At 50.6% G+C, this 57,671-nt stretch carries 46 protein-coding genes and 1 riboswitch (1 of these 47 running past the window's edge); of the genes, 42 read left to right on the forward strand and 4 right to left on the reverse strand.

Annotated features, from left to right (window positions below; translation table 11 throughout):
* Window positions 1-731: 731 nt before the first annotated feature.
* From DFQ00_RS23720 to DFQ00_RS23825, 22 genes are all read left to right on the forward strand, one after another.
* Window positions 732-959 carry a DUF896 domain-containing protein gene (locus DFQ00_RS23720; RefSeq protein ID WP_110899000.1) on the forward strand — a complete coding sequence of 76 codons (228 nt, stop codon included), beginning with the start codon at window positions 732-734 and terminating at the stop codon, window positions 957-959.
* A gap of 154 nt (window positions 960-1,113) precedes the next feature.
* Window positions 1,114-2,073 carry a ring-cleaving dioxygenase gene (locus tag DFQ00_RS23725; RefSeq protein WP_110898949.1) on the forward strand — a complete coding sequence of 320 codons (960 nt, stop codon included), beginning with the start codon at window positions 1,114-1,116 and terminating at the stop codon, window positions 2,071-2,073.
* A 291-nt stretch (window positions 2,074-2,364) separates the two neighbouring features.
* Entirely contained in the window at window positions 2,365-3,450 is a 1,086-nt protein-coding gene (locus tag DFQ00_RS23730; protein WP_110898950.1) for a low temperature requirement protein A, read from the forward strand.
* Window positions 3,451-3,652: 202 nt separating this feature from the next.
* Entirely contained in the window at window positions 3,653-6,436 is a 2,784-nt protein-coding gene (locus DFQ00_RS23735) for a glycoside hydrolase family 3 C-terminal domain-containing protein (RefSeq protein ID WP_110898951.1), read from the forward strand.
* 223 nt (window positions 6,437-6,659) lie between these two features.
* A complete protein-coding gene (locus tag DFQ00_RS23740; protein WP_090924244.1) occupies window positions 6,660-6,851 on the forward strand; it encodes a hypothetical protein in 192 nt (63 codons plus the stop codon).
* 351 nt (window positions 6,852-7,202) lie between these two features.
* Window positions 7,203-8,231 (forward strand): sialidase family protein, encoded by a 1,029-nt coding sequence (locus DFQ00_RS23745; protein WP_110898952.1) that lies wholly within the window; start codon window positions 7,203-7,205, stop codon window positions 8,229-8,231.
* A 103-nt stretch (window positions 8,232-8,334) separates the two neighbouring features.
* Window positions 8,335-9,126, forward strand: coding sequence for a copper homeostasis protein CutC (locus DFQ00_RS23750; RefSeq protein ID WP_110898953.1), 792 nt, complete (start codon window positions 8,335-8,337; stop codon window positions 9,124-9,126).
* A 46-nt stretch (window positions 9,127-9,172) separates the two neighbouring features.
* Window positions 9,173-10,639: an alpha-L-fucosidase gene (locus tag DFQ00_RS23755; protein WP_110898954.1), complete on the forward strand. Its 1,467-nt coding sequence runs from the start codon at window positions 9,173-9,175 to the stop codon at window positions 10,637-10,639.
* 1 nt (window position 10,640) lies between these two features.
* A complete protein-coding gene (locus DFQ00_RS23760) occupies window positions 10,641-12,443 on the forward strand; it encodes a glycoside hydrolase family 35 protein (RefSeq protein ID WP_110898955.1) in 1,803 nt (600 codons plus the stop codon).
* Window positions 12,444-12,552: 109 nt separating this feature from the next.
* The gene (locus tag DFQ00_RS23765; RefSeq protein WP_110899001.1) at window positions 12,553-13,419 is read left to right on the forward strand and encodes a sugar phosphate isomerase/epimerase family protein; all 867 of its coding nucleotides are present in this window, start codon (window positions 12,553-12,555) and stop codon (window positions 13,417-13,419) included.
* 91 nt (window positions 13,420-13,510) lie between these two features.
* Window positions 13,511-14,569: a Gfo/Idh/MocA family protein gene (locus DFQ00_RS23770; RefSeq protein ID WP_110898956.1), complete on the forward strand. Its 1,059-nt coding sequence runs from the start codon at window positions 13,511-13,513 to the stop codon at window positions 14,567-14,569.
* A 381-nt stretch (window positions 14,570-14,950) separates the two neighbouring features.
* Window positions 14,951-16,363, forward strand: coding sequence for an alpha-L-fucosidase (locus tag DFQ00_RS23775; RefSeq protein ID WP_110898957.1), 1,413 nt, complete (start codon window positions 14,951-14,953; stop codon window positions 16,361-16,363).
* A gap of 347 nt (window positions 16,364-16,710) precedes the next feature.
* A complete protein-coding gene (locus tag DFQ00_RS23780; RefSeq protein WP_244213984.1) occupies window positions 16,711-17,655 on the forward strand; it encodes an ABC transporter permease in 945 nt (314 codons plus the stop codon).
* Between the two features lie 15 nt (window positions 17,656-17,670).
* Window positions 17,671-18,579, forward strand: a complete 909-nt coding sequence (locus tag DFQ00_RS23785) for a carbohydrate ABC transporter permease (protein ID WP_110898959.1) — start codon at window positions 17,671-17,673, stop codon at window positions 18,577-18,579.
* Window positions 18,580-18,763: 184 nt separating this feature from the next.
* Window positions 18,764-20,398, forward strand: a complete 1,635-nt coding sequence (locus DFQ00_RS23790) for a type 2 periplasmic-binding domain-containing protein (protein ID WP_110898960.1) — start codon at window positions 18,764-18,766, stop codon at window positions 20,396-20,398.
* A gap of 168 nt (window positions 20,399-20,566) precedes the next feature.
* A complete protein-coding gene (locus DFQ00_RS23795; protein WP_167433817.1) occupies window positions 20,567-22,810 on the forward strand; it encodes a helix-turn-helix domain-containing protein in 2,244 nt (747 codons plus the stop codon).
* Between the two features lie 133 nt (window positions 22,811-22,943).
* Complete coding sequence (locus tag DFQ00_RS23800; RefSeq protein WP_110899002.1) at window positions 22,944-25,256, forward strand: glycoside hydrolase family 3 N-terminal domain-containing protein; 2,313 nt, start codon at window positions 22,944-22,946, stop codon at window positions 25,254-25,256.
* Window positions 25,253-28,477 (forward strand): alpha-mannosidase, encoded by a 3,225-nt coding sequence (locus DFQ00_RS23805; protein ID WP_110898962.1) that lies wholly within the window; start codon window positions 25,253-25,255, stop codon window positions 28,475-28,477. The genes DFQ00_RS23800 and DFQ00_RS23805 overlap by 4 nt, the downstream gene beginning before the upstream one ends.
* A gap of 314 nt (window positions 28,478-28,791) precedes the next feature.
* On the forward strand, window positions 28,792-29,670 hold the full coding sequence (locus DFQ00_RS23810; RefSeq protein WP_110898963.1) for a sugar phosphate isomerase/epimerase family protein: 879 nt from the start codon (window positions 28,792-28,794) through the stop codon (window positions 29,668-29,670).
* A 12-nt stretch (window positions 29,671-29,682) separates the two neighbouring features.
* Window positions 29,683-30,555, forward strand: a complete 873-nt coding sequence (locus DFQ00_RS23815) for a sugar phosphate isomerase/epimerase family protein (protein ID WP_110898964.1) — start codon at window positions 29,683-29,685, stop codon at window positions 30,553-30,555.
* A 208-nt stretch (window positions 30,556-30,763) separates the two neighbouring features.
* Window positions 30,764-30,988 (forward strand): MerR family transcriptional regulator, encoded by a 225-nt coding sequence (locus tag DFQ00_RS23820; RefSeq protein WP_110898965.1) that lies wholly within the window; start codon window positions 30,764-30,766, stop codon window positions 30,986-30,988.
* 185 nt (window positions 30,989-31,173) lie between these two features.
* A complete protein-coding gene (locus DFQ00_RS23825; RefSeq protein WP_341866285.1) occupies window positions 31,174-31,398 on the forward strand; it encodes a VOC family protein in 225 nt (74 codons plus the stop codon).
* Window positions 31,399-31,472: 74 nt separating this feature from the next.
* Here DFQ00_RS23825 and DFQ00_RS23830 read toward each other — a convergent pair whose 3' ends face one another.
* Window positions 31,473-32,333: a hypothetical protein gene (locus DFQ00_RS23830; protein WP_110898966.1), complete on the reverse strand. Its 861-nt coding sequence runs from the start codon at window positions 32,331-32,333 to the stop codon at window positions 31,473-31,475.
* 195 nt (window positions 32,334-32,528) lie between these two features.
* Between DFQ00_RS23830 and ytxJ the strand changes: the two genes are divergently transcribed.
* From ytxJ to DFQ00_RS23885, 11 genes are all read left to right on the forward strand, one after another.
* Complete coding sequence (gene ytxJ / locus DFQ00_RS23835) at window positions 32,529-33,068, forward strand: bacillithiol system redox-active protein YtxJ (RefSeq protein WP_174812202.1); 540 nt, start codon at window positions 32,529-32,531, stop codon at window positions 33,066-33,068.
* A gap of 86 nt (window positions 33,069-33,154) precedes the next feature.
* Window positions 33,155-33,922: a spr1630 family ClpXP-sensitive toxin gene (locus tag DFQ00_RS23840; protein ID WP_110898968.1), complete on the forward strand. Its 768-nt coding sequence runs from the start codon at window positions 33,155-33,157 to the stop codon at window positions 33,920-33,922.
* Between the two features lie 32 nt (window positions 33,923-33,954).
* Window positions 33,955-35,160, forward strand: coding sequence for a spr1629 family repressor/antitoxin (locus DFQ00_RS23845; RefSeq protein ID WP_110898969.1), 1,206 nt, complete (start codon window positions 33,955-33,957; stop codon window positions 35,158-35,160).
* 319 nt (window positions 35,161-35,479) lie between these two features.
* Complete coding sequence (locus tag DFQ00_RS30380) at window positions 35,480-35,542, forward strand: potassium-transporting ATPase subunit F (protein ID WP_425271054.1); 63 nt, start codon at window positions 35,480-35,482, stop codon at window positions 35,540-35,542.
* A gap of 91 nt (window positions 35,543-35,633) precedes the next feature.
* Window positions 35,634-37,313, forward strand: coding sequence for a potassium-transporting ATPase subunit KdpA (kdpA, locus tag DFQ00_RS23855; RefSeq protein WP_425271053.1), 1,680 nt, complete (start codon window positions 35,634-35,636; stop codon window positions 37,311-37,313).
* Window positions 37,314-37,520: 207 nt separating this feature from the next.
* Window positions 37,521-39,521: a potassium-transporting ATPase subunit KdpB gene (kdpB, locus tag DFQ00_RS23860; protein ID WP_244213985.1), complete on the forward strand. Its 2,001-nt coding sequence runs from the start codon at window positions 37,521-37,523 to the stop codon at window positions 39,519-39,521.
* Window positions 39,522-39,590: 69 nt separating this feature from the next.
* Complete coding sequence (gene kdpC / locus DFQ00_RS23865; protein WP_110898970.1) at window positions 39,591-40,154, forward strand: potassium-transporting ATPase subunit KdpC; 564 nt, start codon at window positions 39,591-39,593, stop codon at window positions 40,152-40,154.
* A 63-nt stretch (window positions 40,155-40,217) separates the two neighbouring features.
* Window positions 40,218-42,509 (forward strand): histidine kinase, encoded by a 2,292-nt coding sequence (locus tag DFQ00_RS23870; protein WP_110899006.1) that lies wholly within the window; start codon window positions 40,218-40,220, stop codon window positions 42,507-42,509.
* 86 nt (window positions 42,510-42,595) lie between these two features.
* Window positions 42,596-44,206 (forward strand): DUF4118 domain-containing protein, encoded by a 1,611-nt coding sequence (locus DFQ00_RS23875; protein ID WP_244213982.1) that lies wholly within the window; start codon window positions 42,596-42,598, stop codon window positions 44,204-44,206.
* Window positions 44,207-44,905 carry a response regulator gene (locus DFQ00_RS23880; RefSeq protein ID WP_110898971.1) on the forward strand — a complete coding sequence of 233 codons (699 nt, stop codon included), beginning with the start codon at window positions 44,207-44,209 and terminating at the stop codon, window positions 44,903-44,905.
* 104 nt (window positions 44,906-45,009) lie between these two features.
* Entirely contained in the window at window positions 45,010-45,399 is a 390-nt protein-coding gene (locus tag DFQ00_RS23885) for a tautomerase family protein (RefSeq protein WP_110898972.1), read from the forward strand.
* Between the two features lie 116 nt (window positions 45,400-45,515).
* Here DFQ00_RS23885 and DFQ00_RS23890 read toward each other — a convergent pair whose 3' ends face one another.
* Both DFQ00_RS23890 and DFQ00_RS23895 read right to left on the reverse strand, forming a co-directional pair.
* Window positions 45,516-46,772, reverse strand: coding sequence for a sensor histidine kinase (locus DFQ00_RS23890; protein ID WP_167433818.1), 1,257 nt, complete (start codon window positions 46,770-46,772; stop codon window positions 45,516-45,518).
* Window positions 46,765-47,448: a response regulator transcription factor gene (locus tag DFQ00_RS23895; RefSeq protein ID WP_110898974.1), complete on the reverse strand. Its 684-nt coding sequence runs from the start codon at window positions 47,446-47,448 to the stop codon at window positions 46,765-46,767. The genes DFQ00_RS23890 and DFQ00_RS23895 overlap by 8 nt, the downstream gene beginning before the upstream one ends.
* Before the next feature lie 116 nt (window positions 47,449-47,564).
* On the opposite strand from DFQ00_RS23895, the gene DFQ00_RS23900 reads away from it, so the two are divergent.
* The 3 genes from DFQ00_RS23900 to DFQ00_RS23910 are packed head-to-tail and all read left to right on the forward strand — an operon-like array spanning window position 47,565 to window position 49,774.
* Window positions 47,565-48,062: an FMN-binding protein gene (locus DFQ00_RS23900; protein ID WP_110898975.1), complete on the forward strand. Its 498-nt coding sequence runs from the start codon at window positions 47,565-47,567 to the stop codon at window positions 48,060-48,062.
* A 23-nt stretch (window positions 48,063-48,085) separates the two neighbouring features.
* Window positions 48,086-48,991: an FAD:protein FMN transferase gene (locus DFQ00_RS23905; protein WP_244213983.1), complete on the forward strand. Its 906-nt coding sequence runs from the start codon at window positions 48,086-48,088 to the stop codon at window positions 48,989-48,991.
* Window positions 48,992-49,774 (forward strand): RnfABCDGE type electron transport complex subunit D, encoded by a 783-nt coding sequence (locus DFQ00_RS23910; protein WP_110898977.1) that lies wholly within the window; start codon window positions 48,992-48,994, stop codon window positions 49,772-49,774.
* A 71-nt stretch (window positions 49,775-49,845) separates the two neighbouring features.
* Here the strand turns inward: DFQ00_RS23910 and melA are convergent, their stop codons facing one another.
* Window positions 49,846-51,147 (reverse strand): alpha-glucosidase/alpha-galactosidase, encoded by a 1,302-nt coding sequence (gene melA, locus DFQ00_RS23915; RefSeq protein WP_110898978.1) that lies wholly within the window; start codon window positions 51,145-51,147, stop codon window positions 49,846-49,848.
* A 224-nt stretch (window positions 51,148-51,371) separates the two neighbouring features.
* Between melA and DFQ00_RS23920 the strand changes: the two genes are divergently transcribed.
* The 6 genes from DFQ00_RS23920 to DFQ00_RS23945 all read left to right on the forward strand — a co-directional run.
* Window positions 51,372-52,217, forward strand: coding sequence for an AraC family transcriptional regulator (locus DFQ00_RS23920; protein ID WP_110898979.1), 846 nt, complete (start codon window positions 51,372-51,374; stop codon window positions 52,215-52,217).
* Between the two features lie 116 nt (window positions 52,218-52,333).
* Window positions 52,334-52,528, forward strand: a riboswitch (cobalamin riboswitch).
* A 171-nt stretch (window positions 52,529-52,699) separates the two neighbouring features.
* Window positions 52,700-53,638, forward strand: a complete 939-nt coding sequence (nikB, locus tag DFQ00_RS23925; RefSeq protein ID WP_110898980.1) for a nickel ABC transporter permease — start codon at window positions 52,700-52,702, stop codon at window positions 53,636-53,638.
* The gene (gene nikC, locus DFQ00_RS23930; protein ID WP_110898981.1) at window positions 53,639-54,472 is read left to right on the forward strand and encodes a nickel transporter permease; all 834 of its coding nucleotides are present in this window, start codon (window positions 53,639-53,641) and stop codon (window positions 54,470-54,472) included.
* Between the two features lie 17 nt (window positions 54,473-54,489).
* Window positions 54,490-56,103, forward strand: coding sequence for an ABC transporter substrate-binding protein (locus DFQ00_RS23935; protein ID WP_110898982.1), 1,614 nt, complete (start codon window positions 54,490-54,492; stop codon window positions 56,101-56,103).
* 2 nt (window positions 56,104-56,105) lie between these two features.
* Entirely contained in the window at window positions 56,106-56,924 is an 819-nt protein-coding gene (locus tag DFQ00_RS23940) for an ABC transporter ATP-binding protein (RefSeq protein WP_110898983.1), read from the forward strand.
* Window positions 56,917-57,671, forward strand: the 5' portion of a protein-coding gene (locus DFQ00_RS23945) for an ABC transporter ATP-binding protein (protein WP_167433819.1). It continues 91 nt past the right edge of the window; only the first 755 of its 846 coding nucleotides appear in the window; it begins with the start codon at window positions 56,917-56,919; its stop codon lies beyond the right edge, outside the window. Before DFQ00_RS23940 ends, DFQ00_RS23945 begins: the two co-directional genes overlap by 8 nt.

Below are 57,671 nucleotides of genomic sequence, written 5' to 3' on the forward strand. Positions count from 1 at the left end.
CGTCGCTCGCATATGGACCCCCGCGCTTAGGGCTTCGGGCTAAATTGCATCATTTTTGTGTTGGGCTTGACTAAAACGTTCATAGCAACGATCTCCAGAAAGCTTATTTCATTCAAAATCCTGAAAAATGAGCCTGATCCGGCTCAATTCAGCAAAATAGCGTCTCTGAGGATCGTTAAAATGTTCCAAAGCCCGAATATGCCGAAATAAGGCCTCTCCTGATCGTTAGCTCTCGCAGTAGAGGGTGACAGTACTGGCAGAGTTGTACTAACCATGGGCGATATTTGGCTAACGTGCCTGGATTGATGAGCATTTCGGAGCGGCTTGTGCACATTACTTAGTTCAACTTATCTAGTATTAGATTTGATATTAGGACGTGTCTTGAAACCTACTGAAGTGCATCTTTTACTGCCTTTTCGCCCCCTGCTGCGTCAAACGGATCGAGTAATCTCGAATGTAGAAAGGGTTATATGATGAAGGGTTAGTTCACAGGAGTGGTATAACTGTGGGCTAACCCTTGTTGCTTTGAACCTATAATGAAGCGAGATGTTCGAGCGAGGGTAAAGCCCTCTTTTCACAAAAACAAAGTGTTGACATCCGATCTGAAATCAATTATCTTTATATTAAGATATTTAATTTGAATACAACAAGGGATAGTGACAGCAAGCGAAAGGCAAGAATATACTCAAATAAATATCTTTAATCCATGCCCAGGAGGAGAGGTCCAGATGATGATTCCAACATTGACGCGAATTAATGAGCTCGCGCGAAAAGCAAAAGCGGTTGGATTGACGGAGATGGAGCAGGCAGAGCGGACTCGCCTTCGGCAGGAATATCTGCAGACCTTCCGTGGTTCGGTCAACGACCTTTTGCTGAATGCGACCATCTATGATCCAAACGGCGATGATGTGACTCCAGATAAATTGAAACAAGAGCAGGCTTCCAGACAGAATCCATAGGGATATGGGTACAGGCGAAGTGGGCAACTAGTGCGGATGATGCTATTCCTCCTGCACTAGTTCTACAGAGCGTATATCTTAATTTAAAGATAAATATAAAATAACATACAAAAATACCTTATAAATAAAACATGAATCCAAGGAGGAAACAATTATGAACATTCAAACAACAGGTATCCACCACATTACGGCTTTTGCTGGAGATCCACAGGCCAATGTAGACTTCTACGCCGGGGTTCTGGGACTTCGACTCGTGAAAAAAACAATAAACTTTGATGCACCGGATGTATACCACCTGTACTTTGGAGATGAACACGGCAGCCCTGGAACAATCATCACCTTTTTCCCGGCAGCAGGGTCACCTCGAGGTCAGATCGGCGGCGGGCAGGTCGGCATCACTTCTTATGTCATTCCGCCGGGCTCGATGGACTTCTGGCAAAATCGCCTGGAAGGCTTTAATATCGAAGTAACCAAAACCCGGCGCTTTGATGAAGCATTGCTGCAATTTGAAGATAGCGAAGGCTTGCGTCTGGAGCTGGTTGAACGGGAAGAGGGCGCGGCAAATACGTGGGTGCAGGAAGGTATCCCGGCTGAACATGCGATCAAGGGCTTCGGCGGAGCTGTGCTGTTCAGTGTAAACCCGCAGCGTACTATGGATGCACTCGAGCGCATTCTTGGATTTGCGAAGGTCGGTGAAAATGAAGAGTTTGCCCGCTTCCGCTCCATCGGTGATATCGGGAACATCGTGGATGTACCTGTTACCCGCGTACCGCTGGGTATGGGCGGCGCAGGAACTGTGCATCATATCGCATGGCGAGCAGTGGATGATGCACAGCATGCACAGTGGAGCGAGGCCGTACGTGATTACGGCTACCAGCCAACTCCGGTGAGGGATCGCCAGTATTTCAACGCCATTTATTTCAGAGAAGCGGGCGGTATTCTGTTTGAGATTGCAACCGATCCTCCGGGCTTTGCAAGAGATGAACCGGCTGAAGCGCTGGGACAGAAACTGATGTTGCCAGAATGGTTCGAGCAATACCGTACTCAGATTGAGAATAATCTGCAGCCGATCCAGGTCAGAACACTCACACCTGCAACAGCTGTGACGGAGTAAGGTAGAGATATTAAAGGTATAAAATAAGATGTGCCCGGAGCACGTTCTCTGGGCACATCATGAATATCCGCAACTTAAATATAAGTTGCCCTTTTTACACATGAACGAAGAGGACAGAAAAAACCTGAAAAAGCATAGCGTTCGCCTTTATCACCGGATTTTCCCCTTTAGTAAAGGGAATCAAAAAATCTGGGGATAACAGCGATTAGAAGGTTATTCTGTCATCGAAGTGGCCGTGTAACCCCCTATTTCAACTAATATGAGACTAACCCAAAGGAGCACGGAGGGAAGATGGAGAAGAAGGTCACCTGGCTCGAGCTGTTCTATGATTTGCTTTTCGTCGCCGCAGTCTCCAAAGCAGGCCATGTCTTGTTACATGCCGAGCACGGTGTAATATCATTTGAATATCTATTAAAGTTCGTGTTAATCTTCATCCCGGTATGGTGGGCATGGGTTGGTCAGACCTTGTTTATCAACCGTTATGGTCAGGATATTCTGAGCCATCGGGTTTTCCTCATCCTTCAATTGCTGTCCGTGCTGGTGATGACGGCAAGTCTGTCCACTCATTTTGACGAACACTACCTGTCCTTTTTCGTTGGATACATCGGTTCGAGAGCGTTTACCGCAATACAATATCTGACCATCCACAAGTCGAAAAGCAAGCATCAGCAGCAGGCAGCCCGTTTTCTGGGCCTTGCGTTTATCATTGGCATCGTGATCTCATCCGGCTCCCTGTTCTTTGATTCATGGGTGCGTTATGTGATCCTGTACGCGGGAATCGCTGTGGATATGATTTTACCGCTGCTTGGTCGTAAAAACCTGGTGAAAGTGCCTGTGCAGACACATCATCTGCTGGAACGCTTTGCCCTGTTTACCCTCATCCTGCTGGGAGAGTCCGTGGTCAGTATTATCGCGGTATTGTCAGCGGATCATTGGGACATGCCGTCTATTCTGTTTACCGCCTTCACATCCTTGTTTGTCATTGCGATGTGGTGGCAGTACTTCGATAACGTGGAGAAAAAAGTGAGCAAAGAGATGCAGACAGCGGGGCAGGCTATCATCTACGGTCATCTGTTTATCTACATCTCCATGAGCATGATTGCCGCGTCCATCCAACTGCTGTACCAGAACCAACTGAACTATGGGTTCATGCTTGCGTTTGTGTTTGGCTCGGTGCTGCTGTATTTCCTGTCAACAACGCTTGTATTTCATCGCTACAGACACCCGCATCTTCGCTTGGGTGCACGTCATATGGTGATTATGATGGGATTGTTAGCTGTCTTTGTGGTGGTGGATCTGATCTACCGCGTTCCCGGGTATGTCATTATGGGTGAGGATATGCTGTTCTTTCTGGTCTATGCGAAGCTGACGACCTGACAGCGCCTGGTGTTTGTATAAAAAGAGAGAGCCGCGAACAGTCCTTGTTTGCGGCTTTAGTATTTGTTATATGAACATAAATATTTCTCATATATTTTCATACCGGCAATCTGTTAATATGGGACTAGGTACAAGTAAATCTGCCATATTCACGAATTTCGTTAACATACAGATATGGGGATGACAATCAGGAGGGAAATCATTGAGTACGAATCTAATTGGTGTTCCATTGGAAGGGTTTGCAGAGTTTAGCCGAACGGTAGCTGCAGAAGGAGCAGTTTTGCTTAAAAATGAAAAACAGGTGCTTCCACTCGGACGTTCCGAAAACGTTTCAGTTTTTGGCCGGATTCAAGTGAATTATTATCGCAGCGGCACAGGTTCAGGCGGCAGTGTACACGTCGCTTACACAACGAATCTGCTGGATGGACTACGCAGCAAAAAGAATATTACCGTCAACGAGGAACTGGCGGCCATTTATGAGAAGTGGATCGAGGAAAATCCGTTTGATGATGGCGGGAAGGTCTGGGCAGCCGAGCCGTGGAATCAGAAGGAAATGCCGCTTACAGACGAGCTGGTGGCACAAGCCAGAAGCAAATCGAGCAAAGCCATCGTGGTCATTGGACGCACCGCAGGTGAGGATCAGGATAATGCAGATGCACCCGGAAGCTATCGTCTGACAGACGATGAGAAGGCGATGCTGAAGCATGTCACGAACCATTTTGAACATACGATTGTTGTACTGAACGTCTCGAATATTATGGATATGAGCTGGCTGAACGAAACGCTTCTACATCCGATTCAAGGTGTGATCTACTCCTGGCACGGAGGCATGGAGGGCGGTAACGCTATTGCAGACGTACTGGTGGGAGACGTGACACCAAGCGGTAAATTGACGGACACGATTGCGTATTCAATTGAGGATTACCCGTCCACGAGCAACTACGGGAATGAGTTCAAGAACCTGTATCAGGAAGATATTTATGTAGGTTATCGTTTTTTCGAAACGTTTCGACCTGAAAAAGTACAATTTGAGTTCGGTTATGGTCTGTCTTACACCACATTTGCGACTCAAACCGAGGAAGCTCGAACTGTTACCGAGAACGGGGAGACGTTGATCGAGGTTCAAGTGAATGTGACCAACGCTGGCACGACTTATGCGGGTAAAGAAGTGGTTCAGGTGTATTATGAAGCACCGCAGGGAGAGCTGGGACAACCCGTGAAGGCGCTCGTGGCTTTTGGCAAAACAGGACTGCTGCAGCCCGGCGATTCCGAGCTGTTAACGATTCGCTTCCCGATCCATCGCATGGCCTCTTACGATGATGCCGGTGTGACCGGATATGCTTCTGCCTATGTGCTTGAAGCGGGAACGTATCGTTTGCATGTGGGTACAAGTGTGAAGCAGGTAGAGCATGTTGGCATTGATGGCCAAGAGGGCTATGTTGTAGACCGTGTTCAACTGGTGGAGCAATTACAGGAGGCGATGGCGCCAACGGAAGACTTCACACGCATGAAACCAGGCGCACGCAAGGCAGATGGAACCTACGAGCTGACTTATGTTGCTGTACCGAAACGCAGCGTGTCCATTGCGGATCGCATCAAGCAGAATCTGCCGCAGACGCTGGAGCAAACGGGTAATCAGGGCTACAAGCTGAGCGATGTCAAGGCGGGTAAAGTCAGTCTGGAGGCCTTTGTAGCTCAGCTGAGCGATCAGGACCTTGCAGCAATTGTGCGCGGGGAAGGCATGAGCAGTCCGCTGGTTACTTCGGGAACCGCATCTGCTTTTGGTGGCGTAAGCGACAGTCTGTTTGGCTACGGTATTCCTGTGGCATGTACGGCAGACGGCCCATCCGGTATTCGTATGGATAGCGGGGAGAAGGCAACACAAGTATCTATCGGTACGCTGCTGGCAGCAACGTGGAGCGCAGACTTGGTGGAAGAACTGTATGTGATGGAAGGGCGCGAGCTGTTGCGTAATCAGGTGGATACCTTGCTCGGACCTGGACTTAACATTCGCCGCAGTCCGCTGAACGGTCGTAACTTTGAATATTTCTCGGAAGATCCGCTCATCTCGGGTGTATTTGCTGCGGCATGTACGAAAGGTATTATGAAGGGCGGCTCCAACGCCACCTTGAAACACTTTGCCTGCAACAACCAGGAGAAACACCGCAGCAAGGTTGACGCGGTTGTGTCCGAGCGTGCCTTGCGTGAAATCTACCTGAAAGGGTTCGAGATCGCAGTCAAAGAGGGTGGAGCCAATTCCATTATGACCTCCTACAATCCGATCAACGGGCACTGGGCAGCATCCAACTACGATCTGAATACTACCATCCTGCGCGGCGAATGGAACTTTGACGGCATTGTGATGACGGACTGGTGGGCGATTATGAACGATGTAGTAGAAGGCGGAGAAGCGGATCGCAAGTTCACGAACTGGATGGTTCGCGCACAGAACGATCTCTATATGGTTGTACCAAACTATGGCGCAGAGATTAACGGCTGGGACGACAACACGATGGAATCATTGGAAAATGGAACCTTGACCCGCGGCGAGCTGCAGCGCTCCGCGATCAATATCTGCAAATTTATCATGAATGCGCCGGTATCCTCACGCAAACATGAAATTGTAGAGAACGTGGCTTCCTTCCAGGCCAATGCGTCTCTGTCCGCTTCGGACGCTCAAGTGCTGGCTGAGAATGCACAGGTGAAACCTGAGGTAACAGGGCCTGTGTATATGAAAGTGGATGAAGCAGGCCAATATCGGATTATTGTGCAGATCATGTCTCCTGAGCCTGAGCTGGCACAAAGCGCATGTAACGTGCTGCTGAACGGTCAACTGGCAACAACGATTCAAACGAATGGTACGGAAAGTAAATGGATCAGACAAAAGCTGGTGAAAGTGCAGCTGGAGGCCGGATTGTATGAGCTCAAGCTCGACTTCACCAAACCGGGCTTGCAGATCGACTGGATTGAGTTCAAGCAGGTGTAGGTTTGGTGTGGCGGTACACGTTTGATAGATAAGGGGAATTTTAAAATAGATTGGCTGTATGGCCCTGGATCTTATTCAATGTTACGATGTAACCGACCATGTAGCAGTATAACAGAGGGCACTGCTTGCAGTGTCCTTTTGTTGTAACCGGAGTTGCAGACTGTTATGATCAAGGTACAGATCGTGGAGAAATTGAACAATGGGGTCAGGGGTGTGGTAACTGATGAAAAGATACAATTATTTAAGTCCAATTCTGCTGATTGTTGTGGCATTAATCGTCCGGGGGCTGGTCACGAATGTGTGCATGCTGTTTGGACTGTCTCAAGAGGTGTCCAGCAATATAGCCATGCTGGCCATGATTATTGTGGCTTTGATTATGTTTAACCGAATGACAAAAGCCCGGCGTAACAAGTAGATGTAAATGCATCAGCATATCATGAGCAGGGGCCCACGGCAATATGAAAGCCCTTTATTCATAGAGGGTGTGTCATGTGAATGACAGATACAGATGATCGGGACGAAGTGGAGAGTTCTCTCTGCCTCGTCTTTTTTTCGTATTTTCATAAGATGGCCTTCGACTATCCGCAAGGAGGACATCGTTGATATAAATGGTTCAATCAGAAGATACATCACAGGTATTGACGCGCATAACCTAACGTTTTAGACTGAAGGTATATTATAATAACGAAGTTAATAACAAAAATAACGAACGAAGTGATGCTAATCAAAAAAATAGTATGATTCCATCTCATCAGGAGGCCCGCTTATGAAGATTGATGCTGATAAACAGTATGTTTTTCGGGAAGGTCAGTCGTTTCAGAGCAGTCACGGTTCTACGGTTGCGATACTGCCTTCAGGTCTTGTTATTGTGGCGTGGTTTGCGGGGCTGCATGAGAAGTCAAGCGACACGGCCATCTGGATGGCGATCAAGGAGCAAGGTGGATCGTGGTCAACACCGCACAAAGTGGCGGATGAGCAAGGTATTGCACATTGGAACCCGGTACTGTATACACAAGGCAGTTCACTGGTGCTCTTTTACAAGGTAGGGCATGAAATTACAGACTGGCACACTCGCTGCATGCGCTCGGAGGATGGCGGGCAGACGTGGACTGCTGCTCGTGAGCTGGTATCTGGTGATGTGGGCGGTCGTGGTCCGGTGCGTAATCATCCCGTGCAGCTGGCGGATGGCACGATCTTGGCTCCAGCTTCTGTAGAACGTGTGGACCCGGAAAATCCTGACAAGCAGGTGTGGGAAGCCTTCGTAGATATTTCAACTGATGAGGGCAGGACATGGATCAAAAGTGCACCTGTACCGATGAATTTATCTGTTTATGTAGGGGCCGAGCATTGGTTTGCCAAAGGTCTGATTCAGCCTGCCTTGTGGGCTTCTTCGGATTCGGATGCTGAACATGTACATATGCTGCTTCGCAGCACCGAAGGATGGATTTACCGTAGCGACTCCGGGGATGGAGGGCACACCTGGTGTGAAGCTTACCCGACAGAGCTGCCAAACAACAATAGCGGAATTGATGTCACGCGGATGGAGAGTGGCTTGCTTGCACTTGTTTACAATCCAGTGAGTGGATATTCGACGGAGAGTCCCCGGACACCGCTAGTGGTAGCTTTTTCGAATGATAATGGTGAGACCTGGGGAGATGAATTTGTGCTCGAAGATGAGCCGGGGGAGTATTCTTACCCTGCCATCGTATCTCAGGGGCAAAGTCTGTACATTACGTATACGTGGAAAAGAGACCGGGTGGCGTTCTGGAAACTGAACGTTCAATCATCGGAATAAGGAAGGACCGCAGAGACGCTAAGCAAGCGTTTATTCGGTCCTTTATAGCGTGGTTTGCTGGAGATTATGTTGTCAATCCGCGGCAAGGAGGTGTTTCTTTTCTATGATAGATCATTCGAAACGACAGCCTGTATTAGAAATCATCGCTACGGACACAGCAGATGCCCGAGCGGCAGAGCTGGGCGGGGCCGACCGTATTGAGCTTGTAGCGGCGATGACCGAAGGCGGGCTGACCCCCAGCTATGGTGTGATCGAACAGGTTGTAGCGCATGTTTCGATTCCCGTGTATGTCATGATCCGCCCTCATAGCCGCTCGTTCTGTTACACCCCGGATGATATTCGCGTGATGACACAAGATGTGCGAGTGGCAAGAGCGCTTGGTGCAGCAGGCGTGGTAATTGGGACTTTGACGCCAGAGGGGGAAGTGGATCGGTCCCAATTGCAGCCTTATCTGTCCGAGGCCAAGGGGCTAGGGGTGACGTTCCATCGTGCCATGGATGCAAGCTCAGACTTGCTGGCAGCGCTGAATGAGCTAGGCCGTATCCGTAATGTGAGTGAGAGAAAGGTTGTCGAGCGAGTGCTTACGTCGGGAGGAAAGCCGACAGCACCCGAAGGTCTGCCTGAGCTGAAGCAGCTTCAGGAGCTTGGTCAAACGTTGAACATCGCTGTTATGGCAGGCTCGGGTGTGACGATTGAAGGCATTGCAGAGATTGTGAGTGCTACGGGCATCACCGAGATTCACATGGGATCGGGCGTGCGGAAGGCGGGAAGTTTTCAACATCCCGTTGATGCAGAGCTTGTTGCTCAGGCCAAAGCACAGTTGATATGTGCCGTTCGGTCATTGGAATTGCATGAAGTGGCGAGGGCTGCGGGGCGTAGGAGGCTGTCGAGATAGTGGAACAGATAGATCAAGGCACATGCACATAAGGGAGTGAGAGTTCATGAGTTCAACGCAGTCACCAGCAGATTGGATCAAAATGGCGGCACAGGTTCGTCCTTCGCAACGTCAGATGAGATGGCAGGAGATGGAGTTCTATGCGTTTATTCATTTTACCGTGAATACCTTTACAGATCGGGAATGGGGGACAGGGGAGGAGGACCCGGTGATCTTTAACCCGTCCGAGCTAAGTGCAGAGCAGTGGGTGGCATCCTGCAAGGCGGCAGGCATGAAGGGGCTGATTCTGACGTGCAAGCATCATGACGGGTTCTGTTTGTGGCCGAGCCGTTATACAGATCATACTGTCGCAGCGAGTCCCTGGAGAGAGGGCAAGGGGGATCTGGTGCAGGAGGTTGCGGATGCCTGCCGTGAGGCCGGCTTGAAATTTGGAGTATATCTCTCTCCTTGGGATCGCCATGAAGCTTCATACGGGGATTCGGAGCGGTATAATACATTCTTTCTATCACAGCTGCGCGAGCTGCTTACGAATTATGGCGATATTTTCTGCGTGTGGTTTGATGGGGCATGTGGTGAAGGGCCAAACGGGAAAAGGCAGGTCTATGATTGGCACGCATATTACGCGCTCATCCGTGAGCTTCAGCCGGAGGCTGTCATCTCGGTGTGCGGACCGGATGTTCGCTGGTGCGGTAATGAAGCGGGACATACGAGGGAATCGGAATGGAGCGTTGTACCTGCGCATATGCAGGATAATGAGAAGATTCAGGAGCAGTCGCAGCAGGTGGATGATGGAGCGTTTGCCCAAAGAGTCAATACACAGGACAGTGATCTGGGAAGCAGGGCTGTTATCCGTGATTATGCTGACAAGCTGGTATGGTATCCAGCCGAGGTGAATACCTCCATTCGTCCGGGCTGGTTCTATCATGCGAGTGAGGATGATCAGGTTAAAACACTGGAGGAGCTGCTCTCCGTATATCACGGTGCGGTAGGCGGCAATGCTTGTTTTCTGCTGAATCTGCCGCCGGATCGGCGCGGATTAATTCATGAGCATGACGTGCTGCGATTGCGAGAGCTGGGTTCGGTGCTGCGTGCGACGTTTGGTGAAGACCTATCTACAGGTGCCCAGGCAACAGCTTCGGAGACGATACACGACGCGTATGGAGCATCGAACGTGCTTCATTCAGGCGAACAGCCAGATGCCTATTGGTGCCCGCACGAGGGGACGGAGCAAGCATGGATTGAATTGCTTTTGCCGGAAGAGCGGACATTTGACCGTGTGATGCTGATGGAGCATATCCAATCAGGGCAGCGAATTGAGCGATTTACGCTGGAGGTGTGCGGTGAGGATGGACTGTGGCAGGACATCTATGCCGGAACGGTCGTGGGGTACAAGTGCATCTGCTGTTTTTCCCAAGTGACAGCTCGCCGTGTCAGGCTAAGCATTCAGGAGTCCAGATGGGCTCCAACATTATCTAAGTTCAGCCTACATTATAGTGAGCAGGAGGGCGTATGAGATGGCGGTGCTGACGTATGAGGGGTCACAATTTATGCTGGATGGAGAGCCGATTCAGCTTCTGTCGGGTGCCATTCATTATTTTCGCGTTGTGCCCGAATATTGGGAGGATCGGCTGTTGAAGCTGAAGGCCTGCGGTTTCAATACGGTGGAGACGTATGTGCCATGGAATATGCATGAGCCGCAGCCGGGAGTGTATTGCTTTGATGGCATGGCCAATGTGGAGCGGTTTATTCAGCTGGCAGGAGAGTTAGGCCTGCATGTGATCGTTCGTCCGAGTCCTTATATCTGTGCGGAGTGGGAGTTTGGCGGCTTGCCATCCTGGCTGCTGGCAGATGACAGCCTGCGGTTACGGTGCGACGATCCGGCGTTTCTTGCGCATGTGGATCGGTACTACGATGTGCTTTTGCCCAAATTAAAAACGTTGCAGAGCACTCATGGCGGTCCTATTATTGCCATGCAGATCGAAAATGAATACGGCAGCTTTGGTAATGATGCGGGATATTTGCGTTATTTGCGGGATGGCATGGTGCGGCGGGGGATGGACGTGCTGCTGTTCACCTCGGATGGACCAACCGATCATATGTTGCAGGCTGGCTCGGTGCATGGACACTTGGCGACCGTTAATTTTGGTTCAGGCACAGAAGGAGCATTTGCCAAGCTGCGTGAATATCAGGCTGGAGCGCCGCTGATGTGTATGGAATTCTGGAATGGCTGGTTCGATCACTGGGGTGAACCTCATCATACCCGGGATGAAACGGATGTAGCCCAGGTGCTGGAGGAGATGCTTGAAGCGGGTGCGTCGGTAAATTTTTATATGTTCCATGGCGGCACGAACTTCGGCTTTTATAATGGGGCGAACTGTCAGCAGAAGCATCAGTATGAACCGACCATCACAAGTTATGATTACGATTCGTTGCTTCGTGAGTCGGGTGAGCCGACAGCCAAATTTTACGCTGTGCAGGACGTTATTTCACGCTATCGTCGTTCGAAAGAACAGAATAATGACTCTAAAGCAGGAGATATGGTTTTGCCAGAACCGATCAAAGCTGCCGCCTATGGCCGAGTGGAGATGGTGCATAGGGCAGAGCTGCTCACACAGCGGGATACACTTGCTGTTCCGATGCAACGTACCCATCCCGAGCCGATGGAGAGGCTGGGGCAGGATTATGGTTTTACCAGCTACCAGACACGGATATCCGGGCCAAGAGAGCGACAGGAATTGATTGTTCAAGAGGTGCGAGACCGTGCGTTAGTGTTTGTGGATGCGCATCTGCTCGGTGTACTGGAGCGTGGGAACGGCGGAGCGACCGTGTCATTTGAAGTGCCTCTGCAGGGGGCTGACCTGCTCATTCTGGTTGAGAATATGGGACGAATTAATTACGGGCCGTACCTGAGAGACCCGAAGGGCATCACGGAAGGGGTACGGCATGGATTTCAGTTTTTATATGACTGGACCGTTCACTGTCTGCCGATGCGTGACCTTTCAGGTCTGAAATTTACGGAGCAGCAGCAAGGCATGACGGCAGATGCAGCAGACACACCATTTTTTTATAGAGGTAGCCTTCATATTCAGAACACAAGCGAGGTAAAAGATACATTTCTGCGTCTGGATGGCTGGACGAAGGGTGTTGCATATGTAAACGGATTCAATCTGGGGCGCTACTGGAGCATAGGACCGCAACAAACCTTGTATGTTCCTGCCCCGCTTCTTCGCCAAGGAGACAATGAAATCATATTATTCGAACTTCATGGCACATCCGATGCAGCTGTAATGTTCGTAGATAAGCCGGATCTGGGCTAGAAGAGGAAAATCGTTGAGCCATGCGATTATTGGCAATTGCCCTGAGTGCTGGAAAACGGTATACGTTGGGTATGGACACCCATCACAGGAGAGGGAGAGGATGAGCAAGATGAAAGTTGGACTTAGCACATACAGTTTGCAGCAGGCTCTGGATCGTAAGGAGCTGAGTGTGCCGGATGCCATTCGCTGGATTGCCGGGCAGGGCGGGCAGCATGTGGAGATTGTGCCGATGGGCTTCAGTTTGATCGACAATCCAGAGTTGATTGAGGAGATCAAAAAGGCTGCACAAGAGGTAGGGATTGAGCTTTCCAATTATGCGATTGGTGCCAATTTTGCTGTTCAGGAGAGTGCCGAGGCGGTGGAGCAGGAGATTCAGAACGTCATGCGTCATGTGGACGTGGCAGCGGCTCTGGGGGTGAAGCTGATGCGTCATGATGTGGCTTTTCGCCCTGCATCCGAAGGAACGGTAGCCCAGTTTGAACTAGACCTGCCCGTGCTTGTCAAAGCGAGCCAGCGAATTGCTGATTATGCGGCGGGTTTTGGCATTACAACGAGTGTAGAGAACCATGGATATTACGTGCAGTCGAGCGAGCGCATCCAGCGTTTGCTGCATGAGACGGGACGGGATAATTTCAAAACGACGCTGGATATCGGTAATTTCCTCTGTGTCGATGAAGATCCGGTGAGTGCGGTGAAAAATAACATTCCCTACGCGTCTATCGTTCACGCCAAAGATTTCTACTGGCGGCCCTCCACCCGGAATCCTGGCGAGGGCTGGTTTCAGACCTCCCACGGCAATTATTTGCGCGGAGCCATCGTGGGTCATGGTGATATCAACATGCCTGAGGTATTCCGCGTGCTGAAGCAGTCCGGGTATGACGGATATATCTCTGTTGAATTTGAAGGTATGGAGGACTGCCAGACCGCATCGCGCATCGCCATGGACAACGTGCGCCGTTTGTGGGAGGAGGCGTAATCTGAGGCAGCATCGGAACTTGTCTTATAAATGGCTTTTCGGAGCTGAGCATTATAAATTCATTTTTATCGATCAAAGGAGGAGTAGTGAGATGTCCAAATTAAAAGTCGCCGTGATCGGGGCCGGTTCCATATCGGATTGTCACCTGCAAGCCTATGCCAGCAACCCGGAAGTGGAGATATATGCGATCTGTGATCTGAACGAAACCCGTGCTGCCGATGTAGCGAAGCAGTACGGTGCGTCTCATGTGTTTACAGACTATAGAGACCTGCTTGCCCTGCCGGAAATTCATTCCGTCAGCATCTGCACATGGAATGATTCACACGCCGAGATCAGCATTGCCGCTCTGGATGCGGGAAAAAACGTGCTCTGCGAGAAGCCGCTCTGCCAGACCGTTGAGGATGCGTTAGCGGTGGAAAAGGCTGTGCGCCGCAGCGGAAAGCTGCTGCAGGTTGGTTTTGTGCGTCGTTATAGCGACAATGCCCAGATCCTGAAAACATTTATCGATGAAGGCGAGCTCGGTGAAATCTATTATGCCAAAGCCTCCAGCCTGCGCCGACTCGGCAATCCGGGCGGCTGGTTCTCCGATAAAAGCCGCTCCGGGGGTGGCCCGTTAATTGATATCGGCGTGCATGTGATCGACATCTGCTGGTATCTGATGGGCAGACCGAAGGTGAAGTCTGTTTCCGCCAACGTCTCCAATCGGTTGGGCAACCGGGCTAATGTCCGTAACCTGTCGTTCTATAAGGCGGCAGACTATGATGCGAAACAGAACAACGTGGAGGATATGGCGAATGCATTGATTCGTTTTGAAAATGGAGCCAGCCTGCTGGTCGATGTCAGCTTCACCCTGCATGCCAAGGCTGATGAAACAGCGGTCAAGCTATACGGCGACAAAGGCGGCGCCGAGCTGGAGCCGGAGATCTCCATCATTGGCGAGAAGTTCAACACCATTCTGAATATGACACCACAGGTGGACTTTAAGTCCTTTGACTTTATGGGCTCGTTTCGCAACGAAATCAACCATTTTATCGACAGCACGCAGGGGCGCAAAGAAACCCTAAGCCCTGTAGAGGACGGCGTAGAGGTAATGAAAATGCTGTGCGCCATCTACGAATCCGCACGCGAGGGACGGGAAATTTCGTTATAGATTACACAAAAACGGAGTGCCCCAGTGTAAATCTTCATCAAGTGAACTAGGTTTTCCCTAACCGGAGGGGACAGATAACCCGACGTACCCAAGTTACCCAAACGACAAGGTAAACCAGTCTGTGCGCGTTGTAAAAATTCCATTTACACGTGAAACGGAGAGTGCAGAACCAATCTGGAGAAGCGAAGTGTGCGCCTAAAAGCTTTCTGTAGGAAAGCTACATCGGAAGCATATGCTATCCCCGGATTTCCCCATCAGGGAAATAGTTCAAAGAAATCCGGGGATAACAGCGATCGGAAGATGGTACTGCAATCGGAGTGCCCCAGTGTAAATCTTATCATTTTATAATGTGAGACATTTTAACTTAAGGAGATGACCCTTTTGACCGAAACCAAAATCCCCCTGCCAGAGCAGGAAGAGCAGATCGTTGAAGCCGGTGTACACAACTTTAGCAAAGAGGACGAGTGGGTGAAGCCCGAGGATCCGCTGCTGCTGGAGCGGCTGGAGTGGTTCAAGGATCAGAAGCTGGGCCTCATGATGCACTGGGGGCCATACTCTCAGCTCGGTTTGGTGGAGTCGTGGGCGCTGAGTGATGAGGATGGCGACTGGTCGCGGGATGATGTCGACTGGACGGATGATATGGAGGACTTCAAGCGTGAATATTTCGACTTGAACAAAACCTTCAATCCAATCCGATTCCAGCCCGAGGAATGGGCACAGATGGCCGCGGACAACGGCTTTAAATATTTCTTATTCACGACCAAGCATCATGACGGCTTCTGTATGTGGGATACGAAGACCACGGATTATCGGATCACGGGAAAGGACACACCGTTCCACAAGCACAAATACGCCGATATCTGCCGGGTGCTGTTCGATGCTTTCCGGGCCAAGGGACTCGGCATCTCCGCGTATTTCTCCAAAGCCGACTGGCATACCCCGTACTACTGGGCTCCGGGTATGGAGCGCGGACGCCATATGTGGCGTGGGCCTTCATACGATCCGCACAAGTATCCATGGATGTGGGAGAAGTTTGTGGAATTCACCCATGAGCAGATCATGGAGCTGCTGACGAATTACGGGCGCATCGAATGTCTGTGGCTGGACGCGGGCTGGGTACGCGAGGGTCGCCACGGGCAGGATATCCGGCTTGGTGAAGTGGTAGAGCGGGCAAGAAAGAGCACGCAGCCCTGGCTTCTATCCGCAGACCGCACTGTAGGCGGGCCGTATGAGAACATCGTGACCCCTGAGCAAACGATCCCGGAGCATCCGATGAATATCCCGTGGGAGAGCTGCATTACTGTGGGGCATTCCTTTGCGTTTGGCTTCGATGATCAGTACAAATCGGGACGTCAGCTTGCCCACATTTTGCTCGAGGTCGTGTCCAAAGGCGGCAATCTGGCATTGAATGTCGGACCACAGCCGGACGGACGTCTGCCTAAAGGGGCTATTCGAGGGATTCAGGGATTGGGAGAGTGGCTGAACATCCATGGCGAAGGCATCTATGGCACCCGCATCTGCGCACCATACTTCACGAAGGAGTGGGCATTTACACAAAAGGCAGACATCAATACCGTTTATGCCTTCCGTATCTATCGCAACGAGAACGAGACCCCGGAACAGCAACTAATCATTCCTTATGTAGAAAAGGTAGGGCGTGTTGAACTCGTAGGTACTAATGACGTACTTTCGTATCAGCAGACGACAAACGGGCTGCTCGTGGAGCTGCCGCGATCCGCTACGAATGGGGAAGCACCCATCACACAGACGTTCAGATTGGACACCACAACATAAAAACACATGTCAATTCCGGGGGAGATATCAGAGCCCCCGGAATTTTATTTTGAATACATAAGAGCTGTGCCTCCTGACGATACGCGGCTTTAAAGGCTTGCCTGGCAAGGGTTTTTAGAATAAAGAGAGGTCGGAGAAAATTGCAAATTGATCAAAAAGCCCCCAGCAAGGTACTATCAAATCAAGAAAGCGCTACCTGATATGAATATTGACATTGATTGCGTTGGAAGCCAAGATTCAGTCTCAGAAAAGAAGATTTAAGGAATTTAAATGTAATGTATTATTACACTTGAGGTTGAGAAGGAGTGACGCAAATGAGTCGAGCTACGGAAAGCATACCCGCGAACATGGACCTGCAGCAGATGAATCAGGCGGAGCCCAAGCGGCAGCATCCATTCATCCGAAGCCTCAAGAAGCACTGGGAGCTTTATCTGCTTGTATTGCCTCCTGTACTGTATCTGTTGATCTTTAAGTACATTCCAATGGTCGGTGTACAGATTGCCTTCAAGGATTTCAGTGTAGTCAAGGGCATCTGGGGTAGCCCGTGGGTAGGATTAAAGCATTTTGAGGCTTTTTTTGAATCCCCGAACTTCTGGCTGTTAATTAAAAATACAATTGGAATCAGCTTTTACTCCCTGCTTGCCGGTTTCCCGATCCCGATCCTGCTGGCGCTGGCGCTGAACGAGATTCGAACGGGATTTTTCAAAAAGACCGTGCAGATGGTTACGTATGCTCCGCATTTTATCTCTACCGTAGTTATGGTTTCCATCATCATTCTGATGCTTTCCCCGCATGTGGGTGTGGTTGACAAGCTGTTCTCCATGCTAGGCTTCCCGATGACCAACTTCATGGGCATTCCGGAATACTTCAAGTCCATCTATGTCTGGTCAGGCGTATGGCAGGGTATGGGGTACTCATCCATTATCTACATAGCGGCCTTGGCGGGGGTTGATCCTTCCTTGTACGAGGCAGCGAAGATGGATGGCGCTTCCAGACTGCGGAAAATATGGCACATCGACCTGCCCACCCTTGTTCCAGTCACAGTGATCATGCTGATTCTGAGTCTCGGCAGCATTATGGGCGTGGGCTTCGAAAAAATATATCTGATGCAAAATCCGCTTAATACCAGTGCTTCAGAGGTGATCTCCACGTATGTGTACAAGGTCGGTCTGATCGGAGCCAACTTCAGCTTTTCTTCGGCGGTCGGATTGTTTAACTCCGTGATCAACCTGATTTTGCTGATTATCGTCAACAGCATTTCCCGTAAAGTATCCGAGAACAGCCTGTGGTAAAGGAGGAGTGTATCCATGTTTAAACGGATGAACCGTAACCGGATCAAGGACCCGATGGGGGACCGCATCTTCATGACGCTAAATTATATTTTTCTCATCGCCATTCTGTTAGTGGTGTTCTACCCGCTCTTGTACATTGTCAGCTCCTCGTTCAGCTCGTCCCGTGCCGTTACATCCGGTCAGGTGTGGCTCTTCCCGGTGGATTTCAATATCAAGGCGTACATCTCCATCTTCAAAAGCCAGCAGCTCATGCTGGGGTTCTACAACACGATCATCTACACCGTGGTCGGTACATTTATTAATGTGGCGCTGACCGTCATGCTGGCCTATCCGCTTTCCCGCAAATCGTTCTACGGACGGGGAGCGATCATCATCTTTATGATGATTACGATGTTTTTTGACGGGGGTCTCATTCCGACCTACCTGCTGATGAAGAACCTGCATCTGCTCGATACCCGCTGGGCGATGTGGCTGCCAGGAGCACTCGCTGTGTTTCAGGTGATCGTTGCCCGTACCTTTTTCCAATCCTCCATCCCGGAAGAGCTTGGAGAAGCGGCGGAGATGGACGGGTGCCGTGACATACGCTACCTGATCAGTGTTGTGCTGCCTCTGTCCAAACCGATTCTGGCGGTCATGACGCTCATGTATGCAGTCGGTCACTGGAATGCGTATTTCGATGCACTCATCTACCTGCGTTCCGAGAAGCTGTTCCCGCTGCAATATGTGCTGCGTAATCTGCTGATTCTGAATGCGGCTGACCCGGCGATGCTTGCCAATACGAGCCAGCAGCTGCGGGATCAAGGGTTCGAGCAGGTATTGAAATATGCGCTCATTGTTGTCGCGAGTATTCCAATCCTGATCATGTATCCATTTGTACAGAAGCATTTTGTCAAAGGTGTCATGGTGGGCTCCCTCAAAGGTTAATGCACCGCAGGATCATCTGTATTCGGTTCACATCACGTAAGTGCTTCGCTTTAACTTCAGTGGGAGTCGGCTTTTGAAGGGAGGTGGGGGGCACGCGCCGGCTTCCGGGCCTGGTTTTTAGAAACCAGTATACCCGTATAGCATGACCAAGGTTTGCCGTTATGAACAAAAAGGAGGAGTCAGATTGAGAAAATCCTGGATTTCGATGTTGTTTCTGATCTTTGCTTCAATGGCTGTGTTGTCGGCATGCAATTCGTCTGATAAAGCGGATGGAGGGAGCGAGGGGAGCGGCGAGAGCACCGGCCCGGTTACGATGACCTTTTTTGCTCCACAGGGCAAAGCGTCGATGGAAGAGAACGAATTTACCAAGTTTATTGAGAAAAAATTCGACGTCAAGCTGAAATGGGATCTGGCTCCAACGGATGCATTGCAGGACCGCAGACAGCTGCTGCTTGCCAGTGGCGATTATCCTGAAGTCTTTCTCCACGGCAAGTTCACGACCTCAGACCTGCAAACCTATGGTAAACAAGGTGTGTTCCTGCCGCTTCAGGACTTGATCAAGCAATATGGCCCAAATCTGACCAAAGTGATGGAAGAGAAGCCGTATTTCAAGGATGCCATTACAGCACCGGATGGAAACATCTATGCACTGCCTATTTTCAACGAGTGTTATCACTGTACGTATGCACAAAAATATTGGATCAACACCGATTGGCTGAAAAAGGTGGGTCTCAAAATGCCTACAACGACCGACGAACTGTACACCGTTCTGAAGGCATTCAAAACACAGGACCCGAACGGCAACGGCAAGGCTGACGAAATTCCGCTCACAGGTGCACCGAACAAATATGTATGGAACGGCAATATTGATGCGTACCTGATGAACAGCTTTATATACAACGATAACGACAAATACCTGATTGTGAACGATGGCAAGGTGAGCTTTGCCGCCAATCAGGAAGGGTGGAAGAAAGGGCTGGAGTACATGCACAAGCTGTATGCCGAAGGCCTGATTGATCCAGCTTCCTTCACGCAGAATGACCAGGCTGTAGGTCAGCTGGGGAACAAGGAAGGCGATGAGGTGGTTGGCTCCATTACAACCGCGCTCGTCAGCTATCTGGTGAATACGTATGACAAAAAAATTACCCGCCACCAGCACTGGGATATCGTGCCGCCGCTGAAAGGGCCGGATGGTGTGCAGACAACGGGGGCAACACAGAGTGTTGGCGAGTTTGAATTCGCAATCACCAACAAAGCAACCGAAGCGCAGCAGATTGCTGCAATCAAAATTGTGGATTATATGTTCAGTGAAGAGGGAGCGCTGTACGCCGAGTACGGCCCAACCGAAGGAAAGGGCTGGAAGAAGGCTGACCCGGATGAGAAAAACATTAACGGTGAGCCTGCCAAGTACAGCTACTATAACCTGCCTGAGCGTGATCCAAACGTAGTTGTGAACGAGAGCTGGTCACAGATCGGTGCGCATGACTTGTCCAATACGTTCCGTAACCTGTTTGCGGAGGGTCAGGACCCGCTGTCCGCGGAAGGATACGGTACCCGTCTCGCTCAAGCGACGAATGTATATGCACCATATGCGCCTAAAGAGGTGTATCCGGCAAACGTATTTATTCGTCCAGAGGATACAGAGTCAGCAGCTCAGCTGACGACGGCGATTAAAGATTACGTGCAGACCAATATGGCGCAGTTCATCATTGGCAGCAAGAGCATCGAGAAGGACTGGGATTCATACGTCAAAGGATTCGATGGACTGGGCTTGAGCAATTATCTGGATATTTATCAAAGTGCAATTGAGAAAAAGTAATATGTATGGACTGTCCCGCCTGTCACCTGTGACCGGGGCAGTCTTCTCCTATGACAACCCCACGTCATTCGATATAATGTACAGCATATTTATGAAAATTTAGTGAACAGCAGGGCAATTGGTTGTCGTCATGCAGCATGAAATGGAATGGTGGGGGGGACGCGGGAGATGAGCAACAATTGGTTCAGACGTTTGCTGTTATCGTATTTGCCTATATTTTTTATTGTGACGTCGATTCTTTTTTTTATTTTTTTTCAGGTGTTTAATGAGCAGAACCGAAGGGAAGCGCTCAAAGCAAATGAATTTCTGGCTTCTCAGGTTACACAGTATCTGGATAATTCCTTGCGCTCGATTGATTTCAAGGTGCTGCGCGAGATTTTGACCAATTCCAATCTGAAAAACTATTTCTCGGTATCTGGCAGCGAGGATGTATATGCCGGCATTCAGGCAGTTAAGGTCATCGACGAATTGAAAATAGAATATCCGCTGATTGACTCGGTGTATTTGGTCAGGTACAGCGATAACACGGTTTTCAGCAACGGGAAGGCTGTTCCGGTTTATGAGTTCCCCGATGCTGCATTTATTGAAGATAGCCGCTCCAAGGATGAGCAGAAATGGGTGGGTGCTCGTTCTTTCAAGGCATTCCCGTCGCAGACGGCGGAGCAGGTGATTACGATTGTACGCAGTGTTGCCAACGGCCGGGGACTGGTTGTGACAAATGTGGAGCTGAACACCCTGCGCAAATCCATTATGCAGATGTATGACCCTGAGTTTACGTTTGTGAACATTTACAATCGGGCAGGAGGCAGCCTGTGGCACAGCGGAATGTCTGAGGAGCGTACGTTTGACTCTACCCTGGCCTCCAAAACAGCATCAGCATCAGCCTCAGGAGAAGTATTCTCTGAATTTACGTCCAGCTACAGTGGCTGGAAGGTGCAGACGGGGCTGAACAATGGAAGGATCGTCAAGTTTGCCCTGCAATTTTATAATATTTGGTTTATTTTTGCCGCTGGTGTTGTGTTGGTCGGGGTGGCATGGGTGGTCTATGTGACGCGCAGAAACTACAAGCCTATTCAGCAGATTGTCACGTTGATCCAGACGGTATCCTCACAGAAGCCGTCTGCCCTGAATTATGGCAAGGAGAACGAGTTTCGTTTTATTCATACCACTCTGGAGCGCATGATTGATCAGACGCGGCAGTATGAGGAGGAGCATGAGGAGAATCTGATTTTGCAGAAAAAGGTCTTCTTTCAGGAGCTGCTCGAAGGTACACGGGATTACTCCAGTCAGGAGCTGTCTGCGCAGATGAGCCGATTCAAGCTGCCAGAACTGGAGCATCGCTGGGCTGTGCTGGTGGTGGAGATGGATCGGTATGACGTCTTTGCGGCGGAGTATCATCAGCAGGACCAGGCTCTCTTGAAGTTTGTGCTGTCCAGCATTCTGCAGGAAAGTGCGCGGCACGAAGGAACAGATGTGTGGGCCGAGTGGGTCTCCGATCAACGTCTCTATGCCATGCTCTGGCTGCCGGAGATAGCGCATTCCGAGGAGTTGGAAGCGCGGTTGCTCACCGATTATCTGGACCGGATTGGTCAGTACCTGCACTTTACCGTCACCATTGGGGTAGGCCGGGTCGCTGTTGATCTTCGCGGGCTGCGGGCATCCCTCAAAGAGGCGGTGCATGCGCTGGAGTACAAGGCTGTGCTGGGCACCAATCGCATGATTCCATGTAGTGAGGTACCGAATTCCACCAATGATGTGTATGAGTTTTTAAAAACAATCTCGCTTCTGGTGCAGTCGATGCGGCTGTCGGATGACGTCTGGGAGCAGCATTTCGAGCGGCTATTCAACCAGGTTCGCCAGTCTGTCCTGTCACGGCAGGAGATTATGAACACGGTGCAGCTGTTGTTCCAGCATTACAATCGGGAATTTGCCGAGTTGCCGCAGGAATATCAGGAGACGTGGGCTGCGATATTTACGCCGCTGCTGCCCAGACTGGAGGGCTGGGAGACGCTGGACGATCTGCGAGAGCTATGTCTTGAGGGTTTCCGGGAGCTGGCCCGGCAGATGCAGACATTGCAATGCTCTCGCAAGCATCGGTCACATATTTTGGAGATTCGCAAATATATCGAGCAGCACTATAACAATCCTGATCTGTCTTTGAATTACCTGAGTGACCTGTTTGATATCAATCCGAAGTATCTAAGTAAGCTTTTTAAAGATGAGCTTGGCGAGAAGTTTGTGGATCTGCTCATCAGCCACCGCATCGAAAAGGCGAAGCAGCTCATGCAGGAGACGGACAAAGCCATTCAGGAGATCAGCGAGGAAGTAGGGTATACCAATTACAATTCCTTCAACCGGGCCTTTAAAAATGTCGTTGGCATGGCTCCGAGTGACTATCGCAAGGCGATGTAAGGTTGAAAGTCCAGGGCAGGATGAAGTTATACACGGCAGCACAGGTAACAGATACAGAGTCCGCTAGTCAGGTGGTGCAAGTGAAGTTCGCGCCTGACCAATCCAAACGCAGAAGGAGAATGTGTACATGCAAATGGACTACCAAGATGCTTCGCTCCCGATTCAGGAACGGGTTCAGGATCTGCTCTCACGAATGACCACGGAAGAGAAGATTGGACAGCTGATCCAGCCTATGGGCTGGAAGACGTACAAGAAAGAAGCGGATGGCAGCGTACAGGTAACGGAGGAGTTCGTGGCGGACCTGGCGCAGGGTGGTGTCGGCTCGCTGTATGGTGTGCTCAGAGCTGATCCGTGGACGGAAGTAACCCTGGAGACGGGACTGACACCGCGCCAAGGGGCGGTAGCAACCAATGTGATTCAGCGCTATGCGATAGAGCATTCCCGTTTGGGGATTCCGATTCTTTTCGGAGAAGAGTGCTCCCACGGACATATGGCGATTGGCTCAACGGTTTTCCCTGTACCGCTGGCGGTAGGCAGTACGTGGAACACCGAGCTGTATCGAAGCATGTGCGAGGCCATCGCTGTGGAGACCCGGAGTCAGGGCGGCGCAGCCACGTATTCTCCGGTGCTGGATGTTGTGCGTGACCCGAGGTGGGGACGGACGGAGGAATGCTTTGCCGAGGACCCTTATCTGATCGGGCAGTTTGCTGTGGAAGCCATCCACGGATTGCAGGGAGAGCGTCTGGATTCCGACCATACCGTGGTGGCAACACTTAAACATTTTGCGGCATACGGAAGCTCGGAGGGAGGACGCAATGCGGCTCCTGTGCACATGGGATTGCGTGAACTGCATGAGATCGACCTGATGCCGTTCAAACAAGCGGTGGAAGCCGGGGCCTGCTCGGTCATGACCGCTTATAACGAGATTGATGGTGTGCCCTGTACGTCCAGCACGTATCTGCTTCATGACCTTTTGCGGGAGGAGTGGGGCTTTGACGGATTTGTCATTACGGATTTTGGAGCCATCCAGATGCTGGTGAACGGACACAACACGGCTAAGAACGGCGAACAGGCAGTAGCACAGTCCCTTCGGGCAGGTGTGGACATGGAAATGTCGGGCTTCATGTACCGCAAACATCTGGCGCAGGCGCTGGAGCAGGGCTTGTTGGGGGAGAGAGAGCTGGACCTCGCTGTACGGCGGGTGCTGGAGATGAAGTTCAGACTGGGCTTGTTCGAGCGGCCCTATGTTGATCCTGATATGGCTGATCGTGTAATCGGCTGTGAGCAGCATGTGCAGCTGGCAAGAGAAGTTGCGCAGGAGGGCATCGTACTGCTGAAAAATGAAGGCCATGTGCTTCCGCTTGCTGCTCAAGGCGTTAAGGTGGCTGTCATCGGGCCGAATGCCAATCATATGTATAATCAGCTTGGAGACTACACCTCACCACAGCTGAGGGAGCAGATTGTCACCGTACTGGATGGCATTACACGCAAGCTTGGTGCCGATTCGGGTCAGGTGCTGTACGCACCCGGATGTCGCATCAAGGGTGATTCGAGAGAGGGCTTTGCGCAGGCGCTTGCATGTGCAGAGCAGGCAGATGTCATCGTCATGGTGATGGGCGGATCAAGTGCGCGTGATTTTGGCGAAGGTACGATTGATCTGCGTACAGGTGCTTCCGTGGTGACGGATGATCCGTGGAATGACATGGAATGCGGAGAAGGCATTGACCGTTCCTCACTGAATCTGATGGGTGTACAGCTGGAGCTGGTGCAGGAGGTGCATAAACTGGGGAAGCCTGTCGTGGTGGTCTATATTAACGGACGTCCGATTGCCGAACCGTGGATTGACGAGCATATTCCAGCTATTGTGGAGGCTTGGTATCCGGGGCAGGCGGGCGGTCATGCCATCACAGATATCCTGTTCGGGGATGTGAATCCATCCGGTCGTCTTACGGTCTCCATTCCGAAGCATGAAGGACAGCTTCCCGTGTACTATCACGCCAAGCGGACGCGCGGCAAAAGGTACCTCGAGATGCAGCTTGCGCCGCAGTATGTTTTTGGGCATGGGCTGAGCTACACACAATTCAAGTATGATAACGTACGTGTAACGCCAGAGGTCATCGGGCCGGAGGAGCAGGCCGAGGTGCAAGTGGAGGTTACGAACATTGGAGAAGTAGCAGGCAAAGAGGTCGTGCAGCTGTACATCACCGATGTGTCGGCTTCCGTTACCCGGGCAGAGATATCATTAAAAGGTTTTCGCAAAATCCATCTGGAGCCAGGGGAGACTCGTACAGTGACGTTCCCTGTGCATAAGGAACATCTCGCCCTGATCAACTCTCATCTCCAGTCTGTCGTCGAGCCAGGTGAATTCAAGCTGATGGTAGGCCGCAGCTCGGCGGACTGGACAGCATGCCGTTTACATGTACAGCAAGTGGAGGTGACCGTATGATCCGAATTCAGCGATTCATTGAAGATATGAAGCAGCGGCAGTGGCTGGATGTGGTAGAACTTCCGGAGTGGCAGATGCAGCGCGCGCGGTACATACTGCCGGGAGAATATGAGTACGATTCCGAGGCAGCCTCGACACAATCTTTAGATCCCTTGAATAGTACCCATGGAACGACGTATTTTCTGAGCCAAAGCGTGCAGCTTCCCGAGACGTGGCAGGGTCAAGCGACTGGATTTGTTTTTGAAGCAGGCGGGGAAGGCTTGCTCAAGGTGAATGGTGTTCCTTATCACGGACTGGATCGCAATCATTCCTTCGTACCTTTGCCGAGAGAGCGTGTGGGCGCTGCGCCGAAGCTGGAGATTGAATTGTATGATCCCATCCCCGAGCCACATGATCCACTCAATCGGCAGGCGGTGATTCAGCCTCCCATTCAGGGGATACGAGCGGCGCTGGTGCATGTGAATCAACCGCTCCAAAGCCTGATGTACAGCATGACGGTGATTTCCGAATCGTTGCAGGCTTCGATGGAGAAGGATGCCAAGCGTACAACACTGGTGCGGGCGATGCATCAGGTGATGGATGAGATGAACGATGATCCGGGCCGCTGGCAGGATGGGGTGTGGTTGCAGGAGCAGGAGCAGTGGCTCGTTCAGACCGTGCTTCAGGCAGACCCGGAGCAATACCGCAGCGGCTTCATGCATCTGGTTGGACAGTCTCACATTGACGTGGCCTGGCTCTGGCCTGTACGGGAGACGGTCCGCAAGTCAAGTCGTACGTTCTCTACAATGTGTACGCTGATGGATACGTACCCGGATTTTGTGTATTCCCAGAGCCAGCCCCAGTTATATGCCTTTGTGAAGGAGCATTATCCAGAGCTGTACGAACGGGTGAAGGCGCGTATTGCCGAAGGGCGCTGGGAGCTGGTCGGCGGCATGTGGGTGGAGCCGGACTTGAACATTCCAAGCGGTGAGTCCCTGGTGCGCCAGATTTTGTATGGGCAGCAATTTTATCAGTCCGAGTTCGGCAAACGTTCCAATATCGAGTGGCTGCCGGATACGTTCGGGTACTGCGCTTCATTGCCGCAGATTTTGCGGCTTGCCGACATTCCTTATTTTATGACGACCAAATTGAACTGGAACGATACGAATGTGTTTCCGTATGATCTGTTCGACTGGGTAGGGATTGACGGTACATCGGTGCTGGCTTACCTGAATCATGGCGTGAACGAGCATACACGTCCCAAGGATGTCGATGAACACTGGCAGTCTTACAAACAAAAGGATGTACATCCCGAGCAGATGCTGCTCTATGGTCATGGCGATGGCGGCGGCGGTGTGACGAATGAGATGGTGGAGTTTGCCGAGCGTGCTCACCTGATGGTGGGGCAGCCTGTCAGCAGATTCAGTACGGCCGGGGCATTTTTTGAAGGCATCGAGGCAGGTGAACCGACACTGCCGAAGTGGCATGGTGATCTGTATCTGGAGCTGCATCGTGGAACCTATACAACCCATGCGAGGAACAAACGAAGTAATCGCAAGGCTGAGGTGCTCTATCGCGAAGCAGAGATCTGGAGCCAGTTCGGGGCAGATGACAGCAGGGTCACGTATAACAAGGGAGTGCTGGATGAAGGCTGGAAGCTGATGATGCTGAATCAGTTCCATGACATTATCCCGGGCACGTCCATCCCTGAAGTGTACGTTACCTCTGCCGAGGAGTATTCGAAGGTGTTTTCGCTGGGGGATGAGGTCCTGAAGAGTACACTTGGCGCACTCACCAACACCATAACAACAGATGAAGTATCAGGCACACCGTACGTCATTTTCAACAGCCTGGGCTGGGAGCGCAGTGAAGTGATCTGCATCTCCGGGGGAACGGGGATGGCTGGAATGATAGCGTATGATTGCCATAGCAATCGTTTGGTTAGTGAGGCCGAGCAACATGAAGGCGGGGGCAGTCTGCATATTCTTGTTCCTTCCATTCCGGCGTTCGGGTACAGCACGATATGGCTGCGTGAATCGGAGGACATTATTTCAATTGCGGATCAATTCAGCCTGGAGCCGGCTGCAGCATCTGAGGTACTACACGATAAGGTCAACACTTCAACGGACTTGGGTACAGTGCAGGTGCCATTCACAGATAACTCAAAAGCACAAGACGCGGCTACACTTGAGCCCCTACCCGCTCGTTGGGAAACGATATTTTACACGCTGGAATTCAACGATTGGGGCGAGATCACAAGATGGTACGACAAAACGCTAGACCGTGAATGGCTGAAGCCGGGAGATAAGGCGAATGAATGGCAATTTTTCCATGATCGACCGACGTACTGGGATGCATGGGATATTGATCCGCGATTTGAATCGCAGCGGGCGGGTGCTGTGCAGCTGGTATCCAGAGAGATTGTGCAGCGTGGCTCTGTGCAGGATGTACTCAGGTTTCGCTGGAAGCTGAATGACTCCGAGATTAGTCAGGATGTGATTCTGTACCATCACCAGCGCAGGGTAGATTTCAAGACGTCTGTAGACTGGAACGAGAGCCACAAGCTGCTCAAGGTGGCATTCCCGGCAGATTTGGTGGCAGCCAAAGCCACGTATGAGATTCCGTTTGGTGCTTTGGAGCGTGCAACCCATACCAATACAAGCTGGGAACGGGCACAGTTTGAAGTCTGCGGGCATCGCTGGGCTGACCTTTCGGAGGGCAACAGCGGCATCAGTCTGCTGAATGACTGCAAGTATGGTTATGACATCAAGGATCGCATGATCCGGTTGTCGCTGCTGCGAGCACCCAAATGGCCGGATGTACGTGCCGATCAGGGGCAGCATGAGTTTACGTATGCTATACTGCCGCATGCAGGAGACTGGCGTCAGGCTGATGTCGTGAAACGCGCCATGGAGCTGAATCATCCCGTGCAGGTCGTTGCGGCGACTCCACACAAGGGCACCAAGCCTTCCAGGCACAGCTGGCTCCAAATCCAGAGTGAACATGTTATTCTGGATACAATCAAGGCATTGGAAGATGGAACAGGCACAGTGCTTCGATTCTATGAATCCAGTGGAGGGCGGGAGAAGGTGCAGGTGAAGTGGAAGGAACAGCATGTCCGTGCGTCCATCATCAATCTGCTCGAGGATGAGTTAGAGCCGCTTGCCTGTGAAGACGGAGCTTTTGAGCTAACCTTCAGGCCCTTTGAGATCAAATCAGTGAAGCTTGTTCCATCAAGCTGAAGCAGATATTAAGTTGAACGATTCATTTACACGTTAACGGAGAGGACAGAAAAAACCTGGAAAAGCGGAGCGGTCGCCTGAAAGCTTTCTGAAAGAAAGCTGCATCGGAAGCATATGCTTATCACCGGATTTTCCCTTTGGGAAAGGGAATCAAAAAAATCTGGGGATAACAGCGATTGGAAGGTTATTCTGTCATCGGAGTGGGTTGTGTAAAATCTTTAGTTCAACTTTATATAATAGGTATCGAACGTACAATGGGCTGAGCGTGTTAAAAAAACTGGATTATCCATCCAATCATTCGCGGGAGGTACGACATGAAATTAACGAACAAGATCGGTGTCATCGTAGATAGCTTTGGTGTAGGGGTCAAGGAAGGACTGATCAAAGCCAAGGATGCAGGTGCAGAAGGTGTACAGATCTATGCGGTGAAAGGGGAGATGGACCCCGAAAATCTCTCTGCTGCGGCACGTAAAGAGCTTCGAAGCTACATTGATGGTTTGGGGCTTGAGATTTCAGCGCTCGTTGGCGATCTGGGCGGTCACGGGTTTCAGGTTCAGGCGGATAATGCATGGAAAGTGGAAAAATCCAAGCGAATCGTGGATCTTGCCCTTGAGCTCGGCACGAATATTGTAACTACACATATCGGGATCGTTCCGCATGATACCTCCTCAGAGGTATACGCAACCCTGCACGCCGCTTGCGAGGAGTTAGGGCAATATGCGAAAAGCGCAGGTGCCTACTTTGCCATCGAGACGGGACCGGAAACGGCCGCTGATCTGAAAGGCTTTCTGGATACACTCTCGACGAACGGCGTTTCGGTCAATTTTGACCCGGCCAATATGGTCATGGTCACCGGGGATGATCCGGTGCAGGGGGTTAAGCTGCTCAAGGATTACATCGTGCACACCCATGTGAAGGATGGCTTGCGTCTGAAGGAGGTTGATCCACGCGATGTATACGGTGCGGTAGGGTATGCACCTATGGATCATGACAAAATTGCCGAAATGGTCGCTTCGGGTACCTTTTTCCGGGAAGTGCCGCTGGGTGAAGGGGCCGTTGATTTTGATGCGTATTTTGCCGCTCTGCAGGAGATTGGGTATAAGGGGTATTTGACTATTGAGCGTGAGGTCGGGCACCAGCCGGAAGTGGATATTCGTAAAGCCGTGCAATTCATTGAGCGATATCGACGATAGGGAGTGGAGCAGATGAAGATTGGTCTGAGCACGTACAGTTTGTTGAATGATCTGAACTCGGGAGCCATGACGGTGCTGGATGTCATTGACTGGATTGCAGCGAACGGCGGCGAGCATATGGAGATGGTGCCTTACGGTTATACGGTGGAGGATAACCACGAGCTTGCCGATGCGATTCGGGATCGAGCCGCAGCTACGGGGATCGAGTTGTCCAACTATTCGATGCCGGCTAATTTTGTACAGGAGACAGAAGAAGCCTTTGAAGAAGAGATGGCCCGGGTCAAAAGGCATGTGGATGTAGCACATCGTATGGGCGTCCGCCATCTGCGCCATGACGTTACAGCATTCAAATTGCCGAAGGAGAGTACAACGATTGCCTGGTTTGAGCAGCATCTGCCGCTGATGGTCCGAGGAAGCCGGATTATTGCGGATTACGCTGCGCAGTATGGAATGACCACAACGATTGAGAATCACGGCTTCAGCGTTCAGGCCAGTGATCGGGTACAGCGGGTGCTGCATGCTGTAGATCGACCAAACTTCAAAACAACGCTTGATATCGGTAATTTTATGTGTGTGGATGAGAATCCGATCATCGGTGTGATGAAGAATCTGCCATATGCTTCGCTCATTCATTTCAAAGACTTCTACTTCCGTCCGTATGACGAGCATCCAGGGGAAGGGGAGTGGTTCACGACAACCTACGGCAACTTTCTGCGTGGTGCAATTGTAGGTCAGGGTGACATTCCCATTCGCAAAATCGTCAAGCTGATCAAGGATTCCGGCTATGACGGCAATATAACGGTGGAGTTCGAGGGCATGGAGGAATGCAAAGCCGCTTCCAAGATCGCTATGGACAATCTGCGCCGCTTCTGGCATGAAGCGTAGAAAAAAATGTATATACGAAAAGCAAAAACAAAATACCTTTGCTTCCGGGCCGCGATATCGCGGCTCTTTTTACCATATAAGAAATAGCTTTTTCCAATAATCATCGGCGAGTTGCGACCAAGGCATAAGTTACGATGATCACAAGTATGGTATACTGAGTATATTCAGCCTGAACATAACTGGCTATGGATAGGAGAGGTACGGATCTATGCAGGTATTTGAGGACTGGAACCAGAAGGTTAAGAGGACATTTAACGCAACAAATCCCGAAGTGGTGCTGACAGTAACTGAAGCGGGCAACCTGCTGGGGCTGAGCAAAGACCAGATGAAGCTGTATGTTGATAAAAACAAGCTTACCAAGGTACCTATTATGAGAAGTGTGCATCGATACCTTTTGTTGAAAAGTGAGATTGATCGTATTGTGCAGGCATAATAAGTCGGGGTACATTGAAGACAATGCAGCCGCGTATAACAAGGGTAATAACAGAATAGAACATCTACAGCCACTTGACCGACCCTACTCGGAAATAGTGGCTTTTTTCTGATTAGAGAAGATATGGCGAGAGAAGGGAATATCTGTAGCATAACAATCTATGGCAATTAGCTTGAGTGTGTACCTTGTTACCAATGGTAATGGGCGTGAAGCTGTCGAATTCTACAAAGATGCATTCGGTGCCAGGTATGCCGCACACCATTGGAGATAATGTTACCATTACAATCAACACGGATACGGTTGAGGAAGCGAAGAGCATTTTCGGTAAACTTGAAGTGGGCGGTAAAGTGCATTTGCCGATTCAAGAAACGTTCTGGAGCCCGGCTTACGGGTGTGCAGCTCATTCATAAGTTATTGCTAAAAACCTCCATCAGCTGCGAGTAGCAGTGTGGAGGTTTTTTGAAGTTTTTTATGAAAATAGAGATTACTCTTCCTTCTGAATCTTGGACGGGTTGTTGATTTTGTAAGGCACCGGGTTGCGGGTCAGCTTTTTCTTAATAATTTTCGCCTCAAACGTGAGCACGTCACCGACCTCCAGCTCCTGCTTCTTCATCGTTGCACTGTGGCTGGACCAGGCATCCCCCACCTCGATTACTTCCGGCTCCGTAATGGTGACGGCTTCGTAAATGATAACCTCGTCGTCATTGTCCGAGAAATGATTCGGTACCGTCGTAAATTCTTTGACCACTGCGCTCATCTTCACTTTGCCATCGGGCAGATCAATTTTGACGGCTTTGGCTTTAGGTGCAGCTTTGGTCCTAGGCTTGGCCTCTGCATCTGGGACTGTACTGTTCTGAGGGCCGATGTATTCCTCCACCAGGCCGTCCGGGTCACCCTTGAGTATGGAGGATGATTCCGCGGTATCATCATCATCTTCCATGTCATACGAACGGGCGGGCGCGTCAGCTTGATCAGCTGCATCGGCAGCATCGGAGATTCGTTCAGCTGTTTCAGCACTTGGGCTGGCGGCTTCCTGTTCTGTGCCTGGTTCGGTTCCTGCTCCGCTTAATCCTCTCGTACTGTAGCCAGAGGCCTGCATTTCTTTCAGATACGAAGGGTGAATGCAATGCTTCTGTCCGTTATCCAGCTCGATAACTGCCGTCATGTGATCGACAAAGCCGAGAATGGTGCAGGGCAGATGCTGTCCATTTCCTTTATAATAAAACGTTTTGAGCTTGGTGGCTTTGGCCGAGATCAGGCCCCACTCCTGACATTTGGCAATTAACTCGTGCTCGTTGTCCAGTGCGTAATATTCCGGTGGTTCAATGGTAAAAGCGTATGTCATATTGAATTTCCGCCTTTCAGCTACTCTTATGTTCATCGTTTCCAAATTAACACCAGTGTATCACAATTAGAACATCGAAAGATGCAGATTCTGAGAGCTCGGGCACAGAGGGCTGTGCTATAATTTGAACAAATACGAGGTCGGGGAACTCAAACATCGGAATCTATATGCATAGCTGGAGAAAGGATGGTTTTGGTGGAGAAAAAGGTGAATCATCAAGCCTTGTGGCTGGGGGTCGGTCTGGCAATCGGAGTCAGTATCGGTACAGCAACCGGGCAGATTGGGCTTGGCATTGCATTTGGCGCTGCTCTGGGAGTGGTCATCGGTTCAGTGGCCAGCAAGCGGACAGGTGCTGATTCGCATGATATGTTAAGCGAGCATGTGCTGGAGCTGCACAAAACGCAGGATTGGGAAGAGGTGCTTCGCCGTTCTCAGGAGCATCCGGTGCTGCTGCTGAAACACAGCACAACCTGTTCTGTCAGCGCGCGTGCGTACCGGGAATTTATGGCCTTTGTTGGCACCAATGCTTCTGATCCCAGGCAGAATATGCAATATCGCATCGTCAAAGTTATTGAGAACCGCTCGTTGTCGCACCGCATTGCGGAGGAGACCGAGATCCACCATGAATCCCCGCAGGTGCTGCTGCTGGATCAGGGACAGGTTGCCCACCATGCTTCGCATGGAAAGATTACCAAGAAAAGATTGATGCAGTGGGCCCAGAATTATTTACTTTAAAAATATAAGAAAAAATCATATCATATACGCCGGATATCCTTTAAAATAAAAGAAGCCTTTATACCTTCTGAATCGGAGTGATATATATGGAACAATATAAATTCAAGCCTGAGCATAGTCAGATGATTGTTAAAGCTATTATCGAAGGGTACCGGGAATATATTGAGCACCGTATAGATCGACGAGAGCGGATGGAGATAAGTTCAGCCTTTGCCTGGACAAAGGGTAATTTTATTGAGAGCAAAATTGCAAAAAATTTTAAAGAGTATGACGGACAGGCATTCACGCATAAAAAGTCCAAAGCAGGTCTAACCTGGGATTACCTTCAATTTACACATAAGGACTCCAAAGTGCTGTTTTTGATTAAAAACGCAGCCTACTTTAATGAAAAATGCTTTTCTCGAGCCAAGCTACCTACGGGTGTCGATCGTAAAGGTGCACTGCGTACGTATTTACATGATTTGTCGAAAATCAATGCAGATCTGGATTTTCCCGTTGATCCTTCATTTCATGATGAATCGGATCAGTCTGAAACCGTGGTGCAGCTCTCTTTACCGATTCAATTAAGTCAGGTTACGCGTGTCAAGGAAGAAATTAAGCAACTATCATCCATGTATAATGAGTTTCATATTCTTACCTATGCTATGGATGATGCGTATCAAATTTCCAGAGTAAAGCATTATTTGCCTAATCCGCATGATAACATAGCCTATTTTATAGAGGATCTGTCTGATCTCATCTCGGGTGCTGAGCTTGATGATCGTGAACGCGAGGTGCTCGCGCCTGATTCGGAGGGTATGCTTGATCCGGCAGCGTATGATATTGAAATATTGGAAGAAGAACGGCAGGGGTAACCCACCCCGAGGTCTAGTAAGGAGGGAACCGTGTGTTCATGGGTGAAAATCTGACCAATCTGCGCATCATGCATGGATATTCGAGGAAAGAGCTTTCCGAGAAACTGGGCGTGACCGAGCAGGCGGTCTGGCAGTATGAGAATGCGTACACTTCCCCCAAAGTGCCGATTGTGAATGAATTGAAACGCATTTTCAGTGTCAAAAGCAAGTATTTTTACGAGCAGGATATGCTCGCGAAGTACAATAACGCGACCAACATCAATGTGATGAACATTGCGTACCGGTCCAAGGTAATGAATGTGATCTCCAAGACACAAACGGAGGCCAAACATGTAGAGTACCTGGATACGTTTATTAACTACATTACGGCTCAGATCAGTCTTCCCACCTTGAAAATAATTCAACTCAGGGAAGAAGCGATCCAATACATGAATCATTCGCCTGATGATCGGGCTACTCAAATTCAACATGTGGCAAGGCTTGCGCGGCAACGTTTAAATCTGGAGCAAGCGACCAATGAGAACCTGATGTTCTGGCTCGAAAAGAGTGGAGTTTACGTCTTCGAGAAGGCGATTGGCGAAGGCATTGATGCTTATAGTTTGTGGACGAGAGCGGATCGCCCCTTCATCATATTGGGTAATATCAAACGTTCCGCGGTACGTCGGAATTTTGACATCGCGCATGAGCTTGGTCATCTGCTGCTTCATTATCGTCTGGAGTTTGTAAGTCTGGATCGGAAAGAGCATAAAGAGATTGAAAATGAAGCCAATCTGTTCGCTGGTGCATTTTTATTGCCAGAAGAAGAGTTTACACAGGATATGCAGGCGATCCCCCAGTTAACCAATCCGGATCATTACCTTGATTTGAAAAATAAATGGAAGACCTCATTACAAGTGCTTGGCTATCGCGCCGCCAACCTTGGACTGATGGATGCCAAAGCACATCGTAATTTCTATGCCGCGATGCACCGAAGAGGATATCTGGAGAGAGAGCCGTTTGACCAGACGATTCCCTTGCAGACACCGATGCGGATTCGAACAATCATTGATCTTCTTGCCAATAAAGGGCTTGTTGATATTCGATATATGATCGAGCAGGACTGGAAGGTGGAGACGTCTTTCTTCCATCACCTGACCGGCATCAAGACAGAGTTTTTTAACAATTATATGAGCAGTCGTTCAACGGCCAAGATTCGAAATATGAAGAATATGCCCACTCATAGTTATAAAAATGGATGAGGTCACCAATTGACCCCGATTCCACTCCATTTACGCTAAGACCCGTTTTTTCAGCTTACCGCTGAGAAAACGGGTCTTTTTTACGCTATTTTTACAGCGGTGGCGGCATATCTTTACCCCCTTTTTACAGCGTTTCGTAATACGATTTGGACTGTAGCAGGAAGAAGAACGGGAGAGAGGGATGAGGGACATATGGTGAATGACGCCACGATGATTGGACTGATTATCCTGTTGTTTGTAGTGTTTTGGGGATTTGTGAAGTTTTGCGAGAAGGCCTGAGGGCAGGGAGGGTAGGCGATACATTATGATTTTCATCGGAATGATTGTGCTTGTATTGATCATTTATCTCGGGTATGTGCTGGTAAGGCCTGAGAGGTTCTGACACATCTGTTCAGATGATACGCCCAAAAGCGGAGATCACAGGAGATAAATTGCAGGGAAATGTTGAGGTTGATTAGGGAGGATATGCAGATATGGGTATCGGTGTAGTGCAAGTGGCGGTAACGCTGCTAATCATTTTGCTGCTGGTGAAGCCGGCAGGCAGTTATCTGGTGAAGGTGTTTGACAGGCAGCCAACCCGACTGGACAAGGTTTTTGGTGGGGTGGAGCGCGTATTGTACCGGCTGATGGGAGTACGTGAAGAGGAGTCCATGGGCTGGAAAAAATATGTGGCCGCTGTGCTCATCTCCAATGCGATCATGCTGATCCTGATGTTTCTGGTGCTGAGACTGCAAAGGTTCCTGCCGCTTAATCCAGACGGGATCGAGAATATGCCTGCGGCGCAGGCGTTTAATACGGCCGTATCGTTTATGACCAACACCAACTGGCAGTCGTATACAGGCGAGAACGCCCTGTCGTATCTGTCACAGCTGTTGGCGGTGACGTTCCCGATGTTTACATCGGCGGCAACGGGGTTCGCTGTAGCGATTGCCTTCATTCGCGGACTGGTGGGCCGCAGGGATGATCTGGGCAACTTTTATGTCGACCTGGTTCGGTCGATCACGCGTATTTTTTTACCACTCAGCTTCATTGTGGCCTTGTTCCTTGTGTTCCAGGGAGTGCCGCAGACGCTGGCAGGTGCAGTGCATGCAACAACGCTGGGGGGTGCGCAGCAGACCATTACACGCGGATTAGTGGCTTCGCTGGAGTCGATCAAGCATATCGGAACGAATGGAGGCGGCTGGTTTGGCACCAATGCAGCACATCCATTCGAAAACCCGACGGCACTGAGCAATCTGGTGCATATCGTCTGCATGATGCTGCTGCCTACGGCGCTGGTCTATGCATTCGGCTTGATGGTGAACAACAGGAAGCAGGGCTGGGCGCTATTTGCGGCTATGGGTTTTCTGTTTCTCGTCATGCTGACCACCGTGTTTGTGTCGGAATATCGCGGTGTACCAGCGCTGGAGACGGCCGGACTGCACGGCAATATGGAGGGCAAAGAGGTCAGGTTTGGCATTCCCGAGTCGGCTCTGTTTACGGCGGTGACTACGGCGGCAACGACAGGCTCGGTCAACAACATGCATGAGTCACTGACTCCGCTTGGCGGGCTGGTGTCGCTTGCCCAGATGATGCTGAATAACGTATTTGGCGGGAAGGGTGTCGGCCTGTTAAATGGCCTGCTCTATGTGATCATTGCGGTATTTATCTGCGGGCTCATGGTCGGACGGACACCGGAGTTTCTGGGCAAAAAAATCGAAGGCAAAGAGATCAAGCTGGCCTGTATTGCCCTGCTGATTCATCCGTTGATTATCCTTGCGCCAACAGCGCTCGCCTTGATGCAACCTGAGGCGATTGCATCCATCTCTAGCGGCGGCACTCACGGGCTGACCGAGGTGCTGTACGCGTTCGCCTCCGGGGCTGCCAATAACGGTTCGGCCTTTGCCGGACTGAACGCCAACACGGACTTTTACAACATCTCTATCGGTATTGTCATGCTGCTTGGTCGATATGTTTCGATGATCGCCATGCTGGCGATTGCCGGCTCGCTTGCAGTGAAACGGATTGTGCCTGTCACAACAGGTACGCTGCGGACGCATACGCCGCTGTTTGCCGGTATTCTCGTTATGATGATTGTCGTTGTAGGAGCATTGACGTTTTTTCCTGCACTTGCTCTTGGTCCGATTGCGGAGCATCTGGCGATGGTTCACTGAACAAGAGAACATTATGGAGTAGCTATAAAAAATGAGTGAAAGAAGGAGCAAAACATGGAACGAATGGCTAAGACTGAAGATGACAGGGATCGGGAGAGCACAATGAAGCCTGCATCCGAGATACCTGGACTGAGCAACGAGCCGCAGCATCAACGTCACAACAATATACAGCGTGATTCCGCAGCCAAAAGGTCTGTAAACAAACCGATGTTGATGCAGGCGATGCGAGATGCCTTCAAAAAGCTGAATCCAATGGTCATGATTAAAAATCCAGTCATGTTCATCGTAGAAGTTGGCACATTCATTACCCTTTTATTATGTATTGATCCGAATCTTTTCACCGCGTCCGATGCGGGTCGGGGGTACAATATCGCCGTATTTTTCATCCTGCTGTTTACCCTGCTTTTTGCGAACTTTGCGGAGGCGCTGGCAGAAGGACGGGGGAAGGCCCAAGCAGATACGCTGCGCAAGACCAAGTCGGAGACGGTGGCCCATCTGGTGCAGAAGGACGGAACATTGAAACAAGTGGCTTCGACCCAGCTGAAAAAAGGAGATCTCGTCCGTGTGGAGGCAGGGCAGCTCATTCCAACGGACGGTGAGATTATCGAAGGCTTGGCCTCTATAGATGAATCGGCCATTACGGGTGAATCCGCGCCAGTCATCAAGGAAGCGGGCGGCGATTTCTCCTCTGTGACCGGGGGCACACGGGTCAATTCGGACTACATCATCATGCGGGTACAGACGGACCCGGGCGAATCGTTTCTGGATCGTATGATCTCTCTCGTTGAAGGGGCTCAGCGTCAGAAAACACCAAACGAGATTGCGCTCACAACTCTGTTGGCCGTGCTAACGCTAATCTTCTTGATCGTCATTGTGACGATGGTTCCGATGGCTGATTATCTTGGTATTCATCTGGATTTGGCAACGCTGATTGCCCTGCTCGTCTGTCTGATTCCGACGACAATCGGGGGGTTGCTGTCTGCCATCGGTATTGCAGGCATGGATCGGGTCACACAGTTTAACGTACTTGCGATGTCAGGGAAAGCTGTGGAAGCCGCTGGTGATATCGACACATTGATTCTGGACAAAACCGGCACGATTACGTATGGCAATCGCATGGCGTTTGAGTTCACCCCGGTGCAAGGCGTGACTACAGCCGAGATGACTCAGGCGGCACTGCAAGCTTCTGTACGAGACGAGACTCCCGAGGGCCGTTCTGTTGTGGAGCTGGCGAGCAAGCAGGGGCACACGTGGGCGGAGAGTAATTACGCAGGAGCCGAGAGTGTAGAGTTTACCGCCGAGACACGAATGTCTGGTCTGAATTTAACGGATGGAACGAGGATTCGCAAGGGCGCGGTGGATGCAATCAAGCGGTACGTGATCTCCGAAGGCGGCCGTGTACCGGGTGATCTGGAGGAGATGGCAACACGAATAGCCAAAGCAGGGGGCACACCGCTGGCTGTAGCCATCCATAACCGTATCTTTGGTGTGATTTATTTGAAGGACACCGTAAAGCCCGGTCTCAAAGAGAAATTCGCCGAGATGCGTGCGATGGGGATCAAGACGATTATGTGTACAGGAGATAACCCGCTGACCGCAGCGACGATTGCATTGGAAGCGGGTGTGGATGATTTTATCGCGGAGGCGAAACCTGAGGACAAGATTGCAGCAATCAAAAAAGAGCAGCAGGAGGGAAAGCTCGTTGCCATGACTGGCGACGGTACGAATGATGCTCCTGCTCTGGCGCAGGCCGATGTGGGCCTGGCGATGAATTCAGGCACGATGGCGGCCAAGGAAGCGGCCAACATGATTGACCTGGATTCCGACCCGACCAAGCTGCTGTCGGTGGTCTCCATAGGCAAGCAGCTGCTGATTACACGCGGGGCGCTGACGACATTTTCAATCTCCAATGATATTGCGAAATATTTCGCCATTATACCGGCCATGTTTATTCTCGCCATGCCACAGCTTCAGGCGCTCAACATCATGCGACTGGCTTCACCGCAGTCTGCCATTCTGTCTGCTTTGATCTTTAATGCAGTTATTATTCCGCTCCTTATCCCGATTGCCATGAAGGGTGTGAAATATCGGGCGATGTCTGCTGAACGGCTGCTGGGGCGTAATGTGTTCATTTATGGTGTCGGTGGTGTCATCGTGCCGTTTATCGGTATCAAGCTGATCGACCTGGTGTTGTCTGGTTTGATGTAGTTCGGAGGAAGGGTTGCCGGGCTGCATGTGTTTGATTGATCCATTAAATCTACTCAGGACGTGATATGTATGAAGATGTTTATACCCGCTTTGCGGCTTTCGGTGGTGCTGATGTTGCTTTGTGGTCTTGCCTACCCTCTCCTGACGACGGGAGTTGCACAATGGTTGTTTCCAGCTCAGGCTAACGGCAGTCTGATTGAACGAGAGGGGAAAATCGTCGGTTCCTCCCTGCTGGCGCAGGAAGTGAAATCGCCGGGGCTGTTCCAGCCCCGGGCATCGAGCGCTAATTATGATCCGACCGCCTCGGCAGGGTCTAATCGCGCAGTGGCATCCCCGGAGTATATTGCGGAGATGAAGGTGAAGCTGGCTGCCCTCCGTCAAGAGAACCCTTCTGTAATGCTACAAATTCCTGCTGATCTGGTTACAGGTTCTGGCTCGGGGCTTGACCCCGACCTGTCTCCTGAAGCGGCAGAAGCACAGATTCCGCGCATCAGCCAAGCGACAGGCTTGAGCGAGCAGCAACTAACTCAGCTTGTGAAGCTGCACACGCAAGGCCGCCAGTTAGGCATATTCGGGGAACCACGCGTGAACGTAACCGAACTGAATCTGGCATTGATGGATCTGGAGAAGTAAGGGGGCTTTCGAAAGGAGGAATAAGGTGTGGAGGACAGCTTCAAACGCAAATCTCCTGAAGAGATGCTCCGTATGATCTCGAAGCTGCATGAGGGCACGCTGAAAATTTACATTGGGCCGGTCAGTGGGTCAGGCAAAACCTATCATATGCTGCGGGATGGCAACGACTTGCGTGAGCAGGGTATAGATGTAGTCATCTGTGCTGTTTCCACAATGAGGAGACCGGAAACGGTGGAACAGCTCGGCGAGCTCGAACGTGTACCCAGCATTCATTGGATAAGGCACAGTGATGGAGCAGAGATGAAGGACTTGAATCTGGAGGCTTTGCTGGCACGTAATCCCGAGGTCGTATTGGTTGACGGACTTGCCCATCGAAACCGGGCCGGGGCAGCCCATGCCACCCGCCTGGAGGATATCCGCTTTTTGCTGCGCCATAACATCAGTGTTATGACAACTGTGAATGTATATGAGCTGGAGGGTTACACGGAGCTGGCGAGGCAGCTGACGGGGGTTAGAGCTACGTATACGGTGCCGGCAGACACGCTGGAGCTTGCGGATGAAGTGAAGCTGATTGATGTTACGCCGGAAACCATACTCAGCCGTCTAGCCGCAGGTCACCTGCAAGGTCACGGCAATACGGATGTGTTCCGTCAAGGCAACGTTGGTATTCTACGTGAACTGGCCCTGAAGCTCGTCGCAGAAGGAGTGAATGAGACTCTGCGTGAACACCGGGAAGGCATGGGCCTTCCTGCCACGACAGGTATTATGGAGCGTATTCTTGTCTCCGCACAGTATCATTGGAATGGCTCGCTCTACATCCAGCGCGGTCAGCAGATTGCTCGCAGATTAAATGGCAGCTTGCATGCCGTCGTCTTTCGCCAGATGAAGCAGCCGCTGAGCAAAGAGGCCGCCGTTTTTCGCCGCAGCATGATGAAGCTGGTGGAGAAAATCGGCGGTCAGATGCAGGAGCTGCCCATCCTGCACCGCCGCTATATTCCTGCCGCACTGGCACATTATGCGATGGAACAGCAGATTACCCGAATTGTGATGGGGCATTCCCGGCGTACACGCTGGCAGGAGTTATGGCAAGGTTCTATCATTAACTCGCTGCTTCGCCAATTGCAGGGGGTGGATCTGCTGCTGGTGGCAGATCGTGTAGCCACCGAAGGTGAACGGGTCCTGCCAGCCAAAGTCAGTGATGCTGAACCACGAACCTACCGCAGACTTAGCGAGCAGGAGATGAAGGAACAGATCGGATTGATTCGCAGGGGTGCGTTCAAGATCTATATCGGAGCTGCTCCGGGGGTTGGTAAAACCTACATGATGCTGCGGGAGGGGAACGACCTGCTGCGCAAAGGCATTGACGTGCAGATCGGATTGCTTGAAACGCATGGCAGGGCAGATACAGTGAAGCAGATTGGCGCACTGACCATCATCCCGCGAGTACAACGCTTGTATCAAGGATCGCAGCTGGAGGAGATGGACACAGAAGCCATCCTGCGAAATCATCCTGAAGTGGTGCTGGTGGATGAACTGGCTCATACGAATGTACCCGGCGGTGCCTGGCACAAGCGTTATGAAGATGTGCTGCAATTGCTGGACGCAGGCATATCGGTCATTACAACGGTCAATGTGCAGCATCTGGAGAGTTTAAATGATGCAGTGGAGCATATTACGGGTGTTCGGGTTCGAGAGACGGTTCCTGATCGGATTATTCAATCGGCAGACGAGGTGCAGCTGATTGATGTTGCCCCCGAGGCCTTGCGGCAACGCATGCGAGAGGGTAAAATCTATGCATCTGCCAAGGTGGAGCAGGCGCTTGCGAACTTCTTCAGAATGGGTAATCTGATTGCGCTGCGAGAGTTGGCCTTGCGAGAGTTAGCCGATGTCGTGGATGAGCGGCTTGAAGCTCAGCAATCCCCACGAACACTGAGGGGCCCATGGCGTCAGGAGGAGATTGTGTTTGTCTGTGTCAGCAATGACCGTCATGCCGAGCGTTTGATTCGCAGAGGTTTTCGCATGGCTTATCGTTTGAAAGCGGCCTGGTATGTCCATCATGTACACATCGGTACAACGATAAGTGGCGAGCTGCAGGAGTATCTGTCCAGCCTGGAGCAGCTTACTGTTCGGCTTGGGGGTTATTTCCACATTCACTACAGCTCCAGGCTGAGGGAAGTACCGGATATACTTGCTGCCAAGGCTGTGGAAGTGAAGGCCACCCAGCTTGTGGTAGGGCAGGCAAGACGAGTCTGGTGGCTAAATGGTCATCGGGGATCGGGTTCCGTTGTTAATCGTCTAGTGCGTCTATCAAGACATCGGGATGTTTTGATCGTGGCAGATGATGACTATAAATAATAGAGAGAATGAAAAGCAATTGAAGACAAATGGTCTATGAACGCAGTTGAGAACGAAAATGTGTGATGAAGCGGGTGGAAACGAATTTGTCTGAGCACACGGAGAAGGACGGAGATTCGAGCCATATGCAGGGGCTTTTTCGCAAGAGAAGGGTACCTGCGTATCTATGGGTTACGCTTGGCATCATTCTGTTAACGGTGTTGCTTCATATCATCGGTATAAGTGATGACTTGGTTAATGTTTCTCTGGTGTACCTGTTTCCCGTACTGGTCAGTGCGGTGTATTGGGGAATGGGGCCGGCTGTCTACGCCGCCACCTTGAGTGTCATTATGTTTGATTTTTTCTTTGTGCCGCCATATTTAAGTTTTACGGTAGAGGATTTGCGATATTTGATCTCGTTTGTTGTATATCTGGCCGTTGCCATCATGACAGCGAGCCTTGCAGGTCGACTGCGGCAACAGCTGGATCGGGTAGAGTCGCGTGAAGCGACAACGAAGGCGTTATATGATCTAAGTCGTCAGATTACTGCAATTAGCGACCTGGATACTCTTCTGGATAACATGACAAGCCATATATCACGGATGCTGGGCAACCCGGCAGTCATATATCTGCCTGATTCACAAGGAGAACTCAAGTTATGGGCGAGCAGCGGGTCTGGAGCAGATTCGGAAAAGAGCATCTGGGGAGGCCATTCCTCGGAACTGGCGATTGCGGGATGGGTGTACAAAAACGGACAGATCGCAGGCCAAGGCTCCCCTATGCTGGGCAAGTCCTCCGGGCTGTATGTTCCACTGCGAACAGAGGATCACATTCACGGCGTGCTTGCGGTAGATATGACTGCAAGCACGATGGAGAAGCAGCAGGAGCAGCGTCTGCTGCTGGAGGCCTGCGGCAGTCTTGCGGCAGGAGCCATTGCCCGGGTGAAGCTGGCGGAGGAGGCACGCCTTGCGCAGGTTACTGCTGAATCGGAGCGGATTCGAACCGCGCTGCTGGATTCTGTGTCCCATGAGCTGCGCACCCCTTTAACCGCGATTATCGGCTCGGCCACGGGGCTGATCGAGAATGATCATCTTTTTACATCCGAGGATCGAAAAGAGTTGACCGGCAACATCCGTGATGGCGCGTTGCGTATGAACCGTTTGGTAACCAATCTGCTCGGTATGGTGCGTCTGGAGAGCGGGATGCTGCAACTGAACCGCAAGTGGTGTGACGCAGGTGATATGATCAGCATTGTGCTGGCGAAGATCAGGGAATTCAGTCCTCAGCGGGAAATTACGGTGCAATTGCCGGAGGAGCCTGTCTTTTTTTACGGAGATGAAGTGCTGCTGGAGCAGGTGCTTGTGAATGTCGTCAGCAATGCGATCAAATATTCGCCCGAAGGAAGCAAGGTGACGATACAGGTGAGTGAGGATAAACATGCTGGCTCGTTGCTCTTCATTGTGGATGATCAGGGTGTCGGCATCAGTGAAGCGGAACGGCATAAAATTTTCGATAAATTTTATCGTTCCCCATCGACGCTCCATATTACGGGAACAGGGCTGGGTCTGGCCATCTGCAAAGGTGTTGTGGAAGTTCACGGAGGCACCATCCAGGCTGAGCCGAATTCGGCTGGAGGAACAAGAATACGTATAGATCTGCCTGCGGGAACGGAGGAATTACCGTTGACCTGTTCAGTGCAAGGAGAGGCTGGAGAATAGATGAACACGGCATTAGGGGCTCGCATTTTGGTGATTGATGATGAGCCGCAGATTCGCAAACTGCTGAAAGTGACCCTTCAGGCTCACCAATATGAGCATTATGAATGTGTGGATGGAGAAGAGGGCATCATGCAGGCGAGTATGATTCATCCCGATCTGATCATTCTCGATCTGGGCCTGCCTGGCATGTCGGGTATGGACGTGCTTCGCCGGATACGGGAGTGGTCACAGGTGCCGATCATCGTGCTTACAGCGAAGGATCAGGAGACGGACAAAATTGCTGCACTGGATGGGGGCGCAGATGATTATGTGACCAAGCCGTTTGGCATGGGTGAACTGGTTGCCCGGATTCGGGTAGCGCTGCGGCACGTTGCCAAAACTACAGATGAACCTGTGCTGCGGTTTGGAACACTGGTTATGGATCTGGCTCTTAGACAGGTCGAGCTGGACGGGGAGCAGATCAAATTAACGCCGACGGAGTATGAAATGCTCAAGATGCTGGCCTCCAATGCAGGCAAAATCGTTACCCAGCGCCAGCTGCTGCAGCAAGTATGGGGAGCTCATCATCATGAGTCCGACAGCCACTATCTGCGGATTTATGTAGGCCATTTGCGCAAAAAGTTAAAGGAAGACCCAACCCGCCCAACATTTATCCAGACGGAGCCAGGAATAGGCTACCGTTTTTTGTTACAGGATTAGAACAACGCTGGCGAGTCAATTGCAGATAAACAGGTATACAATGGACATACTACGCCGGAGTATGACATGAATCAAATAACATGAGTGAACAGGAGGACATATGTATGCCTTTGTTGCGTTTTGATGTGATTGAAGGACGTGATCCGAATGCGTTAAAAAAACTGCTTGATGTAGCTCATCAGGCGATGGTAGACGCATTTGAAGTACCACAGCGGGATCGGTATCAGATTGTACATCAACATCCGGTCCATGAGATGATTATTGAAGATACCGACTTGGGACTGGAACGTAGTCGGGATATGGTCGTTATCAGTATAGTCAGCAAGACACGTACACCTGATAAGAAGCAGAAGCTGTATGCTCTGCTCGCCGAGCGTCTGGAAACCGAATGCGGCTTGTCGCCTCAGGATTTAATGGTGTCCATTACGGAAAATGGGGAAGCCGACTGGAGCTTTGGCATGGGGGAAGCACAATTTGTAATAGGCAAGCTGTGAGGATTCCATGTATGCACAACCCAAATCTTTGAGTCTGTTCATGTATGGGTCCAGCATTGCCGAATAGCCGAACGCACCCCTGCAGGGTAAACGTTCGGCTATGTTCATTTCCTCGTTTATTTATGGATCGGAAAACGGAGTTGGACCTCGGTGCCCTGAGCAAGCTCTGATTTTACACGAATGCTGCCGCCGTGAGCGTCCACAATCCAGCGAGCAATGGATAATCCGAGCCCGGTACCTCCCTCCAGACGTGACCTCGCTTTATCTCCGCGATAAAACCTCTCAAATATATGGGGCAAGTCTTCTTTAGCGATGCCGGCCCCTGTATCGGCAATGCGGATATCCACCTGACCGGATTGAATCCGTCCCGAGATACGAATCTGCCCGCCTTCAGGGGTATACTTGAGTGCATTATCCAGAATGATGATGAATAGCTGGCGTATACGGGCATGATCTCCCCACAGACGCAGTGGTTCATCTATTTCCATTGTAATTTGAATATCCTGGGTTGTGGCCAGCAACTGGAATTGTTCAGCCAGCTCCACCAGAATGATATCGGCTTCGACCTGAGCGTGTTCAATCTGCAGCTGATTGGAATCTGTGCGCGCAAGGGTTAACAGATCATCCAGCAGCTTGCTCATTCGCATGCTTTCCTGGAGAATGGCTGCGATGTGAGGGCTCTGATCTTCAATGGATGAATCCGGGTGTTGAAGCAGCAGTTCCGTTTCTGCACGAATGATGGCGGTTGGAGTGCGCAATTCGTGGGAGGCATCCGCTACAAAGCGCTGCTGTTTATCCCATGAGCTGCGAATTGGAACCAGGGCACGCCCTGCCAAAAACAACCCTGCCAGCAGGGAAATTAGAACCCCTGCAAAGATGCCCATAACCAGATCGCGCAGCAAGGAGTGCAGCGTATGGTTTACATCCTCCAGGCTTCTTACAATGGTCACAGTCACTTCCCCGCGAGAAGCACTGTTCGCAACGAGGGGCAGATTAACTTGAAGCACCCTGTAGTGGTGATCTTCAAAGCTCAAGGTCTGCGGTATTTTGGAATCAGACCTGTTCTGAAAATAACGGATGGCGCCAGGCGTGAACGATTGCGGTGGTGATTGACCGACGAGCTGCTGATCATGATTCCAGATCAGATAGGTTGTCTGCTCGTCCTGCTCGGGGGCGCCCAGCGCAGGCTGGAGCAGCGCCTCCACGCTGTGCATGGATTGAACCCGTTTTTGAGCCTGCTGCAGAATCTCATCTATCTCATGCAACAATCGAAAACGCATGTGAGCATAAAGCAGTGCGCTCAGCACGGAAAGAACAATCAGAAACACAACGGTATTCAGCATGACAAGCCTGCGGCGGGTCTGATTAAACATGAGGCTCACCCTTGAATAAATAACCAATGCCACGAACGGTGCGAAGCGCATGATCCGCACCGGTGCCCGCCAGCTTTTTGCGTAAATGATGAATATAAACGTCTACTGCACTGGTAGCCGAGCCGGAATCAAATCCCCATACACGGTCAAAAATCTGCTCACGCGTCAAAATTTGATCTTTATTACAGATGAAAAATTCTAATAATTTATATTCAGTCGCTGTAAGCTGCAGTGTCTGTTCTCCATGACAGGCATCCCTTACTGTCGGCATCAGACGGATTGAACCCCAGACCAGCTCTCCTTCCTGATCAAGCGTACCATGTCTTCGCAGCACCGCCCTCGTTCGGGCTAACAATTCGGATACAGCAAAAGGCTTCGTGACATAATCATCGGCCCCGGCATCCAGCCCGGCAACTCGATCCTCCACGGCATCCCGCGCCGTCACCAGAATGATTGGCACACGATTTAACTGTGAGCGTAATTTTCGTACGATATCGACGCCACCAATCCCCGGTAGCATCACATCCAGAATAATCAGGTCGTATATAGCCTGTTCGGCCATGTAATATCCCTCATCCCCTGTCTCTGCGCCATCGACAAGAAAGGACTCTTGTTCGAAAATCTCACGTATCACTTTCAGCAACGACGGGTCATCCTCAACGACAAGAACTCTCATCTAACTTCCACCTTTCAGCTCGCCTTACCGTATTTTAAGAAAATTTAAAGAATAAGCTCCTATACTCAGATTATCGACAATGCCTTACAGCATTCATTCGTATTGGAGGAATATAGATGGCGAAGATGGACAAGAAATGGATTGTATTATGTTCAGCTGCTGTAGCAGCTGTGTATACAGCCGGTTACTATACTACAGAGACTGCGGCGATCTCTCCATCGCCAGTACAGCACAATCAAATTAACACTCTGGTAAATCCGGTGTCAACGGGCATTAACAAAGATAACGGCAAGGCATCAGCTTCACAGGCCAAGGTTGAGTCAGGGGCGCAGGCACAGCATACAAGTATATATCGTGATGGCAGCTATGAAGGATCAGGCAGCAATCGGAGAGGCTCCATCAAGGTCGTGGTTACGATTCATAAAGATAAAATTACAGATGTAGAGATCAGTCAGTTTGCTATGCACTACTCCGAACAGGACGTGGTGGATATGCCGGACGAGGTTATAAGTAAGCAAAGCGCCCAAGTGAATAACGTATCGGGAGCTACATACAGCACCGAAGCGTTCTCGTCGGCTGTACAGGATGCGCTGGATCAGGCGCGAAACTCATGATAATTCGAAGCCGGAAGCTGTTTATGGATACAGTCGTTGATATTCAGGTGGTAACAGGAACAGGGGAGAATGTTGAAACGGGAAATGAAGAAAGAAATCCCCAGGCATCTGAACAGCAGCAGCTCCATCAGATAAATCGTGCCTTTCATGCCTTCCGGCAAGTCGAACAGGCATGCAGTCGATTTAGCCCGGAGAGTGAACTGATGAAAGCAAGCAGACAGATTGGCGAACCCGTGCAGATCAGTTCATTTTTGTTTGAACCTTTGAAGCTGGCTTTGCATATGGCGCAGCTAACGTCGGGTGTTTTTGATCCAACCGTGGGAAAAAGGCTGGAGCAGCACGGATTTAATCGACATTATCTCACTCGGCAATATATGAACAGTTCTGTTGTGGAATCTGCAGATTATCGGGACATTATACTGGATGAAGTCCATCAGACAATGACACTGCTTAAACCGCTGGTGATTGATTTAGGCGCAGTGGCGAAAGGGTTCGCGATTGACCTTGCTGCACATGAATTACAGCGGTTTGCCGGATTTGTGGTGAATGCAGGGGGAGATCTATATGCCGGAGGCAGGGATGAACATGGCGAGCCTTGGAAAATAGGCATACAGCATCCCGTAAACCGGAATGAGGTTATATGTACGCTGGAGTTATCCAATGCAGCGATCTGCACTTCTGGCGGTTATGAGCGAAGGAGTGCAACCACAGAGGGTGTGCATCACTTAATTCATCCGGTAACCGGGCATTCCCCTAAGGAATGGGTCAGTTCAAGCATCATTGCTCCCTATGCGATGATGGCGGATATTTTTTCGACTGCGGTTATGCTGTTAAGTAAGGAAGAGGGGCAGCAATTGATTCAGCAGGCCAATGTGCAGAGCATTTTGATTACACCTGATATAGAGCTTGTTCGGGAAGGAGTTCACTAAATGACGATACAGAAATGGATCAAATCACCAAAAGGATATGTGAGTATAGCGATGGTCGCTTGTCTTGTCATTGCTTCTCTGGCGGCGCTGGATATGAAAGGCATCGTGCATGGTCTGGTTGCTGTGGGTACAGCTATCATTGTAGATATGATGTTCGGTCTGGTGAACCGAAAGAAGAGAATGATGCCAGACGGAGCATGGATTACGGGGTTAATTGTAGCCTTAATCCTCAGCACCTCCACCTCATGGGAGATTGTCGCTTCCACTGTGATATTAGCAATCGTTTCGAAGTATGTGCTGGTTTCCCGCAAAAAGCCGATATTTAACCCGGCTGCACTCGGTCTGCTGCTGTCTGTTCTGATCTTTGGGACAGGGGAAAGCTGGTGGGGGGCCTTTGGAGATCTGCCTGTATGGATGATGGTACTTCTCTTGGCAGGCGGTTATATGGTTACGGGGCGTGTAAACAAGTTCCCTCAAGTTTTTGCGTTTCTGGGAACCTACTTTATTCTGTTGCTGGTGATGGGGCAGCTTCACACCGGGGATGCAGGGGATGCACTGCGTACCCCATTTATCAATGCGCTGCTCTTCTGTGGCTTCTTTATGGTCACGGATCTACCGACATCTCCGGCTAAATATAAGGATCAGCTTGTGTTTGGAGTCGTTGCTGCCTTGGTAGGTGCGCTAATCTATAGCCTGTTTGGTGGATTAATGTATTTATTCATTGGTTTGTTATGCGCCAACTTGTATCATTTTTTGCGCACACGCTTTTCCATACTTGCATAGGTGAGGAATCCTGAAGATCCAAAGCGCCGTTTCCGGGTAGTCCAGAAACGGCGCTTCATTACTATTGGATTCTATGAAGTAAATCGGGGGAGCCAGTCACCATGCGCTTCAATCAAATCGTCGCACATCGCCACGATGTCGTCCATGGAGAGTTCGGCAGCAGTATGCGGATCAAGCATGGCTGCGTGGTAAATATGTTCTTTTTTCCCCGTCATCGCGGCTTCGATTGTAAGCAGTTGTGTGTTAATGTTGGTGCGGTTCAGCGCTGCCAGCTGTGGTGGCAAATCTCCGATGTATGTTGGACTGATACCGGAGGCATCGACCAGACAAGGCACCTCGACACATGCTTCGCGCGGCAGGTTGGTGATGAGTCCGTTGTTCATGACATTACCGCCGATTTTGTAAGGCCGATCCGTCTCCATCGCTTCCATAATATGCGAAGCATATTCACGGCTGCGCGTATGCTGAATATTTTCACTTGCAAACAGCTTCTCCCGCATTTCCTTCCATTCGGCTATCTGATTTACACAGCGGCGTGGATACTCATCCAGCGGAATGTTGAAGCGTTCGATCAGTTCAGGGTAGCTGCGTTTGATAAAATAGGGATGATACTCCGCGTTATGCTCGGAGGATTCGGTGACATAGTAACCAAAGCGATGCATCAGCTCATATCGTACCATGTCGTCATGGGTTTCCTGCTGCTTCTGTCTCGCAAGGCGTTTGATCTCAGGATACAGATCAACGCCATCCTTTGTCACCTCGAGTAGCCACGCCATATGGTTAATACCCGCAATTTTGGCAACGACACCTGTCTGGTCAATGCCCAGCGAATCAAAGAGATGAGGCACGCAGACCTGCACACTGTGACAAAGCCCTACCGTTTTGATCCCGCCATGTACATTCATGACATTGGTGAGTACAGCCATCGGGTTGGTATAATTCAGGAACCAGGCATCCGGGCATACCTCCTGCATATCGCGCGCGAAGTCGAGCATCACCGGAATGGTGCGCAGATTACGGAAAATGCCGCCAATACCGAGGGTATCGGCAATCGTCTGACGCAGGCCATATTTCTTTGGAATCTCGAAATCCGTAATCGTACATGGATCATATCCACCGACCTGGATGGCGTTAATGACATATTTAGCGCCGCGCAGCGCTTCTTTGCGGTCTTGATATGTTCGGATAGAACAGCGGCTGCCCAGCGATAGAGCCAAGCTTTTTAACAAGCGCTCCGAATCGCTTAGACGCTCCGCATCAATGTCAAACAAGGCTAATTCAAAGTCCTGCAAGGCCTCCGTCAGCATGACATCACCCAATACATTTTTTACAAAAACAGTGCTGCCCGCACCGAGAAACGTAATTTTGTTCATCTCCAGCTCAACCTCCTGATAAAATGTTGTACCCCAACTATAGGCCGAACAGGCTGATATCACTATGGCTCAACCCCTCTCAAATATGGCATAATCCCATTTGTGTTTCCGTTTTCAGTTTATATTTGCGTTATCCGGCTGTTATAATTTAATGTGAAGCTTGGTCGGGGGAATAGGAAGAGGAGTTAGAACATGCATGACGGATGCGGAGGAAGTGAACAGGCATGAGCCGGAAAATAGAGATGAACGTGGTTTCTGCGGGCTGGACGCAGATGGAGCTGGTTTTGTTATTTTATGGATGGGAAGCGTGCGATCCTGCTCATTACTGGGGGCCGGGTGTCCGGGATTCTTATATCGTGCACTACATACATGAAGGCCTTGGTACCGTGTATATGGGGGATCGGGAATATCGTCTGACTCAGGGAGAAGGATTTATCATCTTGCCTGACACCGTCATTCATTACGAGGCGGATGCACAGGAGCCCTGGACCTATTCTTGGTTTGGCTTCAAAGGTGTGCAGGCCAAGGCATTTATGCAGCGTGCACAACTGAGCGCCGAGTATCCGGTGTTCAAAGCACAGGAGCCTGACACGATGGCGCATCTGTATGAAGAGATGGTTCAGGCTGGGGCGAGCCCGCTTGCAGGCGGGGATGTGCTTCATCAGAGCTTGTTATATCGCCTGATGGCTGCCTTGATCTCCTCCGCACCTGTCAGGGCGGAGGATCACCAGCTGCTTTCGGCCAAAGAGGTGTATATCCGTCAGGCTGTGCAGTTTATGGAGAATCGCTACAGCCAGCGCACCTCCATTCTGGATATTGCTCAGGCTGTCGGGCTGGACCGCACGTATTTATCAGGGCTGTTCAAAGAACGATACGGCAAGTCGCTGCAAGCCTTTTTTCTGGAGTATCGTATGAATCGTGCAGCCGAGCTGCTGCGCAATCCTTCTCTTTCTGTCAGTGAAGTAGCCCATTCTGTGGGTTATACGGACCCGCTTTTATTTTCCAAAATGTTCAAGCGTGTGACAGGTATATCTCCTAAGGGTTCACGGGGGTCGGGAAATCGGGATTAGCAGCAACTATAATTTTAATTTTGAAAGAAAAGTTTTGAACATTAATCGGCATGCCGCTATACTGATACAGAAGTGTAATCCGAATGGTGTAATTTTGAAATTGTGCATAGCACTTAATTGAATATGTGGAGCTTGGTGCTCTGCCCATTGGGGCAGAAGCTTAAAAGGGAAGTCCGGTGTGATGCCGGCGCGGTCCCGCCACTGTAACAGAGGAGTCAAACAGCATATCCACTGGTCTGGAGCAGACCGGGAAGGAGCTGTTATGGCAATGACGCTGAAGCCAGGAGACCTGCCAGGTTTGACAAACACAGCAGTACCCTACGGGAGATAGGAAGGTGTTTAAAGAGCATGATTTTTTCTGAAAATCTGTTTATTTAAGGCGTCCTTATCCAGTACAACGGAGAGGGACGCCTTTTTGGAATGCACAGAAAATAGTGATATACGTATGCATTACATCGCGATCAGGAAGGGCGTTTTGTTCATTGGGCAGGTACATCTTTAAACGATTATTACAGCTGATCGCCGTTCTGTTTGGCATTACATTCCTGACGTTTCTGTTAACGTATCTGTCTCCGGGAGACCCTGCCAGACTGATGCTGATGTCCACGGGAGTCACGCCCTCGGATGAATTGGTCAGACAGGTACGGTCAGACCTGGGGCTGGATCAGCCGTTTCTGGTACGGTACGGAACATGGCTTGCACAGGTGGTTGCCGGAGACTTCGGTACCTCCTATAAATACGGACGTCCGGTATTGGACGTGTTGATGGCGAGACTGCCTGCCACGCTGTGGTTAACGGGAAGTGCCATGCTGCTGGTTATTCTGATCTCTTTTCCGTTGGGAATACTTTCGGCTGTGCATCGGAACAGGCTGCTGGATGCTGTAATTCGGCTGTTTTCCTTTGCGGGTCTGTCGATGCCCAGCTTCTGGCTGGGGATGCTGCTGATGCTGGTGTTTGGTGTGCAGCTGAGGCTGCTGCCTGTTATGGGCAGCTCGGGCTGGACAAGCCTGATTCTGCCTGCCATCACACTTGCCATTCCACTGATTGCCCAGTACAGCAGGCAGATTCGCGTAGTTCTGCTGGAGGAGAGCAGCCAAAACTATGTGGTGGGTGCAAGAGCGAGAGGTGTGAAGGAGTCGATCATTATGTGGCGACATATATTGCCCAATGCCATGCTGCCGATTGTAACTCTTATGGGCATGACAACCGGAGCATTGCTCGGCGGAGCAGCGATCGTGGAGAGTTTATTCGTGTGGCCTGGGGTAGGCCAGATGGCGGTGGATGCGATTTTTACACGGGATTATCCATTGATACAGGGGTATGTCATGTGGATGGCGATCATCTACGTCACGTTGAACCTGCTTGTTGACCTGTGGACACATCTGCGTGATCCACGCATTCAACTGGATGTGGACGTCTAGATGCGTACAATTCGATGGATGCTGACGGAGCGTCGTACATTTATGTTCCTGCTGTCTCTGACTGTGGGCTGGATCATTCTGGCTATCGTAGGTCCGCTGTTTGCACCGCATGATCCACTCGCTGCGAATTTTACCAAGGTGCTGCAGCCCTCCAGCCCGGAATTTCCACTTGGTACAGACCAGCTCGGGCGCTGCGTCCTGTCCCGTCTGTTATATGGGGCAAGGACTTCGTTGCTGCTTACGTTCATGATGATTGGTATTGTATTCACTCTGGGTGTTGTAATTGGAGCCATCGCCGGCTTTGCACGGGGGGTGACGGATACAATTATGATGCGGTTGTGTGATACGTTGATGGCATTTCCCGGGTTGATTTTTGCCATTGCTGTAGTCGGCATGCTAGGCCCGGGATTATTCAACACTGTCGTTGCGCTTTCGGTTGTCTGGTGGGCGAAATATGCACGGATGGCGAGAAGTCTGGTCATTTCTCTTCAGCAAAAAGAATTTGTCACCACTGCTGCCTTCAGCGGTGCACGAAAAATTCAGATTATCAGCAGAACGATTCTGCCGAACATGCTGTCGCCTTTAATCGTAATGGCCATGATGGACGTGGGGGGCATGATGCTTTCTATCTCTGGCCTGTCCTTTCTCGGACTTGGGGCACAGCCTCCAGACCCAGAGTGGGGAGCGATGCTGAATGAAGGCAGACGATATTTACAGACAGCGCCGTGGTTGTTAATTTATCCGGGGCTGGCGATATTCAGTACAGTGATCATTTTTAATTTGCTGGGAGACAGTTTGCGAGATGTGCTTGATCCCAAAAAAACTACAGTGTAACAGGGGGAAGGAAAGGCATGAGTAAGATTCAAAGAATAGGGTTGCTTGCTCTCATATCCATGCTGGCTGTTCTGGTGCTGACTGCTTGCGGTACCAATCAAGATTCAACGACTTCATCATCATCCAATGCCGCAGAGAATGTGGGGAAATCCTCTGGAGCAGATGCAAGTGGTACAGGTGCAGCAGGCCAGAAATCACATCTGAATGTGGCGTTGTTCTGGTTGGGAAGCAGCCTTGATCCTGCCGAGGAGTGGAACGGGTGGACGCTGGCACGGGCTGCAATAGGCGAGACGCTGATTCAGTTCGATGAGCATATGAAGATGGTTCCCAAGCTGGCGGACAAGTGGGAGCGAATCGACGATACAACGTGGCATTTCCACATTCGTGAGGGTGTTACATTCCATAATGGCAATCCGGTGACTGCTGATGCGGTAAAAAAATCAATCGAACGCTCCCTCTCCTTAAACGAGAGAGGTCCATCGACACTGCCAATCGCGTCCATGACAGCCAAGGGTCAGGAGCTGACAATTCAAACTACCGAGCCGGATGCCTCCCTGCTAGGCAACATTGCCGAGCCGTTGTTCATTATCGTTGATACAAGTGCAGACACGTCGAAGTTTAAGAGTGAGCCGATTGCGACTGGGCCGTTCATGGTTACAGGATATACACCGGATCAGGAGATCAAGGTCAAAAAGTACGATGGCTACTGGGGCGGTGCGGCTGATCTGGACACCATGACCTTGAAGTATATCAAGGATGACAGCACACGCGCGCTGGCACTGCAATCGGGAGAGATTGATGTGGCCAGTAATATAGGCCGTAGCAGCATGTCTCTTTTTCAGGACAAGACACAATATACGATAGATGAAATTCCCAGCCTGCGCACACAGTTCGTATGGTTTAATACAACGCATCCACTGTTAAGTGATGTGAAGGTTCGCCGTGCTATCTCTTATGGGATTGATCGGGAAATGTATGCAAGTACGTTAGTTGGCGGACAGGCTGCCAAAGGGCCATTTACATCTGCTTTGCCTTTCGGGTATGACAAGATCACCGGTTATAATTACGAGCCTGCAAAAGCAAAACAACTGCTGGATGAGGCTGGCTATAAGGATACAGACGGGGACGGTATTCGGGAGAAAAATGGCAAAAAGCTGTCGCTTCAGCTCATTCTCAATTCGGCGTATGAGTCCGATTCTATTGTGGCGACCGCAATGCAGTCCCAGCTTAAAGAGATTGGCGTTGGACTGGAGCTGACCTCATATGAGGATCTCACCGATCATCAGAAGAGCGGGAATTACGATCTTGCTCTGACGAGCATTAACACAGGCATTACGGGTGATCCGCAGTACATACTCGACTTTTATTTCAAGACCGGGGCAGAGTGGAATATTGGCGGGTACAGTAATCCGAAGCTGGATGACATTATTCAGCGACTTCATTCACAGTTTGACGTGGAGAAACGCTACGCCCTTGCAGCAGAAGCTCAGCAGCTCATTCTGAACGATGCCGCGTATATGTTTGTGACCTATACGCCGATTAATATTGTTAGCAAAAGTAATGTGAAGGGTGCAACGATGTACCCGATTGACTTCTATTTGCTGGATCGCAATATCAAGGTTGAACAGTGAGGATGTCTGGGCACAGGGAAGCGACAACCCTGCTTGAGGTAACGAATTTGTCTGTCAGTTATAAGGACGGTACGGCTTCTCTGCATGAGGTTTCCTTTTCTATGAACCCGGGAGAAGTTGTTGGCATCGTAGGTGAAAGTGGTAGCGGGAAGTCTACCTTGCTCAGGGCAGTAATGGGATTGTTGCCCGCAGGCGGGAGATACACAGGCGGAGAGATTTGTTTTCAGGGCCAGATGCTGTTGGGTAACGATACCTTAGTGCAGAATTGGCATGGGGTGCATGGTCAACGGATGGCGATGGTGTTTCAGGACAGCGGCTCATATCTGAACCCGATTCGCAGTATCGAGAGTCAGTATGTGGAGGCTATTCGTGCTCATCTTCCCATGTCCCGTAAAGAAGCTAAGGAACTGGCCGTTCGCACACTGGCGAGTATGGGTCTGGATGATCCCGAACGGGTCATGCGTGCGTATGCTTCCCAGCTTAGTGGCGGTATGAAGCAGCGCACAGCGATAGCGATGGCTGCTTCGCTCAAGCCTGAGCTGCTGCTGGCGGATGAGCCGACCAGCGCACTGGACGTTACAACCCAGAACGAAGTATTGAATCAACTGAGCAGGCTGTGTGCCGAACAGGGAACAGGCATGATTATGGTGACACACAATATGGCTGTGGCGGCTCATATGGCTGATCGCATCGGTGTGATGTTGAACGGCAAGCTGGTGGAGCTAGGAGACACGTTGGACGTTATATCGGCTCCTTTACATGAATACACGCGTAAACTGCTGAATGCTGTACCCGAATTGGAGGGAGATATGCATGACTGATAACCGATGGCCCATTTTGAGGTTAAATCAGGTATGCAAAACCTATGACTTGAAGGGGCAGCAGTCCATTCAGGCGCTACAAAACATAAATCTGGCTTTATATCCCGGCGAATGTCTGGGGATTGTCGGACAGAGTGGAAGCGGCAAAAGCTCACTCGCGAAATGTATAACTCAGCTGGAGCAGGTGACTTCAGGAGAAATCTGGTATCGTCAGCAAGAGGTCACTCGTCTGAAGGGTGAGAAGCTGAGGCAGATGCGAAAACAGATTCAGATGGTATTCCAGGAGCCTGCGGCGATATTTAACCCACGTATGAAGGTAGGCAGATTTATTAGCGAGCCGCTGTTGAATTATAAATTGATGAAGCGTGAGCAGGCTATTCAGGAAATGCGGATTCTGCTGGAGCGAGTCGGTTTGTCTGCTGCGGATGCGGATAAATATCCGCATGAACTAAGCGGCGGTCAGCAGCAGCGAGCAGTGATCGCTCGTGCGATTGGTTTGCGTCCAGATGTCATTCTATATGATGAGGCTACCTCGGCGCTTGACGTTTCCATTCAGCAGCAGATTCTTGATTTGTTGGTTGAGCTGCGGAGGGAGACTGGAGGTGCCTCCATTTTCATCTCACATGATCTTGCGGTGGTGCAGCAGGTGAGTGACCGCATCGCTATAATGCATGAAGGAAAAGTGGTAGAGATTGTGGATAGCGCCAAGCTGACCAGTTCAGCAAATCATGGATATACGCGCAGTCT

The organism is Paenibacillus barcinonensis, from assembly GCF_003217495.1.
GTDB lineage: Bacteria > Bacillota > Bacilli > Paenibacillales > Paenibacillaceae > Paenibacillus > Paenibacillus barcinonensis.

Coding starts and splice junctions, on each gene's coding strand:
- DFQ00_RS23720 (WP_110899000.1), top strand. CDS start 732: ATGATTCCAACATTGACGCGAATTAATGAGCTCGCGCGAAAAGCAAAA.
- DFQ00_RS23725 (WP_110898949.1), top strand. CDS start 1,114: ATGAACATTCAAACAACAGGTATCCACCACATTACGGCTTTTGCTGGA.
- DFQ00_RS23730 (WP_110898950.1), top strand. CDS start 2,365: ATGGAGAAGAAGGTCACCTGGCTCGAGCTGTTCTATGATTTGCTTTTC.
- DFQ00_RS23740 (WP_090924244.1), top strand. CDS start 6,660: ATGAAAAGATACAATTATTTAAGTCCAATTCTGCTGATTGTTGTGGCA.
- DFQ00_RS23745 (WP_110898952.1), top strand. CDS start 7,203: ATGAAGATTGATGCTGATAAACAGTATGTTTTTCGGGAAGGTCAGTCG.
- DFQ00_RS23750 (WP_110898953.1), top strand. CDS start 8,335: ATGATAGATCATTCGAAACGACAGCCTGTATTAGAAATCATCGCTACG.
- DFQ00_RS23755 (WP_110898954.1), top strand. CDS start 9,173: ATGAGTTCAACGCAGTCACCAGCAGATTGGATCAAAATGGCGGCACAG.
- DFQ00_RS23760 (WP_110898955.1), top strand. CDS start 10,641: ATGGCGGTGCTGACGTATGAGGGGTCACAATTTATGCTGGATGGAGAG.
- DFQ00_RS23765 (WP_110899001.1), top strand. CDS start 12,553: ATGAAAGTTGGACTTAGCACATACAGTTTGCAGCAGGCTCTGGATCGT.
- DFQ00_RS23770 (WP_110898956.1), top strand. CDS start 13,511: ATGTCCAAATTAAAAGTCGCCGTGATCGGGGCCGGTTCCATATCGGAT.
- DFQ00_RS23780 (WP_244213984.1), top strand. CDS start 16,711: ATGGACCTGCAGCAGATGAATCAGGCGGAGCCCAAGCGGCAGCATCCA.
- DFQ00_RS23785 (WP_110898959.1), top strand. CDS start 17,671: ATGTTTAAACGGATGAACCGTAACCGGATCAAGGACCCGATGGGGGAC.
- DFQ00_RS23795 (WP_167433817.1), top strand. CDS start 20,567: ATGAGCAACAATTGGTTCAGACGTTTGCTGTTATCGTATTTGCCTATA.
- DFQ00_RS23800 (WP_110899002.1), top strand. CDS start 22,944: ATGGACTACCAAGATGCTTCGCTCCCGATTCAGGAACGGGTTCAGGAT.
- DFQ00_RS23805 (WP_110898962.1), top strand. CDS start 25,253: ATGATCCGAATTCAGCGATTCATTGAAGATATGAAGCAGCGGCAGTGG.
- DFQ00_RS23810 (WP_110898963.1), top strand. CDS start 28,792: ATGAAATTAACGAACAAGATCGGTGTCATCGTAGATAGCTTTGGTGTA.
- DFQ00_RS23815 (WP_110898964.1), top strand. CDS start 29,683: ATGAAGATTGGTCTGAGCACGTACAGTTTGTTGAATGATCTGAACTCG.
- DFQ00_RS23820 (WP_110898965.1), top strand. CDS start 30,764: ATGCAGGTATTTGAGGACTGGAACCAGAAGGTTAAGAGGACATTTAAC.
- DFQ00_RS23830 (WP_110898966.1), bottom strand. CDS start 32,333: ATGACATACGCTTTTACCATTGAACCACCGGAATATTACGCACTGGAC.
- DFQ00_RS23840 (WP_110898968.1), top strand. CDS start 33,155: ATGGAACAATATAAATTCAAGCCTGAGCATAGTCAGATGATTGTTAAA.
- kdpA (WP_425271053.1), top strand. CDS start 35,634: ATGGGTATCGGTGTAGTGCAAGTGGCGGTAACGCTGCTAATCATTTTG.
- kdpB (WP_244213985.1), top strand. CDS start 37,521: ATGTTGATGCAGGCGATGCGAGATGCCTTCAAAAAGCTGAATCCAATG.
- kdpC (WP_110898970.1), top strand. CDS start 39,591: ATGAAGATGTTTATACCCGCTTTGCGGCTTTCGGTGGTGCTGATGTTG.
- DFQ00_RS23870 (WP_110899006.1), top strand. CDS start 40,218: ATGCTCCGTATGATCTCGAAGCTGCATGAGGGCACGCTGAAAATTTAC.
- DFQ00_RS23880 (WP_110898971.1), top strand. CDS start 44,207: ATGAACACGGCATTAGGGGCTCGCATTTTGGTGATTGATGATGAGCCG.
- DFQ00_RS23885 (WP_110898972.1), top strand. CDS start 45,010: ATGCCTTTGTTGCGTTTTGATGTGATTGAAGGACGTGATCCGAATGCG.
- DFQ00_RS23890 (WP_167433818.1), bottom strand. CDS start 46,772: ATGTTTAATCAGACCCGCCGCAGGCTTGTCATGCTGAATACCGTTGTG.
- DFQ00_RS23895 (WP_110898974.1), bottom strand. CDS start 47,448: ATGAGAGTTCTTGTCGTTGAGGATGACCCGTCGTTGCTGAAAGTGATA.
- DFQ00_RS23900 (WP_110898975.1), top strand. CDS start 47,565: ATGGCGAAGATGGACAAGAAATGGATTGTATTATGTTCAGCTGCTGTA.
- DFQ00_RS23905 (WP_244213983.1), top strand. CDS start 48,086: ATGGATACAGTCGTTGATATTCAGGTGGTAACAGGAACAGGGGAGAAT.
- DFQ00_RS23910 (WP_110898977.1), top strand. CDS start 48,992: ATGACGATACAGAAATGGATCAAATCACCAAAAGGATATGTGAGTATA.
- melA (WP_110898978.1), bottom strand. CDS start 51,147: ATGAACAAAATTACGTTTCTCGGTGCGGGCAGCACTGTTTTTGTAAAA.
- DFQ00_RS23920 (WP_110898979.1), top strand. CDS start 51,372: ATGAGCCGGAAAATAGAGATGAACGTGGTTTCTGCGGGCTGGACGCAG.
- nikC (WP_110898981.1), top strand. CDS start 53,639: ATGCGTACAATTCGATGGATGCTGACGGAGCGTCGTACATTTATGTTC.
- DFQ00_RS23935 (WP_110898982.1), top strand. CDS start 54,490: ATGAGTAAGATTCAAAGAATAGGGTTGCTTGCTCTCATATCCATGCTG.
- DFQ00_RS23940 (WP_110898983.1), top strand. CDS start 56,106: ATGTCTGGGCACAGGGAAGCGACAACCCTGCTTGAGGTAACGAATTTG.